Raw genomic sequence first — 55,875 nt, 5'->3', positions numbered from 1 at the left:
ACTGGTTGCGGACGAGCTCGCGATGCTTCGTACCAACGCTGCCAAGTTCATCGGCGCCGACGAAGGCGAGGTTGCGTTCGGTGGATCGGGGTCTGCCCTTTGGGGGAGCGTGTTTGCTGCGTTGCCACAGCTGAGGTCGGGCGAGCGCATTCTAATTGGCCGACAGGAATGGGGCGGTAATGTCGCATCGATGCAGCGTGCGGCAAGCCATGCCGGGGCAAGCATCGAGATCATTCCCTGCATGGACGACGGCAGTGTCGATGCGAACGCTCTTTCGGCAATGATCGACGACAACGTGCGCCTCATCTCGCTTACATGGCTTCCTGCCAACGGGGGACTGATAAACGACGCCGAAGCCATCGGGCGGGTCGCCAACGCGGCTCGCATCCCATACTTCGTGGATGCCGGGCAGGCACTTGGTCAGCTCCCTATCGATGTGTCGAGGATAGGTTGCGATGTTCTCAAGGCGGCCGGCAGGAAATACGTTAGAGGGCCGCGCGGAACGGCTCTCGTCTACGTTCGCTCCAAGTTCCTTGAGAAGCTCGATCCCGGTTTCGTTGATGTGAGCTCCGGCCCTCTCGTGAATGGAAAAGTCGAGCTGAGGAAAGACGCTCGTCTATTCGAAACGTCCGAAGCGCCTATATCACTACTCCTGGGGCTCGGCGAGGCGATCGCGCTGGCTTCGGAGTTGGGTGTCGAGGCGATCCAAGCCCGCATCGCCCTACTGGCAACCCGGCTTCGCGAAGGGTTGAAACGTATTCCAGGAGTCGAGATGCGCGACCTCGGTACGAAACAGTCGGGCCTTGTATCTTTTGCCGTGGCGGGAATTTCGGCATCGGTTGTGAGAAGCAAGCTAGCCGCCAAAAGCATCTCAATCGGGGCAAACGGCATACCCTACACGCCCTTCGACATGACGGCGCGCGGACTACAGGAAATAGCCCGAGCCTCGGTCAGTTACTTCAATACCGCGGGGGAGGTCGATGGCCTCGTCTATGCGGTTGAACAAATCGCAAAAGATGCAATCCAATAGAAGGACGGAACTGCGATGGATTTGGGAATAAGGGGCAAGCGTGCGATCGTCTGCGCGAGTTCAAAAGGGCTGGGCAGAGGCGTGGCGCAGAAACTTGCGGAGGCGGGCGTGATCGTTACCCTGAACGGTCGTAGCCGGGACACGCTGGAGGCCACCGCGAGGGAGCTTCGGGAATTGGCAGACGCCGAAGTCTATGCCGTGGTCGCCGACGTAACGACCGTAGAAGGACGGCAAGAGCTTCTCGAAGCGGAACCGAAAGCCGACATCCTCGTCACCAATGCAGGGGGACCGCCGCCTGGGCTGTGGTCTGATTGGGAGACGAATGAATGGTTGAACGCACTGAACGCCAACATGCTGACCCCAATCTTGCTGATGAAAGCGGTTCTGCCCGGCATGATCGATAGGAGCTGGGGGCGCGTCGTCAACATCACCTCCGCGTCAGTAAAGTCACCGATCCCGGAGTTGGGCCTGTCCAACGCATCGCGCAGCGGACTGACCGGTTTCGTGGCAGGGACGGCGAGGCAAGTCGCGAAACATGGCGTAACGATCAACAACCTCCTACCAGGGGCGCATGAGACTGATCGTGTAGCCGTGCTTCTCCAGCGAAGGGCAGAAATGAAGGGCATCTCAATCGACCAGGCGCGGCAGGAGGCGCATGCGGAGAATCCGACCGGGCGCTTCGGCACGATTGAGGAGTTCGGCGCTACCGCGGCATTTCTTTGCAGCCAGTATGCAGGCTACATTGTCGGCCAGAATATCCTGCTCGACGGTGGCGCTTTCAGGTCGACGCTTGCTTGAGTTCCAACGTCTCGCGGCATGCGGCCCATTTCGCTGACTGCAATTCATGCTCGCAGACAGACGACATAATGGATGGAACCCGAACGGGAACGACACTCACTCAGAGGTCGTTCCCGTGCGGCGTCCAGATGGACTTTCCTTTGTAGCATCAGCTGTCCGGTGATCCGCACGCCAGATCCGAACCGTCTTCGGCCGGTCGAGGTCCGCAATCCTCGCTGGGTGCTGTGCCGGGATTCTCACCCCGGCATTGCCGGTGCCTTCGCACCGCTGAAAGAAATCTGCCCCCATCGAGTGACGCCCGAGTTGATGTATGATCGCGAGCTCGAGGACCTGCCGCCGGAACTGCGCTGGCGCGAATGGATGCTGCGGGTGGAGGCGGTGATTTTCGCCTCGGCCGAGCCGGTGACCCGCGAGACGCTGGTGAGGGTCGTCGGCAAGGACTGCAGCATCGACCTGCTGATCGACGACCTCATCGAGGAACTGCGTGACCGGCCTTATGAACTCGTCTCCGTCGCCGGCGGCTGGCAGCACCGCACCCGTGCGCGTTTTGGAGAAACCATCCGCGCTTCGTCGGCGCCGACGCGGGGAGGGGCGGCGGCGCTGTCGGAGTTCGAGGCGATGGTGCTGATGGCGGTGGGATATTTTCAGCCGGTCACGCGTGGGGAGCTCAGCAAGATATTCGGCAAGGAGGTCAGCCGCGATACGATCGGGGCGCTGCGTGCCGCCGGGTTTATTTCCTCTGGGTCGCGCAGCCCGACGCCCGGCGCGCCGTACACCTATGTCACAACGAAGTACTTCCTCTCCGCTTTTGGCATGGAAACGCTACGCGACCTCCCCGACATCGAAGCGCTCGAAGACGCCGGGTTGCTAAGCAGAGCTGCCGTGCAAGAGGAGCGGCTTTCAGTCGTGGCCGAAAGTGAGGAGGAATGGGGCTGCTGCCGTCGGCGCGAGGGTATTCGGTTGTCGATCTCTGTATGGATCACGCCGGCTCACTTCAGCCCAATGATGTTTCGGCGGAGCACGTCTGAAAATTTCTTCAACCCGCTTTGCTGAAGCGCGTTCACGAACGCTTCAACCGATGGCGTTGTCTTGCGCAGATTGAGTCGGGCGCGTTCGACACTGGAAATGAGCGCGTCGGGAAACGCCGCATGAGATCGGTCAGGAAATCATCTGGCGACTGGCTGGTTACACCGTAGGGGAGGAGGTCTGATGCTGGAAAATCCTTGAGATTCCAGGTGACGATGGTGGAGGCTTTCCCGGCGATGGCGGCGGCGAGGACATGCCGATCGTCAGGGTCAGGTAATTTGAGGTCGGCGACCAACGGGGGATAATTCGTCACGTCCGCCTCCGGCAGGACGGCCTTCATCCTGTCCCGCGTGGTCTCCAGGCGTTCTATGGACAAATCCGGAGTGTTGGCGGTAAGGTTGCGCATCCACTCGTCATGGATGTCATCGCTCCAGCGCGCCTCGACGAGACCGTCAAAGGCGCACTGGATCAGGACGTTGCGCAGAGGAAAGGGGTAGAGGACGCAGGCATCATAGACCGCGACGGGCGGTTTAGAGGCCATGGGTCTCGATCAGGTCCTCTGTGTCCTCAGTAAGCGCTTCCATCGCGGCCTGACGGGCGTCGAGCCTGGATTTCAGCGCGAGCACGTCCTTCAGCAAGGCGCGGCGGTGTTTGCCAACATAGCGGAATGGCAGGTCGCCCCGATCCATGCGCAGGACGACGAGTGGACGAGAGATGCCGAGAATGGCCGACGCCTCAGTCGGGCTCAATTCCTGGTCTTCGGCCAGGACGGCGACTCGCTCGCCGCGCAGCATATGCGCCAAAAGCGCTTCAACTGCCGCGGCGGCCGAGGGCGGGATCGAGAGCGTCTGTTCCTTGCCACCTGCATGACGAACATGAAGTTCCAGCCTGTCGCCGGCGGCCAGTTTCGGCAGCGGCGAGGCTGTCTTACGGTCGCGATCCAACAATCCGGCGAAATGAACGATCTGCCTGGCCGTGGCGATGTCTCCTTGATCACCAATATAGTGGGCAGGGCCCGTAACTGCAATAACTGAAAGCCTGCCTACTTGATCGCGTCGGCGGCGATGTGGGTCGCCGCCTCGCCACCGACGCTCTGCAGTCAGGCGGCTTTCCAAACCTGATATTTCTGCCGCCAAGCCGTTCTGTCAGGCGCCTATGCGCACCGGAATCCACGTCATTTTCCCAGTCATACGATGCTCGGTTAGTATCGGGCCATGGCCGATACCTTCAAAGGAACAGCGCTCGGAGCGAATGGCCCGCATCGCGGGCAAGGCCCGGCTAGGGGAGATCTGTTCCCGGTCTGTGCTTCCAGATGGTGTAACGGGCGGAACCCAGCCCGGCAAGTTTGAAGGGCCGGTGGTCGTCCCTCACAATGATGGTGTCGCGGAGTCAGGAGTGGCCTGCGCCATAGCATCACGGAGAAACGACCATGAAGCAGTATGCCGGCATCGACGTGTGTGTGCGTGGTGGATGCGGATGGCCACATTGTGCGGGAAGCAAAGATCCTCAGCGAACCCGATGCGCTGATCGCCTGGTTCGGCGCGCACGGCGTGGCGATGGAGCGCATTGGCCTGGAGGCGGGCCCCTTGTCGCAGTGGCTGCATGCCGGGATGATGAAAGCAGGTCTTTGCGTCGAACTGATCGAGACGCGCGGGGCGCATCCGCGAGCTGATTGCAGGCCATTCGACCTTGGAAGCGACCGCGACGGCACTGCTCAAAGTGCGCGACGCGCTTGTGCAGAAATTTGCAGGTTTTGAGCGCAAGCTGCGTGCCATCGCCCGCCAGGACGACAACGCACTTCGGTTGATGACGACGCCCGGCGTTGGCGTGCTGGTGGCGCTGACGTTTGTGGCCGCCGTCGACGCGCCGGAACGCTTCCGCTCCTCCCGCTCGGTGGGGCCGCACTTCGGGTTGACGTCGAAGAAATATCAATCGGGCCAGACCGATCACAGCGGCCGCATCTCGAAGATCGGCGATGGCAGCGTGCGAACCGCGCTCTACGAGGCGGCCAATGTCATCCTGACGCGACCGGTCAAAAGTTCCGACCTGAAGGGCTGGGCGTTGGCGTCGCCAGACGGGCCGGTCCCAGAAAGGCGCGTGTCGCGCTGGCCCGCAAGCTGGCGGTGGTGTTGCATTGCATGCTCAGGGACAGAACCAACTTCATTCCTCATAAGCTGGCGTCCGCCCTGGCGGCTTGATCGGGAGGAGACGACAAGACAGGCCTTCGGAAGGGCACCGCCATCAGCCCTCCGCAGCAAGGTCCCTTCGCCGGGACGATGGTTAGGCCGTTATGCGATCAGCAGCACGCGGTGACTGCGCCGTTCTAGATTGGCCAACCGGTCCTCAGCAGACCCCATAGAGCAGCGGCAAAGCTCCGACTGCGGACAGAAGCAAGCACTCGGCGAGGGATTGAGCGCACAAGGGATTGACGCAGCGCCCGTTACAGAAGGATTGCATAATGTATCGTCGGGAACTCTTTAGCCGCTCGCTCATCGCTGATTATTTCCATGTGGGCGCGGTAGACATCGGCATGGTTGGCCTTCAGCTAAATATCTAGCGACCTCACTCTGCCACGGTGCAGGCCGCTATACACCCCTGACGGGACCTCAAGGCGACATATTCCGGTATCCAAAAATAGCCTTCGGATGCGGGGGGGCGACGAAAATTGTACTCTCATCACAATTCCTCTTGACGGCGGCGTTGGTTTGCGTGAAATTGTAGCTACAGCACAATTCTGGGAGGGATTTACTGTGGACCAGATGATTGGTTCCGGCGCCGTGCCGCTTACAGAACGGCTGCGCCGTCGCCGTAAGGAACTGAAGCTCACCTTGAAGGACGTTGCCGAGAAGTCGGGACTTTCCTTTAGCTTCATTTCCCAGATTGAGCGCGGCCAGACGATGCCGTCGCTCACGTCACTGGTCGCATTGTCACGTGCCCTCGACAGTTCTATCAACCTGTTTTTGGACCAGCCGGCTGGCGACAGTGCCGAAACCCGCCACAACAAGCGGGTCCCCTATGCGATTGGTCCGAACTCCGCGACCTACGAGCGTCTCTCCACCAAGTTTCCCGGAAGTGTGCTGAGCAGTGCGCTTATTACCGAGCCGCCAGGGCGCCGGACCGAGCCGATGCGCCATGAGGGAGAGGAGTTCATCTTCATGGTCGAGGGGGCCTTGACGGTCGAGGTGGAGGGAACCGTCTATGTGCTGGAGCAAGGGGACTCCTTACACTTCGCTTCGACGCGAACGCACACGACCTGGAATCATACGGACCGCATTGCGGTGATGCTCCACACTTGCACGATGGAATATTTCGGAGACGAGGCGCAAGCCACGGCCTGACTCCTGCGAATACCTGGGCGCTCATTGAGTAAGAGCGCGTAATTACGAAAACTCAGATCCAGCGCAGTCGCACTTTCCGCCGGTATCCGCCGGCGGAAGACGATCTCTCGTTGGCTAGAGAAAGCATCCGAACAGGTCCAACAGGTTTGCACCAGTGCCAACCCAAGCTGACAGCGAGACGTTCATGATCAGAAGTGTGCTGAGTTTAAGGCCAAAGCCGGGGCAGAGCCAGGACCTGGTCCGGTTCTTCGAGTCCCGAAAGATCCCGGAGCGAGCCCTGGCATCTCCGGGGTGCCTCGGCGTCGAGGTTCAAAACCTTTTGCCCGATGGCGCCGAGGTGCTTGTCACGGCGCTCTGGGCGTCTGTGGAGAGCTACCAGACATGGCTTGAGTCTGCCGGGCGCCACGAGGACGGCGTGCAGATGCAGCCTTTGCTTGCCGAAGGCAACGGCGCAGTGGCGCCAGCGAGGCTCTACGAGGTTGCACGCCTCGCCACTCACCAGAACACGTCCGTGTCTCGCTAGCCGGCGGTCACCGCCAGCAAGCGTAATGAATTGAATATATTATAGAAATGGAGGAAGAAATGAGTTCGTCTCATTTGCGTGTCGGGGTCGATATCGGAGGAACGTTCACTGATATCGTCATCATGGATACCCACGCGAACAGCACTCGAACATACAAGGTTCTCAGCACCCCCCGTGAGCCTGCAAAGGGAATGCTGCGGGGGCTCGATGAGCTTGGCATTGCAAGTGAAATCGGTTTTCTCGTTCACGGCACGACAGCGGGGTTGAACGCTATCCTGTCCCGCACCGGCGAGCGTATCGCGCTGGTGACCACCGAAGGCTTCCACGATGTGTTGTCTCTCGGACGAGCGGGCAACAAGGACATCTGGAGCCTGAAGCCTAAGAAGCCCGATCCGTTGGTTCACTCACGAGACATCCATACGGTTCGCGAGCGCATTCGCCACGATGGCTCCGTCGAGACACGGCTTGATGTGGCGGACATTGAAAATCTTGTCAGTTGGCTGAGCACCGAAGGTGTGCGCAGCGTCGCGGTGTGTTTTCTGCACGCCCACAAGAACCCAGCACATGAGCTCGAGTGCAAGGCGCTGCTTCAGAGGCGGTTGCCTCAGGTCTCCGTGGTGCTTTCCCACGAGATCGCGCCGGAACAAGGCGAATTCGAGCGGACATCAACGACCGTCGCCACGGGCTATGTCGCCCGCACCGTTGAAACCTATCTCGCTGCACTGGTACGCGAGCTTGGCGCAAGGGAATGCGCGGCACCCCTCCACGTGATGCGCTCGAGCGGCGGTATTTGTTCGGCGGAACTCGTTGCGCGTCAGCCCATTCAAACGATCCTCTCGGGGCCGGCGGGAGGCGTGGTCGCTGCCGAGACAATCTCGAAATCGCTCAACCGGCCGAACATCATCGGGATTGATATGGGCGGAACTTCCTCGGACGTGAGCCTGGTGATCGGCGGCCGGATGACTTTGTCGGCGGAAGGGGACATTGCCGACAACGTGCTGAAAATGCCGGTAGTGGAACTGCACACGATCGGCGCGGGCGGCGGATCAATCGCACGGGCGGAAGCTGGCGGATTGCGCGTCGGTCCCCTGAGCGCCGGCGCCAACCCAGGTCCCGCCTGCTACGGACTGGGCGGAACGCAGCCGACGGTTACGGACGCGCAGCTTCTCCTGGGGCGGATCGATCCCGACTGGTTCCTCGGCGGTCGGATGAATCTCGATGTTGGCGCCGCCCGGGAGGCGATGGGTTCACTGGCCCGTGAACTGGGAATCGATGTGGATGCTGCCGCTGCGGGCGTGCTCGCGGTTGCGAACGCAATGATGGCCAATGCCATCCGCACGTTGACCATGCGCCGCGGCATCGATCCCCGCGAGTTCACGCTCCTCGCCTTTGGCGGGGCCGGTCCTCTGCATGGTGCGGCTCTGGCCGACGAGCTTGGAATTTCGGAGGTCATCGTCCCCTTTGGGACTGGTGTGCTGTCGGCCTGGGGCATGTTGCACGCCGACATTCGCCATGACGTCTCGGCGCCGCTGAGTGGTCTCGCCCACGACCCGAATGCGCGGTCGCTCTTGCAGCGGACACATGACTTGCTGCGCGAACAGGGCGCCAGACTTCTGAAGGAGGAAGGCGTCGAGGAAGCGGCATCCAGCTACGTCACGACGGTGGAGATGCGTTACGCCGGCCAGGCCCATCCGGTCTCTGTCGAGATGGTTGATCCGGAAAGTTTGCTGCAGGCGTTCCACGACACCTATCGTCAGCGCTTTGGGCATTCGATGCCCGGCGCGCCGGTTGAACTCGTCCAGACGCGGCTTGCTGCGACCGGAAGGATCGGCGCCGATTTTATCGACCGTCACACAGAGGCCGAGATGCGAGGTGAAGCGAGGCGCACCGTGACCATTGATGGTAAGCGTCACGAGGCGCGCATCGTTCACCGCGAAGGCCTCGGCCGCCGGGATGTCATCACCGGCCCTGCGATCATTTTGGAAGACGGTTCAACGACGCTCGTGCCGCCCGGATGGGCCGCGAGCCAACAACAGTTCGGAACTCTAATCCTCAGGAAAATCAACCAATGACCGTCGACGTCGTTACCACCGAGATCGTTCGAAACCTGTTCCTGTCCGCTGCAGACGACATGCTGGCCACTTTGGTGCGATCGGCCTTTCAGCCGCTGATCTATGAGAACGGCGATGCAGCCGTCGCCCTGCTTGACCGCAATGCCGACGTTCTTGGACAGTCGAGCGGCCTGCCCCTCTTCCTTGGCAGCCTCGATCAGGCCGTCAAGGAAGCCGTGCGGCTGCGCGGTGGGAAAGCTTGGCTTGAGGACGGCGATATCGTCTTCTTCAACGACCCCTATATTCAGGGGACGCACCTCACCGACGTGACGATGTTCGCGCCGTTGTTTCTCGAAGGGGAGCTGGTTGGCTATGTCGCGGCACGTGCCGACGTCACCGATGTCGGTGGGCGCGATCCTGGCGGCGGAACCGAGACCACCGAGGTCTATCAGGAGGGAATACGCTTCGGGCCGGTAAAGATCGGCAATAAGTATGGCCCGGTCGAAGACATCATCGACATCATTCGCAGGAACAGCCGCAGCAAGGACCTCATCGTCGGCGACATCAACGCCATGATCGCCGCTTGCCGGACAGGTCAGCGGCGGATGCTGGAAATCATCAACCGCTTTGGCCTTGCCACCGTCGAGGCCTGCCGAGACGAGATTTTTCGTCAAAGCGAAATGGCGGATCGCCAATCAGTTGCGGCAATTCCTGACGGAACCTACGAAGGCAAGGGCTATCTGGACAATGATGGCATCGTGCTCGGCCAGCCGGTTCCGATCGCAATCAAGGTCCATGTGAAGGGTGAACACCTCATCGTTGACCTGACCGATAGCCCCAACGCCACGAAGGGGCCGATCAACTGCGGTCGCGCCCAGACGATTGCCGCACTGCGGGTCGCCTACAAGATGCTTCTGGCGCCTGAGCGCTCGTTTGATGGCGGATGTTTCCGCAATATCGAGATCCTCACCCGACCGGGATCGTTGCATGACGCGCTCGAGCCGGCGGCCTGTGCGTGGTACTACTCGTCGTTCGGTCTCTTGATCGACCTCTTCATCAGCGCGTTCTCCTCCGTGCTGCACGATCGCGTCACCGCTGCTCAGTTCGGTGACTCGATGATCACCTACTTTGCCGGTCAGGATCCACAGGATCCGGCCCAGTCCTACATGTGCGTTGAGGCACATGCCGGTGGATGGGGAGCATCGGCCAAGGCCGACGGCGCCGATGGCGTCATCAACGTGCTGAACGGCAGCTTCCGGAACACGCCGGTAGAGGCGTTGGAAGCGCGCTATCCGGTGACCGTCACCGAATATGCCATCCGCGAAGGGTCCGGTGGGGCGGGCCAGCGCCGCGGCGGTTGCGGCATCGTGCGGCGGTACCGCTTCGACGCGCCGACCCAGCTCTATCTCTGGCTCGACCGTTCGATAACGCCGGCCTGGGGATTGATGGGCGGCGAGCCCGGTCTGCCGCCACGCGTGGAAGTATCCGGCAGCATCAACCGGGTCGATCTTCTGAAAGCCAACGGGATCCCGCTCGCTGTGGGCGATCGGCTGTCGATCATGACCGGCGGCGGAGGCGGCTTCGGCAGGGCGGCCTGACCAAGACGCGCAAGACAAGCTCCAAATAGCAATAAAAGGGGAATGTGATGACCAACATATACTCGTCGGATGAACCCGGCCCGGGCGCGCAAAGTTTAACCGACGCGTCGACGGGCGCCGGGGGAGGGCGGCTCGGTGCCAAAGACGTGGTGTTCTTTGTCGTGGCAGCGGCAGCGCCATTGGGCTTTGCCGTCGGTTCGACGCCGCTGGCGATCGGGCGGGGCGGCATCGGAACTGCCGGTATGTTTCTGGTGGTCGGGGCATTTCTCGCGATCTTCGCCGTCGGTTACACCGCGATGACGCGCTTCGTGCCCAACGCAGGCGCGCTCTTTTCCTACATTGCCGCCGGCCTCGGGCGTCCGCTCGGCCTCGGTACCGCCTTCGTGGCCGTGCTCGCCTATGCGATTGCCGCGACGGGAGCGATTGGCCCCTTCGCGGTCTTCGCAAGCCAGGCGTTGGCCTCGATCACGGGCGTGCAAACCTCCTGGGAACCATGGGCGTTCGGGGCATTGGCGGCGATGGGGATTCTCGGCGTATTGAATGTCGAGCTGAACATCCGTGTGCTCGGCATCATCATGCTCGTCGAAGTCGCTGTATTGCTCGTGCTTTCAACCGGTATCGTCGTCGCGGGAGGCGCAGAGGGGCTGTCGTTCCAGCCGTTTCGGCCGGACACCATAGCCGGCGGCGAAATTGGCGTTGTCCTGCTCGTCGTCTTTGCTGCCTTTGCGGGCTTCGAGGCCACGGCGCTCTTTCGAGAGGACGTGCGCGACCCCGTGGCGACCGTGCGCAAGGCGACCTTCGCCTCCATTGGTCTGATCGCGGTGTTTCAGGCGATTGTCACCTGGGCGATCGTGCAAGGCTTCGGCAGCGCGACCGTTGCCGTTGCCAACGAGAAGCCGACCGAAATGTTCACCATGGCCGCGAGCCAGTATGTCGGGGCCGGCTTTGCCGAGGTCATTACGCTGCTTGTCGTCGGGAGTTGGTTTGCGTCCATTCTCGCCTTCCATAACGCCACCGCGCGTTATCTCTATGCGCTCGGTCGGGACCGCGCCATCAATCCCGTGTTTGCTAAGAAGTCGAAGGAAAGTGGCTCTGCCTGGGTCGCGAGCTTGAGCCATACCGCCTTCAGCGCCCTGGTACTGTTGTATTGCGCTTGGCAGGGGCTTGATCCCTACCTTGATCTCTTCGTCGTCGGAAGTGTGCCGGTCGCGGTCAGCATTCCGGCGATGGAACTGCTGACGGCGCTGTCCATTCTCGCATTCTTCTGGCGTGACAGCCGCGGTGTCTCGCTATGGGAAGGCAAGATCGCTCCCGCGGTTTCGGCGCTCGCGCTCGCCGTCGTCGTCTTCTACGTGCTCATCAACATACCGATGTTTACCGGACGAGACGGAGCGATCAACTGGATCCTTCCGAGCATCAATCTTGTTGTTCTGGCGGTCGGGATCAGTCGCGCCTTCTGGATGCGCCGCAACCGCCCCGCCGAGTACCGCATGATCGGCCATTGGGGCGAGAAGTAGCATCTGCTGTCATGCGTCGCTTCCGCGGATCGGTTGCGGAAGCGACGTCGAACGTCAAAAACGCTGGAGTCGAAAGATCGTGTCGCTTTTCTCGAAACGATGCTCTGTACTGCTGATCGGTTGCGGAAACATGGGATCCGCAATTGCACGTGCTCTCAACGGGGCAATGGCGAACCTCGCTCTGACCGTCTTTGACTCAGACGAGGAAAAGGCCAAGAGGCTGTTGGGTGAGCAGCTTGAAGTCAGGATCGTAAGCGATTGTGCCGTGCTCGGTGCCGAGCAGTTCGATGTCTGCGTTGTGGCGGTCAAACCGGGTGATGCGGTTAGGGCACTCTTGAGCGCTCAGGCAAATCTGCAAGCGTCATTGATCATATCGATCGCTGCGGGAACGCCTCTTTCCTCACTGGAACGGGGCGTGGCTCCCAATTCACGGCTGGTGCGGGTTATGCCAAACCTTGCCGCGAGTGTGCGGAAAGCGATCAGCGTTGGCTATGCAGATGGCGCGATGTCGTCCGAGGATCGAGAATTCGTCGAGGTTGTTTTCGGGGCCATAGGGCGGTTCCACTGGCTGATATCGGAAGATGAAATCGACCTTGCCACCGCGATCACCGGCAGCGGACCGGGATATGTCTTCTCCTTCGCGCAACATCTGCAGCAGGCAGCCGAACAGATCGGTATTTCGAAGGAAGCAGCCGATTTGTTCGCGCGTCAGGTCATTGTTGGTGCTGCCGGACTCCTCGATCAGGATGCGCGTTCACCACTTGAACTCAAGCAGGCGGTCGCAAGCCCTGGCGGCACAACTGCAGCGGGGCTGACGGTTCTCGAGCAAGCGGAGGCGATGCCATGGCTCTTACGGCAGGCCGTCGGCGCGGCCGCGGCGCGAGCCAGGGAGTTGGCGATCGAACAAAATTAGCGATCTTGCCCTCTGCTTCACCGTCCCCGAAAGCACTTTTACCATCAACCGCTTCTGGAAAGGAAACCATATGCCCTGGATAAGAATTGACCTGTCCGAAGGTCGTACCGTCGCGCAAAAGCAGAAAACGGCCGAGGCTGTTACACGTGCACTGGTCGACCATTGTGGGTGCACGCCTGACTCTGTGAGCATCGTCTTCAATGACGTCAGCGACGACAATTGGGCATTCTCCGGCAAGCTCCTGTCGCAACGTCACAAGCCATAGAACATTCAACAATCTCTTGTCCGGCAAGCTTTCGTTGTTGGGCAAGGGGCCAAATTGTTCAACGACGGAAGTTGCGGCACGATCGGTTATGTCATTGCTGTTGCAGCAGGCGCCGCCTGGTTCGTCGACTGATAGCCGCTTCTTGCGCCGATGCATCCATCGATCGATCTCCGCCGTCACCGTAGACCAACGACAGCGGTAATGCTCAGGATAACGATATCCCAGCTCGGGTAATTTCAGTTGACCGTTCTCAAGTCCCCTCTGCCGAGGGATTGTATTCGCTGAACATCGCGCGTGTGCCTCGTTTGCCGCTACCGCTATAGTGCCGATTCGGCAAAAAACGATCCAAACGAGACACTTTAGAAGCTGGTCCGAATGGCTGCACCCTTCGGCGGGCGGATCGCCTCTTACTGGCCAACTTGCCACTAGTTCTGCGCTGGCTAGCCGCCGATGATCACAACAATCAGAATACCGAGGTTCCGAAACGGCAGATATTTTCTGCCGATTCGGAATAATTGTGTTGACAATGTTCCGGTTCGGAAACTAACTTGCCCGCATTCGCGAACTTCAGGAGGATCTGGTGGCGAACCGTGAAGAACTGGACGACCTCGACCGCACGGTCATTTCGATGCTGACGGAGGACGGGCGGCTTTCCGCGTCGGAAATCGCTGGCCGAATCGGCAATGTTTCGGAGCGGACGATCCGCAACCGGATCGCGGGGCTGCTGCAGAATCGGCACATCGTCATCGGCGCCATTCCCGATCCGACGGCCAGCAGCCGGGATGTTCAGGCGGACCTTTGGATCGATGTCGAGCCGGGCAAGGTTGACGAGGTCGCAGCCCAGCTCGGCGAATATGATGAGGTCGGCTATCTGGCGGCAGTTACTGGCCGATATACGCTGACGGCTGCCATCTTTTTCAACACCAATGCCGAACTCTTCGAATTCACCGAGAACGTCATCGGCAAAATTCCCGGAGTGCGCAAGGTCGTCACCCACATGATCCTGCGAATGTACAAAATCTATGGCACGCGCACGACTGCGTTGAGCCAGCAGTCCGCATCGGCAAGCGGCACGGCGCGGCGCGCGAGGAGAACGACATGACGAAACAACTGCGCATCGGCGTCGATGTCGGCGGAACGAATACCGACGCGGCTTTGCTGCGGGGCGAGGAGGTTCTGTCGACGATCAAGACGGCAACGACCGCGAACGTCACCGACGGCGTTTCGGCGGCGATCCGAGCGGTGCTTTTGGCGGCCGGCGTTGCGAGCGAGCGCGTCGGAGCGGTGATGATCGGCACGACGCATTTTCTCAATGCGTTGGTCGAGTGTCGCCACCTGCAGCGCACCGGTATTCTCAGGCTGTGCGGGCCTGCTACCCGCGCTTTGCCGCCGATGATCGACTGGCCCGAGGATCTGCGGTCTGTCGTCGATGGTGGGGCGGCGCTTGTCGGCGGAGGTGTCAACTATGATGGCTCCGCCATCGTCTCCCTCGACGCGGACGCGATCCGGTTGGCCTGCCGCGACTGGCGCGACCGAGGCATCGGCGTCGTTGCCATCTGTTCGGTGTTTGCATTGGTCGATCCGCGCATGGAGATCGCCGCGGCGGAAATCGTCTCCGAGGAGCTGCCGGACGCGTCGGTCAGTCTGTCGCATCGTATAGGTAAAACCGGACTTTTGCAGCGCGAGAGTGCCACGATCCTCAATGCGAGCCTCCACCGGCTCGGACACGAAACCATTGCGGCCTTCCGCCATGCCTTCGGCGAGTTGGGACTTTCCTGCCCGCTCTATCTGACCCAGAACGACGGCACCTTGATGTCGGCGGAATATGCCGAGCGATTTCCGGTCTTCACGATGGCGTCCGGGCCGACCAATTCCATGCGCGGCGCGGCTTTCCTCACCGGATTGCAGGATGCCGTTGTCATCGACATCGGCGGCACGACGACGGATATCGGTATGCTGGTCGGCGGCTTTCCACGCAGTCGCGGCGAGGGCGCGACCGTTGCCGGAGTGCGGACCAATTTCCGTGTGCCAGACGTTTTTTCCTTCGGGCTTGGCGGCGGCAGCCGCGTTCGTGATGCCGATGAATTGCGGATCGGCCCGGACTCCGTCGGCTTCCGTCTGCCGGAGAAGGCGCTCTGCTTCGGCGGCGACGAACTGACGGCGACGGACATTGCCGTTGCCGCGGGTCTTGTCGATCTCGGCAACAAGGCGCGGCTGAAACATCTCGACGGCGCGGTTGTCACAGCTGCGCTCACGAAGATGAAGCGGGATGTTGAGACGGTGGTCGACCAGATGAAGCCTGGACCGGACGCCGTTCCTGCGATCCTCGTCGGTGGCGGATCCGTGCTGATCGACGGGCTTCTGGAGGGAACAAGCGTTTCCTTGCGGCCGGACCATTTCGGTTCGGCCAACGCCATCGGCGCGGCGATTGCACAGGTTTCCGGTGAGGTGGACAACATCGTTTCGCTCGAAGGCCGGTCGCGGCAGTCGGCCCTGGAAAGTGTGATCGCCGAGGCACGCCGGCGGGCGGTCGAAGCGGGGGCGGCGGAAGACACCGTCGTACTGGCGGAAATCGATGAAACACCGCTTTCCTATCTGCCGGGCAATGCCATGCGGATCGCGGCCAAAGTGGTAGGGGATCTAAGCTCGTGACATTTTGGAACTTGAAAGAAACCGATATCGATCGGATTGCGCTCGGTGTCGGCATTTTGGGAACGGGCGGCGGTGGCAACCCCTATCTGGCATCGCTTATGGCCAAGGCGCAATTGCGCCAGGGGCGGGAAATCAAGATGGTGCGTCCCGCTGATCTGGCTCCGGACTCGATGGTTCTCGCACTCGGCGGCATTGGCGCGCCGACGGTCGGTATCGAGAAAATCGAAGAGGGCGATGAGGGCGTGCGGCTTCTGCATGCGATGGAAAAGCTGATCGGCCGTCGGATTGACGCCGTCATGGCGGATGAGATCGGTGGCGGGAACGGTATCGCGCCGATGATCACCGCGGCGAAACTCGGTCTGCCCGTGGTGGATGCCGACGGGATGGGGCGCGCCTTTCCCGAAGTGCAGATGACCACTTTCTTCATCAACGGTCAGTCCACCGCGCCGACAGCGCTGGCCGATGCGTCCGGCAACGTGGTTATCGTCTCCCAGGCAACGAGTCCGGAAATGCTGGAAAGGCTGATGCGCGCGGGCACGGTGGCGATGGGCTGCACGGCGCATATGGGCACGGCGCCTATGAGCGGCGATTTCGTGCGCCGATTTGGTGTGCCGCACACGGTCAGCCAATCCTGGCGGCTTGGCGACACGGTCTTGAACGCGCGGGCCAAAAAGACGGATCCAGTCGCAGCCGTGCTTGAACAGGAAGGCGGAACCCTGCTTCTCCAGGGCAAGGTAGTCGATATCGGCCGCAAGATCGAAGGCGGCTTTGTGCGTGGGCGATTGACGGTTGCCGGTCTCGGCGCATTTTCCGGCCGATCGCTGGAGGTCGATATCCAGAACGAGTACCTGGTCGCTCGCCAAGAGGGTCGGATCCTCTCGATGGTGCCGGACCTGATCTGCATCATGGACAGCGAAACCGGCCGGCCGGTTTCCACCGAGGAACAGCGTTACGGCCTGCGCGTCAGTGTCATCGCCATTCCGTCGCCTCCGCTGTTGCGAACCGAGCTGGCGCTCGCTTCCGTCGGACCGCGCGCCTTCGGGTACGACTTCGATTTTGTGCCACGTGGGCAGCCGACGATCGCCCGCCCGGTCGAAGCGTATGCCCTCGAAAATAAAGCTTGATACCACGAAAAGAGGGCCGCGATGAACGCTGGCTTCAAGGGGAGAACTGTGATGAAGCGTCGAGATTTGCTTAAAACTGCCGGCTTGACTGCCCTGGCATTCGGTTGTGTCGCGGCACCGCTACGGTGGAGCGAGGCCCTTGCCGAGGATGGCCAGCGCGTCTTCACACTGGCCTATCCAGCCGGCTTTCCGGATCTCGACCCGGCCACATCATTCTCGAACGACGGCGCGGTGCTGGCCAATGCCTACGAGACCTTGACGCGCTACATTCCCGGTCGTGATGGTGCCGATGCCAAGGTCGAGCCGCTTCTGGCGGAAAGCTGGGAGTCGTCCGCAGACGGCCTCACCTGGACCTTTAAATTGCGCAAAGGCGTGACGTTCCACGACGGCGCCGAACTAACAGCGGAAGTGGTCAAGGCATCGATCGAGCGGATCAAGAAAATCGGCGGTGGCGCTTCCTTTATCTGGGCCCCGGTCGAAAAGATCGAGACGCCGGATGCGGCGACCGTAGTGATGCGCCTTTCCAGGGCACAGCCGATGGATGTCGCAGCCGCCGCCGGATTTGCCGCCTGGATTTATAGTCCAGCCGCCATGGACAAGGACAACGCCTGGTTCAACGCCGGCAACAGTGCCGGTACCGGTCCGTACAAGATCGAACGCTACGAGCCAGGACAGCGTGCAATCCTGACGCGCCATGATGGCTATTGGGGCGGATGGCCGGAAGGCGCCTTCGACAAGGTCGTTTTCGAGATTACCGAAGACACCGTGCTCGCCCAGAGTAAGATCGAAAACGGCGAAGTGGATTGGACCTACGGCATTTCCTACGACAATCTTGAAAGCCTGAAGGCGCGGGACGACTTGAAAGTCGTCGTCAATCCGTCATTCGAAACCCTCGTCGGCATGTTCAACACCCGGCGGGCGCCCCTCGACAATCCGAAGGTTCGGCAGGCACTGGCCATCGCCTTCCCCTATGACGACGTCATCGCCGCCGGAACCGCGGGGCTCGGCACCCGTGCCAAGGGCGCCATTCCGCCCGGTATCTGGGGCCACGACCCTGACGCGCCGGTCCCCGCGACCGATATCGAGAAGGCGCGGGCGTTGCTCGCTGAAGCCGGTGTCGCCGAGGGGCTGGAACTGTCGCTCACCTATGCGACCGGCGATGCGCTGGAGGCGGTGGCCGGCGAATTGTGGAAAGCAAACCTCGAACAATTGGGCATTGTCCTCACCTTGCAGCCCATGGCCTGGGAAGCCCAGTGGCAACTAGCGAAGGCCGACCCTGCTGCGGCGCAGGATATCTTCCTGCTGTACTGGTGGCCGACATACGTGACGCCTTACGACTACCTGTTCAACCTTTTCCATTCGGAAAAGGCACCGAACTACAATCTCGGCTACTATGCGAACCCCGCATTCGACACGCTGATCGATAATGCGAACACGCTGTCGGCGACCGATCGGGCCGGCGCCGAGGCCTCCTTCAAGCAGGCGCAGCGCATCCTGATCGATGAGGCGGCGGCGGTCTTCATCGTCGACAAGCCCAATGTCCACATCATTCGCTCCGACGTGAAGAACTACATCGACAATCCGGCCTATGGCCATGTGACATTCGTCCACGAAATGAGCCGCTGAAGCGAAAAGGAGGGCGGCATGCACTTGATACGCTACTTGTTACGACGGGCGGTTCTTTCTGTCTTCGTCGTGCTCGGGGTCACGTTTCTGGTCTTCGTCGTCGCGCAGGTCGTGCCGTCAGACCCAGCCGCCCTGTATGCCGGTCCCCGGCCGACGGCGGCGCAGATCGAGGTGGCGCGCAAGACACTTGCCCTGGATGCACCGCTCCACGAGCGGTTCATCGCCTTCGCGGCCAATATGGCTACGGGAGAATTTGGCGTCTCCTACAAGACCCGCCGGCTGATTGCGGAAGATCTCTCGGTTTTCCTGCCGGCCACACTCGAACTCGCGCTGTTTTCCACCGTCCTTGCTTTTCTCATCGGCATACCGGCCGGCGTGCTGGCTGCCGCGGGGCGGGGCGGCTTCTTCGATCGATTGGGAGGGATCGGCTCGATTGCAGCCGTGGCAATGCCCACCTTCTTTTTCGCGATGCTGTTGCAGGCCATTTTTGCGCAGTGGCTGGGCGTTTTGCCGCTTTCGGGGCGATTGTCCAAGGAGTTCACGGTGCTTACGCCGCTGCCTTCAATCACCGGTTTCAACCTGGTGGACTCCCTTCTGGCGGGAAGTCCCGCTGCTTTCATCGATGCGTTGCTGCATCTCGTACTTCCGGCACTGACAGTCGCCAGCTATCCGGCAGGCATCGCCATGCGGCTCACCCGATCGGCGATGACCGAGATTCTGCAACGGAGGCACATCGTTGCCGCTCGGGCGCTCGGGCTGTCCGAGCCGCGCATTCTCTTCGGTCACGCGCTGCCAAACGCAGTGGCGCCGGCACTGACGGTTGTCGGGCTGAGCTTTGCCTATGCTCTGACGGGGGCCGTTCTCGTCGAGATCATTTTCGCCTGGCCTGGCCTTGGCCGCTACGTCTCCGAAGCCATCCTGTCTAAGGATTTTTCGGTGATAGCGGCGGCAACTTTGGTGGTGACGATCTGTTATGTCGTGATGAATCTGCTGATCGACCTTGCACAGGCGGTCTTTGACCCGAGGGTGGCTCTGTGATGCGCAATTTACGCAATCGTCTCGGTTGGGCAGGATCTGTCAGCCTCGCCATCATCGTCTTCTTTCTCCTCTTGGCGGTGTTTGCGCCAGCCGTCGCTCCCTTTCCGGAACAAGGGATGGGCGCGCCGAACATCGCGGCCAAGTTTGCGCCACCATCGGTCGAGTATTGGTTGGGCGCCGACCATCTCGGGCGCGATATGGTAAGCCGGGTCATCTATGGCGCGCGGGTTTCAATGACGACCGGCTTCCTGATTGTCGCACTCTCTCTTGCGATCGGACTGCCGGTTGGCCTGCTGGCCGGCTATTTCGGTGGCTGGGCAGATGATGCGCTGATGCGCGTGACCGACATCTTTTTGGCTTTTCCCGCGCTGCTGCTTGCCGTTCTGATGGCAGCGGCGATGGGGGCGGGCATGGTCAACTCGACCATCGCGGTCGCCATCACATGGTGGCCATGGTATGCGCGGCTCGCGCGCGCCGAGGTTCTGGTGCTGCGCGGCCAGCCCTATGTCGAGGCGGCGAGAGTGATGGGCGTTTCGCATCTACGGATTATGCTGCGCCACATTCTACCGAGCGCGAGCGGCCCGCTTGCGGTTCAGGCTGCGCTTGACTTCGGCCCGGCGCTGCTGACGGCATCGGCCCTGTCATTTCTCGGTCTTGGCATCCTGCCGCCGACAGCCGACTGGGGGCAGATGGTCAATGCCGGCCGCGCATTCTTCCCGCTTCGCTGGTGGTATGCGGCAGCCCCAGGCGTGGCGATTTTCGTGCTCGCGCTTGCTTTTTCAGTCTTGGGAGACGCGCTGCGCGGTGGTGACGGAGGGCAGGGCGATGTCGCTCGTTGAAATCAATGGGCTGTCGGTCAGTTTCGGCAGCGTCCACCAGCCCATCCATGCGGTCCGGCATGTCGATCTCTCGATCGAGCGGGGTACGATCCACGGACTGATCGGCGAGTCCGGCTGCGGCAAAACCATTTCCGGCATGGCGCTCCTCGGTCTGTTGCCGCAAAGCGCCCGCGTCGCCGCGCAGGCCTTCCGCTTCGATGGGCTGAACCTTTTGGACGTGGCAAAAAGCCTGCGCGGTCGGCGTATTGCTATGATCTCTCAGGATCCCGCCGCCGCGCTCAATCCGGTGTTGAGAATCCGCCGGCAAATGGATGATGTGCTGCGCAGCCACAGCCGCCTGCCGCGCTTTCAGCGTCGCGCGCAGGCGGAGGAACTGTTGGCCGCGACCGGTCTGCCCGATCCGCGACGAGTGCTGAACAGCTATCCGCACCAGCTTTCGGGCGGCATGCAGCAGCGTGTCGTCATCGCGCAGGCCCTGGCCACCGGCGCGGACTTCATCATCGCCGACGAGCCGACCACCGCGCTCGACGTGACGGTCGGCGCGCAGGTGCTGGCACTGCTGCAGCGGCTTGTTCGCGAGCGTGCGCTGACAGTGCTATTGATCACGCACGACATGGACGTGATCACGGAATGCTGCGACAGCGCCACCGTGCTCTACGCCGGCTATACCGTGGAGACCGGGCCGACGCGCGAGCTGCTGGCCAAGCCGCGCCATCCCTATACGCAGGCCCTGCTCGCCGCGTTGCCGGACGCCGTCGCAAAGGGCGAAAAGCTCGCTTCTATCGAAGGCCATATCCCGCCGCCGTTCGCCGCCATAGCAGGCTGCGCCTTTGCGCCCCGCTGTTCCAAGGTGCTTGCGGTCTGTCACGAGGCGAAGCCGCCGCGTCATGGCTGCATCGGCCATAGCTGGACATGCCACCTGGAGCCCCACCATGGATGAGCCTTTGCTGCGGATACGTGATCTCGTGGTGCGCTATCGGCGCACCAGCCCATTCTCAAGCCCTCAACCACCGGCCGTTGGCTCGGTCAGCCTCGATCTTGCGAGCGGGACAACGCTCGGCCTCGTCGGCGAATCCGGTTCGGGCAAGAGTAGTTTGCTGCGGGCTATCCTGCGCCTCATTCCAGTTGAGAGCGGAACGATCCGGCTGGACGGCAAGGACTGGCTCGCCCTGCCGGAAAAGGAGCTACGAGTGTGCCGCCGCGCAATTGGCGTCGTCTCCCAGAACCCCTTCCTATCGCTCAGCCCCCGCCTGACGATTGCCGAAATCCTGGCCGAACCGATGACGGCGCAGACAAGCGTCTCGGCAAGTGAGGTAAAGGAGCGCTCCGCCGACACGCTCGAGCGGTGTGGGCTCCCTGGCGCTTTTCTCTCTCGGCGAGCGCGGCAGCTTTCCGGCGGGCAAGCCCAGCGCATCGCTATTGCCAGGGCACTGATGCTGCGCCCGAAACTCCTCATCCTGGACGAGCCGACGTCAGCGCTCGACATTTCCGTCCAGGCACAAATCCTCAATCTGTTGACCGATCTCAAACAGGAGTTCGGGCTGTCGATGCTGTTCGTCACCCACAATCTCAAGGTCGTGCAGCATGTTTCAGATACCCTTGTGGTCATGCGCGGCGGGCGCATCGTCGAAGCCGGACCGACCGAACATATGTCCAGAGAGCCGGCCGAGGACTACACGCGCCAGCTGATGGGATATGGCGGTCATCGGCATACCCTTGCCTAATCCACATTAATTTCTTTGACTGTGAGAGCCTATCCAATCGACAACGAGGACCAATTTGTAAGCTCGGCAACACCGTTCGACCCTCCCTAGGATAGCAATCTCGATCCGCGAAAACCGCTCATCGACCTGCAGGACGATTTCCTATCGACCACGGGGTCGCCATTGCCATCATAGATCAGGTTCAACTTGTAGGCGAGGCAGGTGGGAGCCTTGCCCCTGTACACCGCCGCCTTCACGAGTCCGATATCTGATCTATTCAATGAGTTCCTGGCTGGGCGCTGCGCGCAGTTCCATTCTTCGGAAAGAATGGCGACGCCCGCTCAGTATGTATATCAACGAAGCAACTAAAAGTTCCCCAATCAGGGCAGATTCCTCCGCCCGACGAGCGTAGCGTCCGCCGCTGAGCAGGGTTTATGCCAAGCTTTAGCGGAGCTCCTCGATCAGTTCGGGATGGTGATCGAGGAGCCGCAGCAATTGGCTGGTTGGGCCGCTCGGCTCGACCAGGCCTCGCTCGTACTTGTCGAAGGCATTCTCGCCAACTTTGAGAAGGTCGCCCGCCTCGCGCTGAGATAGTTTCAGCTTCTTGCGCACGCGTCGTATGGTGGCGGGCGAGGGAATGCCTTCGACTTCTTCTTTCAACGCCCTAATCGCCGCGTCGGTAACGGCCATATCATCGTCGACGTGGATCCCCTCATCACCATTTTCCGGGTAATACCCCGGAAGCTCGACGGTCTTGCTGGTGCCCTTGTAGGTAACGAGGAAGGGTCGTACCCCCCGGCGCAGCGTTTCGCCGGTTTCCGGAGACACCATCGTTTCGGGCAGATCTCTTTTTGCTACTGCCATGCTCATTTCTCCTTGAAAGACATGACCACGAACTCGGTGATAACGTCTGCCTGAAACTTCACGTAAAGAAGCATGCCGCGTGCTGGCACGTGATAAAATCGGCAAAGGTCGTCATCGACTTATAAAACATCCGCCGATCCATCCCGGCGATCGTTTCCACCACGCCCGCGCGATCGAAGCCAATGCCATGGCGTCCCGGAGCGCGGAAGAGGTCATTGCGAGCGTCTCGGTCGACCCGAGCGCTACCTTGATCGCCTCGAGATCGTAGGTCGGCCGTGCTTTTTCCATGCCTTTATATGCCACCTTAATGGTGGTGCGTTTCGGGACGACATCCGTTGCTTTCTTCCGGACCATATTTAATTTCTTGGTGACGTTGGCGTCTTGTAAATTTCCGTAAAGTACGTATTTTACGGAAAAATGGAGGTGCATGATGACATCCACCGTCACCGCCGCTGCGGTCTCCAAGAACTTTGGAGCCTACCAGGACGCAGCCATGCGCGAGCCGTTGATTATCACCAAGAACGGCCGACCGCGCACGGTTTTGATCGCCTATGAGGACTATCTTCGCTTGATGCGGCGCGAGCGCCGAGTCGAACTGACGAGCGCGTTGGATGCGGACGACCTCGCTGCAGTCGAAACATCCACGATGGATCCTGGACTTGACCATCTCAATGCCGAATTGACGAAGGACAAGAATGCTGCCGACTGAGCCAAAGGTCGGCGGGGTCTTCCGGTATTCCTATCTTTGGCACTGGCAGCATTTGGAGGGACGAGAAGAGGGTGACAAGGATCGCCCGGCGCTCGTTCTTGCCATCGTTGCCACCTTGGAAGATGGAACGCCGGTGGTCCGCGTCCTTCCGATCACGCATACGCCGCCCTCCGATCCAGCCGAGGCAGTCGAGATCCCGCCGGCGACAAAACGTCGTTTGGGACTGGATGACGAACGCTCCTGGATTGTCTTGACGGAAAGCAACCGCTTTGCCTGGCCAGGGCCGGACGTCCGGCCGCTCGACACGGATAGCGGCTACCACGGCCCGTTGCCTCCGGCCCTGTTCGAAGAGGTGAAGCGTCGCTTTGTCGGGCTGGCGCGCAGCCAGAGACATCAGGCGACCCCGCTCCTAAACGCGATTTGTTCCGGCGATCTCTGCAAAATGGCGCATCGCATGACGTTCCGGAAAAGACGGGAACCCATCCCTGCATCATGCGGTTCGCCAGCATCTTGCGCCGGGATATTGATGCCGTAGAAAATGCATCGAACTCCCGTGAAGCAACGGTCAAGCCGAAGGGCGGATCAACCCTGTACAAAGGCTTGTTGCGCGTATGTTTACGCTCTGGGCCAAAATGATCGCATAATGTATCACCGGGAACTGGAGTTCAGCGGGCCGCATTGGGTTATGAAGTGTCGTGTTTATCTCGAATTGCCGTGGATCGAGGCGGCGCATAAGCCGGGATAATCGCCAACATAGTCCAGGGCGTGCGTGTAAGGTCGCCATGCATGTATCGGCATGGACGGACGGCCGCTAAGGGTCCCGCAAGTCACTCCAGGCCGATCCAGACGAATCCGTCCCGTTGTCGGCAAGGATAAATGGCTAACCTGGCGCGGTTTTTCGAAATATCACCCGCGTATTCATAGCCAGGCGCAGTACCGTCCTCCTGCAACTGCGCCCACTGCCTGATTTCACCAGTGAGCAGATCAAAACAGCTCTGATGCCATCGGCAGACCAGGCCAAGATCGCTGGTGATGGTGCTTTCGGTGTGTGGGAGTTGCAGCCCCTCAGTCTGGGCTGGACTGCGGCGCTCGTACAGCGGCAGATGGAGATGCGGGCAGGCGTTGTTGAAGGCGCAATAACCCTCCGCTCCGCGAACGACCACGATGTCGAAGTCTTCGAAATCGAGAATCCGTCGTTCGTGGGGTTGAAGTTCATCTTCAGCAAGAGCGCGAACCCATCTTCTGCCACCCTGCCGGATGGTTTCGCGACGAGGTATGGCGTTGAGTTCCGCGTTGATTTCAGGCTTCAGTCCGACGACCTCGAACAGCGTCGTACGCTCCCCGGTGCCGCGGAGGCGTACTCGTAGGAAATCGGCGACCTCCAACTTGTCGGCGATCTCGTCGCGGAGCGACTGGGATACCAGGAGACGTGTACCAGCCTCCTTGTTGGCAGCCTCGATCCGGCTTGCCACATTGACCACGTCACCGACGGCAGTCAGACGCCCGTGTCGTGCAAAACCCAATGTTCCGATGACGGCCTCGCCGTAGTTGAGGCCGATGCGAATATCGAAATCGATGCCGTACATCGAGGCGAAGAAAGGCTTAAGACGATCGACCGTGCCAAGCGTCTGGAGTGCTGCATTGACGGCGCGCAGCGGAGCATCAGGCTGGTCGTTCATTCCGAATACGGCCATTAGCCCGTCACCGATTAAATTGTCGATGAAACCGCCGTTCTGCTCGATGATGTCGCCGACCTGCGCGAAATAGCGATTGAGCAGATACATCACGTCATATGGAGAAAGCGCTTCCGACAGTGCCGTGAAATCGGCGATGTCGCTGAAGAACACCGCAACGTGCTTGGCCTCGCCGGACCGTGTCGCGGCAGAGGCGCCAAGTTGGCTGGTGATCATCATGTCGGTTTCGTCCAAGACCAGACGCCGGACGCGAAGGTCGCCTTCCGGTTTAAGCTGGCAAGCCAGCCGAACCTCGTTCGTCAACCTCAACCGGTCCGCCATCGAAGCCTCAGCGGCATTCCGATTTGGGCAGGCCTCCAGCCCAAAGAGGATCCACACGCGGCAGGTCGAGCATTTCGCCCGGCCGCCGCATGCATGTGCAAACGGCACGCCGGACCTCAGAGCCGCCTCGAGCAAGGTCTCGTCGGCGGCCACGTCAAAATCCATCTGATCGGGTAGGGCGGTTACTCTGGTCATGTCCGAACACGGCTCCGCCGGTCGGAAAAGATTCTAACACCAATAGTGCTGGCAATCGAATCTTGCGCGAGCCGGGCGCCCGCGACCGGTGCTCTTCACGAAGGTACCGCCGCATCTGCCGCCAGGAGATCATCCCGGCCGAATGAGGTTGAGAGAAACAGTGTGCGCTGACTTTCCAATCGCGCCTTTGCCAGACCGGAAAAGTCCTCAAGCGCATTGGCGTAGCGCCAGAGCCGAAGTCCTCTGAAGTCCCGTCATGTTTTCCTGGCGACCGAGCTCTGATCGATAAGAACGTGGTCAAACAACGCGACCAGCCCCGCATATTCGTCTGACTAGCGCGTCCCACGGCTCTCGGGTACGCCGTAGCACCGGATGACGGGTAGGTACAGTGTTCGTTCTCTTTCTGTGCCGCCAGGATCGCGTAATGTATCGGCTGGAATGCCGACTGCGCCGGGGGCTCTTCCGTTCGGCAAGGAGCGCCCAAGCGTTGCTCGACTTGTTATTTCATTCTCTCATGCTATATGTAGGTAATTACCTACATGGAGGTGCCCCGTGAGCATCACGACCCTTTCCAGCAGAGAACTGAATCATGACGTCAGCAGTGCCAAGAAGGCGGCAAAAAGCGGTCCAGTTATCATCACCGACCGCGGCAAGCCTTCGCATGTCCTTATGACCTATGATGAATTCGAACGCTTGAGCGGCAAGCACCGCAGTCTTGTCGAGGCTCTCGCTATGCCAGGTCTCTCGGCCATCGATTTCGAGCCGCATCGCGTTGACATCAGACTCCGCGAAGTGGATTTGTCTTGAAGTACCTGCTCGATACCAATGTCATTTCGGAACTACGCAAAGTCGGTGACGACAAAGCTGATGCCAATGTTGTAGCGTGGATAGGAGCAGAAGATGCGGCTCGCTTCTTTATCTCAGCCATCACGATTCTTGAATTGGAACGAGGAGTGCTTGGCGTGCAGCGCCGGGATGCGGCACAGGGCGCTCGGCTGCGTTCTTGGCTCGACGGCCAAGTCCGACCAGAGTTCGCAGGTCGTATCCTAACGGTTGACGATACGGTTGCGACACGTTGCGCGCACCTGCATGTTCCCGATCGACGCAACGAAGCAGACGCGTTGATTGCCGCGACAGCTTTGGTCCACGACATGATTGTCGTGACACGCAATGTCAAGGATTTCGATGGTACTGGTGTCGTTGTGGTCGATCCATGGCAAGGCTGATGATTGTCTCTTCAGCGGGCCCAATTAGTCCTCCTGATTTCAATCCGCACTCGGTTTGTTCAGCCTTTAAATTGACAATTGGTGCATGGCACCAGTCTATAGGCTGATGTATGCCCGTTGAAAATCAACCTACAGCTTGAGCTCTATTATGCTCGCGAAGCAGGAACCGAGGTCGCCCACGAAGTCCCGAGTGCCCGCGCCAACCGGCGACATTGGAATGAACAGTCGTCACGGACTTGTTAAGGACACATTGTGTCTATAGGTACACCGTCATCGATCTTTGCTTGTTGAGCTTTGTTTTCTCGCCTTTCGCGTCCAAGCCGACCTTTCCTTTCAAAATCGATCTATCTGCCTCGGCTGTCATCTCTTTGGCCGGGTGACCCAATCATGATTTTGAAAAGGAACTGTCATGAACACTGGAACTGTAAAATTTTTCAATAGCATCAAGGGCTTCGGCTTCATCGCTCTCGAGAACGGCGGATCGGACGTATTCGTTCACGCGTCTGCAGTTGAGCGGGCCGGCTTGGGTTCGCTTGTCGAAGGGCAAAAGGTTAGCTTTGACATCGTTCGGGATGCACGTTCCGGCAAGAATGCAGCCGATAACCTCGTAGCCGCCTAAAGAGCTCGCTTCTGGCCACCGCCACGGATGTACTTGCAGTGGCCATCGAGGCGCTATGTAAAGGTCGGGTTCGCCCGGCCTTTTTTATTGGCAAAGATCGAATACGGATTGGCCTATAAATCATGAGTGCCCCAATGCCAGGGCAGTTGTGGCGGATCTTTCGCCGTACGAACGAATACGGTTGCTATTCTAACGGCAAAGGTGCAGTGTCCAGCCTTCAGTAGCAGATGAAACGGGCGCTACTGCTTGAGGGCTCGATACCCTGGCCCCAAGCAAGGGAACGCCATGTCTTTCCCCGCACGCCACATTTCTCCTTCCGAACGAGCAAAGATACAATGGGTCCTGGACGATGCTGGTTACGGCGCCGACCTTCTTGTCCAAGATCCGGGGCTTTTTGAGACTGCTTCGTTGCTGGTAACTAGGCTGATGCTCGAGGGAGTTCAGTCGCGCTCGCGTCTAGCAGCGCGGCTCGAATGCCGGTTCGGGCGAGCCGGGAAGCACAGGCAGCCACCGGGTTTTCGCTTGGGGCGCTACGCAATTCAAGGGTTGCCTGTAGAGCTGCAACACCTCGCGAAGTGAGCGACATCGTGCATGGTACGGAAGCGGCGTTCCTGCGAAGGAGCAGCCGCAATGGTTTCCCGTTCCCGTAACAACTTAAAACCTCAATTGGAGAGATTAATTGATGCGCCAGCTATCCTATGTTGCGTTGGCTCTTCAAATGAGCGTGTTTCTATCTGGAACGCTGTTCGTCTCCGGCGCTTATGGCCAAGGAACGCTGCCGGTGCCTGCGAATGCCGAAGCAAATCGCCATGGCTCAGGGTGGGAGTGTAATCGTGGCTTCAGAAAAGAAGCCGATTCCTGTGTTGCCGTGACGGCTCCCGACCATGGCTTCCTGACAAACGAGTCCTATGGCAAGGGCTGGGAATGTCACTACGGCTTTGCCGAAAGGGGCGACCAGTGCCTTGCCGTTGAGGTGCCTGCCAACGCCTATCTTGATCCGTATTCTGGCGACCGTTGGCGATGCATGCGCGGGTATCGCCGAAATGACACTGGATGCGACCTTATCGAGGTGCCGGATAATGCGTTTCTGACGGATTCAAGCTATAGCGAGGGGTGGGAATGTGAACGTGGTTACCAGGTTGTCGGTGGCAAATGCGTCGCATTGAACGTTCCTGAGCATGCCTATCTGACAACCAGCGGCAATGAATGGCTATGCGACCGCGGTTTTGAAGTGAAGGACCAGGCCTGTGTTGCCGTAAAGGTTCCCCAAAACGCAAGCTTCGCGGACACTACCTACGGGCAGAAGTGGAAATGTGACCGCGGCTTTGAAGCAAAGGGATCCGCATGCTCAGAAATCAAGCTTCCTGAAAACGCACATCTCGATCGTTCCGGTAACGGCTGGGAATGCAACCGGCCGTATCAGTTCCAGAACGGGCGCTGCCGTATGGAGTGATCACACTTCGCAGTCGTCGATGTTTCCATCGGGCCGCCCAGATATTGTTGGCATTCGACCGCGAGCCATGGTTTAGCCGACCGCACAAGCGCGGTTCGCCTCCCGTCCTTGATCGGTCAGATGCGGCATGGCGGGGCGGGCATCGGCGTTGCCCTGAGGCGGTCTGAAAACCCAGACAAGGATAACCGATAGGGCGACCATAAGCAGGCAGAAGACCAAACGCGATGACATTGCGGCCCTCGTTCATCTGAGACCATTCCGATTGGGAGTCATGGGCTTGTGCAACAAAACGCGCGAGCGCTTTTGCAACGTCTCGGCAGCCGTCCGGTTCAAGACCGCCGATTGATTGCAGCAGCAAGGGTAGAAAACGGCCGGCGTCCTACCCCAGTTCAGCCAATGCCGCAGCTGGAGTCAATTGACGAAACGAGGGCTGATATTTGTAAGCAACACCACGACCTTGTCTTCGATCGCCTGGCATTTGTCGGCGTATTCGGCTTTTAGCGGTTCATCCGACATTGCATGCTCACTCAACTCGTCGCGAGTGACTACAGCTATGCCGTAGGCTTCGATCAGAGTGCTCAACGCCAGGAATCGGAGTTCTGAAAGTTGTTTGCGGTGTCGTGGCAGCCGCATCATGAGGCGTGCTCGGCCAATTTTTTCAAAGTCCAATGGCTGTCGCCTCTCAGATCCAGGACGTCATTGTCCTCTATAAATTTGTTGGCAGCAATTTCAATATGAGCGTGCAGACCAATGTCGGGGACCGGATCGACCGGTTCAAAGTTGCGCCAATAGCGGCTGCGCAAAAGGATACGGGTCCATGCTGGGCCCAACGAGGCAGGACAGCCGGTAAGTTGATTGGCTCGATTTGGCTCGTATTTCAGCCGCGGACAGAACTTCACGATGGCGGGCATGAAGCAAAGCGTCTCACCGTCGCAACATCTTCTCAGAACAGCGTTTGGCCGAAAGGTTGGGCATCGACGCGCGCGTCCCCGCACGACAGAATGCCATCGAGCTTGGCGATCTGTTCGCACTTTGCGATCCCTGCGGGACATTTCGGAATCTACCGTGGTGGCCATTTCACGGCCTTTTATCCGGCACGCCACACTGCACGCTCTGGCTAGCGTTTGCCTAACCTCGTTCGTCCTGCTGCCCTAATTGAAAGAGATGAGTCAGACGAAAGACCGATGAGCCCAGCGCCTATGGCGGCTTCAAGGGTCTGGCTGTAATCGTCTCCGGCCAGTCCATGTTTCTTGGAATGATTTTCAGCAGCCCCGCGTGAGACGGATGGCGACACCCCATATCGAACACTGTGGAAGGCACTCAGAATAATAAGAAGTTTTTCGTCCAAGCTTTTCATTGTCTACCTTCAATCTGTCTGTTGATGAGAGGGGAATGACCACTGGAGGCGAGCATTGAACCCATCGACGGTCGCCCGCGTGCTGCCTTTCCTTGGCTGTGCAGAATGTTACCAGCGCTATCACGCAGGCGTAGGCAAAGCTGATCGTGCTGCAGTTTGATGCGCTTCGGCTTCTCGAAATGATAGCAGTCGATGTGAGGCCTCGTCCCAAAGGACGAGTTTCACCAAGCTCAGGCTCTCCCCGATGGTGATGCGGCCCAATTCTCCCAGTTCAGGATAATCACGCAGAACCTCAGGAAGTCTGTAGAAGGGAATGCGGCTTGACAAGTGGTGGACATGGTGCGCGCCGATATTGCCGGTGATCCAGCGCAAGGGCCGCGGCAGATCGTAGTGCGAGGCGCCATGCATGGCCGCGTATTGGAACGTCCATTCGGGAGGTCTCGACCAGTGAGTGTCTTCGAACTGGTGCTGGACATAGAACAACCAAATACCTGCAGCCCCAGCAAGAAGCACAATCGGCAGATGGATCAGGAGAAACGGCACGGCGCCAACTGCCCAGACAAGAACACCGGTGAGTGCGGCAATGGCGACATTCGTTGCCATGGTGGAGACCCATGGCAGGGCGCCGGAGCGCATCATTCCGAACGGCAGCCTCTGCTTGAACAGAAAGAGCCAGGCGGGACCGATGCCGAACATGACGACGGGGTGCCGGTAAAGGCGGTATACGAGCCGCCCTCTGCGCGTGAGAGCTCCGTATTCGGCGACGGTGAGTGTCGTAATGTCACCGACACCCCGCTCGTCGAGGTTGCCTGCCGAAGCGTGGTGTTCGGCGTGGGCGCGGCGCCAATAGTCATAGGGTGTTAGCGTCAGCACGCCGATCATCCGGCCCGTCCAGTCATCCAGGCTGCGTCGGCCGAAAAAGGAACCATGGCCGCAGTCATGTTGCAGCATGAACAAGCGCAGGAGAAATCCCGCCGCAGGGACGATTAGGGCCATGCCGAGCCAGTAACCGAAGTGCATGGAGGCCCACGCCCCCGCCCACAGCAGAATGAAAGGCACAAGGGTCACCGTCAGTTCGAATGTGCTGCGGCCAATATGCGGCTGTCGATAGGCGGATAGGATCTTCAGCCAGGCTTTTTCGCGATCGGCGGTTGTTTCCGCGCGGCGGTCGGAAAGCTGGCTGAGTTTAGTTTTCTTCAAAGCGTCTTCCTAGTTGATGGTTTGACACGCTCACCTTCGGCCATTGCTACGGCATCAGGCAATGTGGGGATTTTGGGCTGACATCTCGCTCAAGTTCGAAACCATCTTTTGGCCTTCGACGAGATCACTGATCTCAGCGCGATCGCCTGCGGAACTATGGGTAGACGCGTCGGCGCCGCCCTTGTCAGATTGGACGGAGCCAAGTCCTTATCGGATGCATTTAACTGTGCCGGTGATCATGACGAGCCCTTCCGTAGCAATACTGAGAACCCCCGCGCGAAACAGGGGCCCGATAGCGATTTTGAAAGGAAGGTTCGTTCAAAGCGCGACGCCAATCGCGCAATAACCAAAGCTAGCAAGCAAATTCGATAGATCGTTCTATCGGCATCTTCACCCAGGCGTCAATCGGCAGTTTGAACGTGCTCTCTGCAACATGTTGTGTTGAAGGGTGGGAAGTTCTGCCCTTTGTGTGGCCAGAGCGCGACCAAGACGGCTCGCATGCCCGTCTCGACATTAGACTAAACTGGCCAGACCGGAAAGCTGCAATAAAAAGAAAAATAAATCGACGAAAAACCCGCCATTTCAGGCTGTTGAAGAGGATCTTCATGAGGTTGGAATTAATATTATCGTTGAGTTCAAAAAATACCGTCTATATATCGGTTCATCGAATATTGCTTGTGAACTTTGACATGGCGCTTTGGCGCGGCCAGATATCCTTTTAAATATCGATCATCGTCAGAGAAATATTTCTGGCAAACTCCGCGATTGAAAGGAAATCATCATGACTTCAGGCGCAGTAAAGTGGTTTAACAGCACCAAGGGCTTCGGGTTCATTCAACCGGATGACGGCAGCACCGACGTGTTCGTCCATATCTCGGCGATTGAACGCGCCGGCCTGCGCTCGCTCACCGACGGTCAGAAGGTGACGTTCGACGTCGTCGCCGATCGCAAATCGGGCAAGAGCTCGGCCGACAATCTCAGGGCCGAATAGTTTGTCATTCGCCCTCCTCTGACCACGGATGTACTGGCAGGGAGGCACATGAATGACGGGAAGAGGTCGGGGGAATAACCCGACCTTTTTGCGTCCTAGGACCCTTCGTTTTCAGGAGATTGCCATGCGCTCTGTGGCCTAAGAGATTGGCAACAAGGTCACACTGAGGGCGAGTGCCACGCAGTCGGTCTTGAGCAGCCGCGTCGGCCAGATCGTCGGCCTGTTGCCGGCAGATCGTGGCGAGGCCCGCTATCGCGTACAGGTGGAGGGCGAGACGTTCGAACGATGCGTACTGGCGACCGACATCGAACAAGCCGAGACCGCGACTGACGACGCCCCCAAGAGCGACCGCCACCGGGCCGTGGCTCAAGCCATTGAGCGCCAAGCGCGGCAGATGAGCACGCAGGCCCTGGTCTTCCGCGACCAAGACAGGAGAACATTTTTGCAAGTACTTGTCAGAGACAACAATATCGACCAGGCTTTGCGGATTCTGAAGAAGAAGATGCAGCGCGAGGGCCTGTTTCGTGAATTCAAGGCGCGCAGCAGCTACGAGAAACCCTCGCAAGAGCGTGTGCGCGAAAAGGCAGAAGCGGTGAGGCGTCAACGCAAGCTGCAGCGCAAGAAGCTCCAGCGCGAGGGCCTGCTGCCGGCGCCGAAGAAAGCGGCGCGACCGCGCTGAGCTTTCGGTGCGGCAAGCACCGGCCGCGTCAGGAGATAGGCCATGACGCCAGACCCCAACGCCACATATCGCCCGCGAAAAGAAGACCGAGAAGCTCAAGGCGCAGCGCCTTGAGCGCGCCGCTTCCGAAGCCGTTGTAGAGGCGCCCGCAAGCAAGCGGGCCCGTAGATCACGTCGTCCGTGATTGCCGCCGATACCGAACGCGAACACGACTTCCCCGTCAACAGGAGGGGGCTTCATGTCATCCGTACACCGGAATTTCTTGGCTCCCTCCGACCTGGCAATGTTGGATGGCGTATTGCAACGCGCCGGGTTTCATCAGCGCGTTGAGATCGATGATCAGGATCACCTTCGTCTTGCCGCGGGCCTCCTTGTCGGACGGTCTAAGGCCGGCGTAACCGCGGCAGAGACCTTGCTTGCCGAACTGCAGAGCCGGAATGGGTTGCGCACCCCGCGGCAGGTTGAAGCCGCAAATCTCGAACGGTGGGAGAATGACGGCGGAGCGCCGCAAAGAGCCAGCGCGATCACGCGCTATACCGGCGCCCGACGCCCTCTTGGCCTTCCCTGCGCAGCTTCTGAGCCGACATTGCCCTCCACTACCCCGACCTCCGGACCGGCCGCTTGCCGGACTGCGAGGACGAACCTTTATCCGACTGCACGCTCCGTTGCCCTCGGTGCGATGGCGAAGTCGAGGCCAGCTTCCAGCGTGGCGGCATCCTTGGCGATCGGCGCGCCGGCGATCGAAAAGATGCTGGAACCGGTGAAGCCCTGGGAGACCGTGGGCGTGGTGCCAGCCGACCATGGCACGGATGCCCAGTGTCGTGAATGTGACAAGCCGCAGCAGTTCTGCGCGGAGCTCACCGCAAAAGCGGGTGTATCGCGGCCGCGCGTCCAGTGGGCCGCCTATTCGCTCATCAGCCGTAGCTTTGTCACGTCCAATACCTCGATCGCGCGTGCGCTTCTGAGTCGAATTACCCCCATGCAGCGCAGCTTAGAGAAGCTCCGCGAGACGGTTTCGATCGTCATGCCAAGATAGTCGCCGATATCTGTTCGGGTCATTAAAAGGTCGATTGTGCCGTCCTCGCCTTGACGCTCGTAAAGATCGACGAGGAAAACGGCCACTTTTTCAAGCGCGCTTTGCTTTCCGACGACCAGAAGATGTTCCTGCGCCCGCACCATGCTCTCCAGCGCCAGCGCCATCAATTCGGAGGAACCGCGGCCTTTTTCTTCGATGGCGATGGTGGTCAGACCCGTGGGTACGATGCTTTCAGCAAAAAAGCTGCGCATGGTCCGCGCTTCGAAACCGAAGGTCTCTCCGGCAACGTAAAACGCGACCACCTGCCTGCGGCCGTCGGCGAGGAGGCGGAAGATCCGAACAGCCCCATATTCGATCCGATAGAGCGCACCCGCCAGTTCGCCCTGGGCGTAGATTTCGGTTTCTGGCTCGTAGAATGAGATCGCGCGAGGCCGAGCGAATGCACGACCATCAAGGCCGGCGGGGTTCAAGCTGAAGGAGGCGATGGAAGCGGTAGAAACGTGCATGGGACCGACCCTTTGTTGACGGTCAAATCATGACGAAGCATGGCCGCGTGCGAAATTCGGTCGTTCCACTACGTGTTATTACGTAGTGCAGTCAGGGCCGCGATGACATCAGAGCCGGAGAGAGGTTTGTGAAGGACGAGAATGTTTTGAGGTCTCACCTGGTCGATGTCTTCATCTGCAAGCAATATGACTCTTTTGCCGGCCGCCAGCGCCAAACATGCTTCGATGTCCATCATCGGAAGAGAGCCGTCAAGGACCAGGATTTCGGCCACGGAGCTTCGCTCTTTTGCTGCTGTCCATGACCCGAATTGCTCGACCTGATATCCATGCGCCTCCATCGCGAAGGCTAAAGAGCGGAGCAAGGCTTCGTCTTTCGCAATCGTGACGACAGGGGGCGGACTGGACACTGCGGTTCCGTGGGCTTGAGGCGCGATAATTCCTCAAAATTCGCACAGACGGGCAGGCCGGGCTTTGTTCCAGATCAAGACGATGCCGCGATTAGTCTGCGGCTTCTGCTGCGAGTGACATCCTTACAAGTTCTGGGAGGCTGCGGGCCTGCATCTTCGCCATGACGTTAGCCCGGTGAACTTCAACGGTGCGCGGGCTAATGTCGAGAGCAAACGCAATCGCCTTGTTCGGCTGTCCGGCGACGACCGCGGTCAGAACCTGACGCTCGCGGTCGCTGAGGGTGCTGATGCGCGCCCGAATGTCTTCAGCACTCTCGATTGGCGACGCCGCATCGCTCAGCCGCTCAGAGGCGCGTCGGATCGCTTCAACAATGGTGTTGTCGTCAAAGGGCTTTTCAATGAAATCGACGGCTCCTGCTTTCATCGCTTCCACGGCCATCGGCACATCCCCGTGCCCAGTTATCATGATCGACGGGATCGTTGTCTTGAGGGCGGCCAGTCGGCGAATGAGGTCCAGTCCGCTAAGATCGGGCATGCGCATGTCGGTGATAAGCACGGCTTGCCTAAGATTTGGAGCAACGGAAAGGAACGCGGTGGCGGACTCGTGCATGCGGACCCCCAGTCCGTGCATCGTCAGCATAAACGCGAGTGATTTCCTGACCGCCTCCTCGTCATCGACAATGTGCACGGTGAAGTCGTCAATCGGCATTTTCTTCCTCGTTGTATTGCGGCAGGGTGAAGCTGAAACGCGCGCCGCCCAAGCTCCCGGGGGACACGGTTAGATCGCCGCCGTGCGCCTCGACGATGCGCTTGGAGATCGACAACCCAATACCCATTCCGCCAGCCTTGGTCGTTGTGAACGGCTTAAACAGGTCGGCGGCAATTTCCTCAGGTATGCCGACGCCGGAGTCTTCGACAGCGATCATCACCTCGGTAGTTGCCAAGCGTCGAATGGTGACCAAAAGTTCCTTCTTGGGCGAATTTTTCATCGCCTCTACGGCGTTGCGCATGAGGTTTGTCAGCACTTGCTGTATCTGGATTCGGTCGACCAGGACCTGGTCTGCGCCGGATTCGAAGTCGAATACCGTACGCACCCCTTTCTCGCGCGACCCGACCAATGCAAGCGCGCCGGCCTCTTCCACCAGTTGCCGCAGGTTGTGGGGAGACTTATCCGTCTCGCCCTTGGTGACGAATTCCCGCAAGTGTTTGATGATCTGTCCCGCACGCAGGCTCTGCTTGCCGGCTTCCATAAGGGCATCGCGTATCTGGATGTCGCGCGGGCTTTCGGCTTGCTGAAGCAGCCGTCCGCAGCCGTGGACATAATTGGCTATAGCGGAGAGTGGCTGGTTCAATTCGTGGGCGAGCGTCGACGCCATTTCGCCCATTTCGTTGAGGCGGGCAAGGCGAGCCAGTTCGGTCTGAACCTCTTGCAGGCGAGCGGCCGATTCTTCGCGCTCGGTCAGGTCGCGTACAAAACCCGTGAAAAATCTTCGACCCCCGGATCGCATCTCCCCAACGGCAAGTTTCATGGGAAAGGTCGATCCGTCCTTTCGTTGACCGACGACCACACGGTCGGTTCCGATAATGCGCTTCTCGCCCGTAGAGAGGTACCGCTCGAGATAGCCGTCGTGTTCCTTGCGATAGGGTTGCGGCATCAGCATCCGCAGGTTCTGGCCGATCACCTCATCTTCGGCGTAGCCAAACTGTCTGACCGCCGCGGCGTTGAACGACACGATTGTACCGTCCTGCTCGCTGACGATGGTAGCGTCGAGAACAGTGTCCAGGATCGAGCGGAGGTGCGCCTCTCTTGTACTCAGGGCCTCGTCAGCAGTTGTTAGGTCATGTTGAGCGCGTCGGAGCAATTCTCCCAAGAAGGAAATTGCAACCCCCACGGCGGTGAACACGACCAATTCAGGTATCTGGACGCCGCCAGGAGTAAGTGACCTCAGATAGACTGCCGAACCGATAGAAGCGATGACAGCAAGCATTCCGGGACCGATACCCCCGATAGCGGCTGCAAGGAGGACGGGGGGCACGAAAAGAATGTAGATTGCCCGATCGTCCAGAACACCCATGAGGAAATAGCGAAGGACAAAGGCAATCAGAACAGTGGTCGCGGCAAAGCCGTAAGCTTCGGCGGGTGATGAAGTTCGGCGGAGCACGCAATCCGAAATGGTGCGCATTAAGCCGTTCCGACCAGTGAGCATCATCTCTTCTTCCGCGCTTCCCCATTGCAACCGAATTGACGTTTATCATTCTGATAACGCTGTTGTCACATGGAAAGCCGCACCCCTCTTTTGGCCGAAAGGGGGCGGCGTGATTGTTTGAGAGAGCAAGACGAAATCCGATTGGGCGATCTCGTTAGCGGAGCAGTTTTGTGCTCCGCTGACCGGCGTGCCGCGTCGTGGCCGAGAATGTCAGAAGTTCCTTTGTGGGGGCGCAAAGTGCTGTACGTTGTTCCGTGTAGAGACGTGTTGGGCAACGAGGGCGTGATAGCAATGAATCTCGAAGACCTCTACCGCTTGTTGCGGAAATGGCCACCCGGAAGCCCAGGGCATTATCGACACGGTTCCCGATCCCCTGCCCCTGCTTGATCAGAACCTGTGCGTCTGCACCGCCAGCCACGCTTTTTTTGACCTTGAAAGCACGTTCAATGAGTGAGGTCAGGACCTACTCATTGTCTGCAGATCCATCTTGAGCGTCCTGATCATCCCCGCGGCGTCGCCCGTTGAATTCCTCGGCGAACCTTGCTGGGTTAGTCGGGTGAGCTGTTCTAATCGGCTACCGTGGCCGCGTGCTGGTGAACGCGGACACAGGTCGAGTCGATCATGACGATGTCGCCATCGTAGGCCTTGGACACCGCTTCAAGAAGCCGATCCCATACCCCGGCTTTGCGCCAGCGGACGAAGCGGTTGTAACAGGTCGTCGGCGGGCCATAGCGTTCCGGAACCTCCGCCCAAGGCGAGCCGGTTCAAAACCGCCAGAGGATGCCATTCAGTACCCGCCGATCATCAACGCGGGCGACGCCGCGTGGCTTGTTGGGCAACAGCGGCGATATGATCGACCATTCGTGGTCAGTCAGTTCGTAGCGACGACGCGTCATCAAATGCTTCCCTATTTCGAAGCCTTGAATCACGGCGGCTGATAAATGCCAAGAAAAAGAACTCCACCGTGTTCTGCCGCTTGAGACCAATGAAGCGAGGATCTGGGTGCCCGAGAATGCCAGCCATCGCGGACTGTCGAGGAAATGGGTGTCGCGCTGCGCACCCAAAAGCGTACGCGATCCTCACGATCGAATTTGCCGAGATGACGATTTGCTGCGCGTTCTCGCCCTACCGACGGCGATTGCGGGAATCTACGGCATGAACTTCAAAAACATGCCGGAGTTGGAGACACGGTACGGCTATTTTGCAGTGCTCGGAACGATCGCTCTGCTTCTTCTTTACCGCTTCAAGGGCCGGCTGGATCTGACTCGGGCCGGGAGAACGCGCTTTGGCGCGGACAAAGGCCCATGCTGCCGATTGCCTGTTTTTTGCGCTCCGGAATCATTGGGTGAAACGTGGGCAGCCGACGCGCATCAGAACGCGGATGCAAAGGTTAGTCGTCTCGAAGGGTGCTTCCGCCGCCAACGCGTCCTTAATGGAGGCGATCAGACCCGAGGCATCCGAACCCTCGCCACCTCGGCAGTCAAGTTCTGGTGGGATCAGAATCATCGCTGGAGCTCCTATGGAATTCCAGCTCGTTTTATGCCGAGTTGTTCCTATTGGAGCATGCTCGGTCGCCCAAGAAAACGGCCCCGAAAGGCGACGGGGCCAAGAGTGCGTTATCCGGGCTCCAGTGGGAAGGGGAGATCAGAGCCGCGCCGATGATCCCGCGAGTTAAGGCTCGCAAGCTTCTCGGTTCACTGATCACCTCCCGGCGCGGGTGCAAGGCCAGAAGGGTGCATGACCTCATCGAGACTGCGCGAGGAATTTGACGACGTCGGCCTGCAAGTCGAGACAGATTTGCTGGTATTCGTCTACTAGATCCTCCCGTCGCGGGACCTCTCGTAGGAGGCTGTCCAGCTTCGAGGAGGCCAGTGCGTAAGACTCAAAGAGATCAAAGAGGCGCTGATCTCTGGTTTCGCGGAGTTGCTGGCGATGCCGTGGCAGAGCCATCGCCAAGCGAGCCCGACCTAAGTGCATCAATCCCATGCTGCTCCCCTATGCTGCCACCTGCTTCGTGTAACTCTCTTGAAATGTGGGATCGACGGAGGAGCCACCCGCATACGGTTTCCCTGCTTCTGTTATCGCGAGCTGACCACGGCAGGCTTCGGAAGGACGATGGTAGCCGGATGGTCGGTGTCGTGCGACAAGGCGCCACCGATCATTAGGTAAGCAGCAATCACCGACATCGAAAGAAGCAACACAACGATCGAAAGCCCGGTCGTAAATTTCCGCTCTGGTGCTCTGTAGTTGTGTTGTTGGTAGCTAGACAATCCTCAATCCTCCTGCAGGCAACGGCGTCAGAACTGGTCCAATGCGGACTGAAAAGCGATGTTCCGACGCCGTTGCGCCCAAGGCAGCTAAGGGCCGAATTGCCCTGGGCTTAGACGAAATTAACGCGACGCTTTCGCGCGACAACGAACGTCAGACCTTTGCGACCGGCGTATGGGACTGAAGGCCCACGGAGGAACCTTTTCTGACGCCCTAGGTTTGATTCCGCCTTCGACGCTCACCCGCAATCGAGGGCCTTCTAGGCCCCACCCTGCCCATCAATATCCCTGCTATATGGCGCCTAGCGAGAATTGTCGTAGTTCAACTCTTCGACCGTTTACCTCAACTGCGGTCACCTCAACGGCCCCGGTCTGGGCGGGGCCGATCCTTACCCAAGAGAAATGCGCTACGAGCCACGTCATCGCGTGGGGAGCGATTGCAGCCCCCGGCATGCCTTGGCCGGCTCCGCATTGAGGCGTCCGAGCGGTGTTGATCTAAAGAGTGCAACCCCAGCCACATGGCGGTTTCGAACAGCGCGCCCTTCATCGGACATTCCTTTGCGGAACCGATCCGTCAGATGCCGAGCCAGGCGATCGGCCCGCTTTCCATGACGCGGAATGCTGCAACAGATGCACATACGGTCGATAGTGCGCTGAGCATATCAAGGTCGTCGGGGCTGATCGGGCTGTTCATTCCATCGGCAATTTCCTGCGCTGACTCCTCGCTGCCCTGCTCCGGTGTATCTGCGTCTGTGCCTGACACCGATCTTTTGTCGAAGCCGATTATGTACTTCAGGGCGCCGCTGTCGCGAATGCCCTTCTGGTAGCTACTGATTAGCTGCCTTGCGATCGTGCGTGCTGTCTCACAATCGCGTGGCAGATCGGGCACGGAGGAACCATTCGATTCGGCGACTGGCGGCAGCGAGTACATTGCACCTGCCCCCGATGGGCATTCAAACACTCCGGGCCTGTTGGTGAACCGGGCATAGGCGTCTGCCATGAAGCCCGCGGACCGTTCGTCTCGGGGCATGGCGGATCTTGTCCTCGCGTCCCTGCAAAGCTTCGTAGAGTGGAACATTGGTATCGGCTGGCACGCCGAAGATCGTCTCGACGCCGTAGCCGATCAATATCTCTACCATATCAGCGCCGCGCATTTCATCTCTCCTGCTGTGCATAGGTACACGCGAGGTTAGAAGAATTGGTTTTCGGTATGTACCCACGCATTGCCAGATCAGCACTGTTCCTGCCTGCGATACGTCGGTCCTTCCCAACGTACCGAGGGACCTGCGCTCGTCTATATCGGACGCTGGAGGCGCTCGTTCTGGTTCTGTGCTCAAAATTTCATAATGTATCGAACGGAACGGGGTGGCGGTCCGTTCTGCCTCGACGCCTAATGGACGTTGGCGGGCGGGCGTCCGGCTATCCCCCCGGGATTCCAGTACTTTGGCCAGGATCACGGATCGCAGTTCGGCCGGTCTCACCGGCTTCGAAAGCCTTAGCACTTCATACCAACGAAAGCCGGCAGCTGTCGCCTTCGTTCGACTTCGGGCTCGCCCGTCCGTTGAGTTGCATCCTTGAGAACTTCTTGCCCTGGAGGTCGGTTGACTCGCAATGCGAAAAGGAACAAATAGAGAACGCATCAACAGGAAGCATTAACGCATAGCCCAGGGAGTTGTTCCTTCCAAAATGCCCCGTCCGGTCGACAATGCGGTCGTCTCCAAACTTCGCGAGCGCATTCAGCGCCTCGAAGGCACAAGCGGCCGCGGGCGACAGGTCCTGCCATTTGGCGTTACCGAAATCGACAGGCGCTTGCCCGGAGGAGGGCTCGCATTGGGCGCGCTTCATGAGGTCGCCGGCGGCGGCAACGGTGCCATCGACGGTGCCGCTGCCGCACTCTTTTGCGCGGGCATCGCTGCACGCTCGAAGGGCAAGGTGCTCTGGTGCGTGACGCGGCCGGATCTCTTTGCGCCGGCACTGGCTCAAGCGGGCCTGTCACCGGGCCGCGTCATCTATGTGGAAGCCGGAGACGAAAAGGCGCTTCTCGCCTGCATGGAGGAAGGTTTGCGTCACGGCGGGCTTGGCGTCGTCGTTGGCGAACTGGCGCGCCTTCCGATGACGGCCTCGCGCCGACTGCAGCTTGCGGCTAAACGCTCGGGCACGATCGGGATCGCGATCCGCCGTTGGCGAAGGCAGGCCGAGGCGTCGGATTTCGGGCAGCCGACCGCGTCGACGACACGCTGGCGGGTTTCCGTCCTGCCCTCTGCGCCGTTACCCGTTCCCGGTGTCGGCCGCGCACGCTGGCTCGTCGAGCTCATCCGTTGTCGCGCCGGCGAAAGCGCAGATTTCGAAGTGGAGGCCCCCGATGCCAAGGGTCGTATCGCTCTTCCTTCCGACCTGGTCCACGGATCGCCTGAGGAGGAAGCTCGCCGACACCGCGCCGCCGGCTGACGCTCCCCTTGTCCTCATTGGCCGCCGCGAGCGCCGACGGGTGGTCATGGCGGCAAACGCTGCGGCGCTTGCCGCGGGACTGAGGATCGGCATGCCGGCGACGAAGGCGCAGGCGCTCGTGACCGATCTCGTCGTTATGGATTCAGATCCCGTTGCCGATGCCGAAGCGCTCGAGCGCCTGGCGCTCTGGGCGCTGCAGCGCTACGCGCCGATCGTTGCCGCTGATCCACCCGACGGACTGGTGATCGATACGACCGGCGCCGATCACCTGCACGGCGGCGAGGAACTGATGCTGTCTGGCATGGTCAATCGCTTCCATGGCTCAGGCATCGCCGCGCGGGCTGCGATTGCCGACACCTGGGGTGCTGCTCATGCTGGTGCCCGCTTCCTGGCTCAGCCGACGATTGCCATTGCGCCTGGCGCGCAAGGAGAGCTCATTGCAAACCTGCCGATCGCGGCACTCAGGCTCGATCCGTCGATTGTCCATGGTCTTCGCGTTCTCGGCTTCAACACGATCGGCGACCTCGCCCGTCAGCCGCGCGCACCGCTTGCGTTGCGGTTCGGACCGGAACTTGGACGGCGGCTCGATCAGGCAATCGGCCGCATCGCTGAACCGATCGACCCGATACGCACGCCCGAGCTTATTGAAGTTCGCCGCTCGTTTGGCGAGCCGATCGCTGCCGCCGAAACGATCGCGCGCTACACGGCCAAGCTCGTGGCTAAGCTCTGTCGGCTGCTCGAGGAGAAAGGCCTTGGCGCGCGCCGTGTCGATCTTCTGTTTCACCGCGTCGACAACTCCTATCAGGCGATCCGGGCTGGAACCGCGACCCCGGTCCGCGACATCAAGCGCTTGACGCGGCTCTTAACCGATCGCATCGAAACCATCGATCCGGGGTTCGGGATCGAGATCATGTCGCTGACAGCAAGCCACGCCGAGCCGCTCACCGCCACCCAGGTGATTTCGTCGCTGGTGGAGGAATCGGAAGCCGATGTCTCCGGTCTGATCGACATTCTCGGCAACCGGATCGGCCAGCGCCGGCTCTTCCGCTTCGCGCCGGTCGCAAGCGATGTGCCTGAGCGTTCGATTGCCCGCATTGCCCCATTGACACCCGATGGAGGCGAGACCTGGCCCGGTCACTGGCCGCGGCCGACGCGCCTTCTTCTCCACCCGGAGCCGATCGAAACCATGGCGCTCCTACCCGACCATCCACCGGTCAGCTTCACCTGGCGCGGCGTCCGGCGGCGCGTGCGGCGCGCCGATGGGCCGGAGCGGGTCTTTGGCGAATGGTGGAAGCGCGATGCCGAGCTCGTGGCAGTCCGAGACTATTTCCAGGTCGAGGATGACGCCGGCGCGCGCTACTGGATCTTCCGGTCCGGCGACGGCGAACATGGCGAGACCGGCAGCCACCGCTGGTTCCTGCACGGGATATTCGGATGACGACGCCGCGCTATGCCGAACTGCAGGTGACCTCGCACTTCTCATTTCTGCGCGGAGCCTCCTCCTGCGAGGAACTGTTTCATCGCGCCGCAGAAATCGGCATCGAAGCACTGGCGATCGTCGACCGCAACAGTTTGGCCGGCATCGTCAGGGCACATCAGGCTGCAAAAGATACCGGCGTGCGGCTGATCGTCGGCTGCAGGCTGGATCTCGATGACGATCTCTCGGTGCTGGTCTATCCGACGGATCGGCCGGCCTATGCTCGCCTTTGCCGATTGCTGTCGCTCGGAAAGAGGCGCGCCGGCAAGGCGAAATGCCGGCTCGGCTGGACCGATCTCATTGCCCATGGTGAGGGCCTGATCGCCGTTCTCATTCCGGGTGAGGCCGATGACAGGTTGGCGCATCAGCTTCGACGTCTACGGGAAGCCTTTGGCGACCGCAGCTATCTGGCGATGACGCTGAGGCGCCGGCCGAATGATCAGTTGCGGCTCCATCAGCTCGCAAACATGGCGGCCGCCCTGGGGGTCACGACAGTCGTCACCAACGATGTTCTGTTTCATGTGCCGGAGCGACGTGTTCTCCAGGACGTTGTCACCTGCATCCGTTACAACATCACCATCGACGAAGCCGGGTTTAGGCGCGAGCGCCACGCCGATCGCCATCTGAAGCCGCCGGAGGAAATGGTGCGGCTTTTTTCGCGCTACCCGGAAGCACTCGGCCGCACGATCGAGATCATGGAGCGATGCCGCTTCTCGCTGGATGAGCTTGCCTATCAGTACCCGGAGGAACGCTCCAATCCGGAACTGACGGCACAGCAGACGCTGGAGCAACTGACCTGGGAGGGCGCTGCCTGGCGCTATCCCGAGGGGTTGCCAGACAAGGTCAGGCGGAACCTCCAACACGAACTGAGGCTGATCGAGAAGCTTCAATACGCGCCCTACTTCCTGACTGTGAATGCGATCGTTCGCTTCGCGCGCTCGAGGGACATTCTCTGCCAGGGCAGGGGGTCGGCCGCCAATTCGTCGGTCTGCTATGTGCTCGGCATCACCTCGATCGACCCGGACACGAACGATCTCCTTTTCGAACGGTTCGTCTCTGAGGAGCGGCGCGAACCGCCCGACATCGATGTCGACTTCGAACACGAGCGCCGCGAGATCGTCATGCAATGGGTGTTCGACACCTATGGCCGCGATCACGCAGCACTTTGTTCGACCGTCATCCGCTACCGTTCGAAAGGTGCCATTCGCGACGTCGGCAAGGCGCTTGGCCTGCCGGAGGACATGACGAAGATGCTCTCATCCCAGATCTGGGGATGGGGCGAGGATGTCGGCGAGAAACATGCCGAGGAACTGAACCTCAACCTTGGTGATAGGCGGCTGCGCCTGACGCTGGAGCTTGCAATTGATGGGCGCGCCGCGCCACCTGTCGCAGCATCCGGGCGGTTTCGTCCTGACGAATGATCGTCTCGACGAACTCGTGCCGATCGAGCCTGCAGCAATGGCCGACCGTCAGGTCATCGAATGGGATAAGGACGACATCGACATCCTGAAGTTCATGAAGGTCGATTGCCTGGCGCTCGGCATGCTCTCCTGCATGAAGCGCGGCTTCAATCTGCTTTCCGAGCATAAGGGGATCAATATCGACCTCGCCAGCATTCCAGCGGAAGATCCGCGCACCTATGCGATGATCCGGCGGGCCGACACGCTCGGTACCTTCCAGATCGAAAGCCGCGCGCAAATGTCGATGCTGCCCAGGATCAAGCCGCGCACCTTCTACGACCTCGTGATCGAAGTGGCGATCGTGCGTCCCGGCCCGATCCAGGGCGACATGGTCCATCCGTATCTGCGCCGCCGTGAGGGAAAGGAGGCGGTGGTCTATCCGAAGCCAGAACTGGAGCAGGTGCTCGGCAAGACCCTCGGCGTGCCACTCTTCCAGGAACAGGCGATGCGGGTCGCGATCGAATGTGCCGGCTTCACGCCGGGCGAGGCCGATCAGCTTCGGCGCGCCATGGCGACCTTCAAGCATACCGGCGGCGTTTCGAAGTTCGGCAAGAAGCTGATCGCCGGCATGGTCGCGAACGGCTACGAGCCGGAATTTGCCGAAAAGACCTTCCGGCAGCTGGAAGGCTTCGGCAGCTAGGGCTTTCCCGAAAGCCACGCTGCTTCCTTTGCGTTGATCGCCTATGCCTCGTCCTGGCTGAAGTGCTGGCATCCGGATGTCTTTTGCGCGGCCCTTCTCAACGCTCAGCCGATGGGTTTTTACGCCCCGGCCCAGATCGTCCGTGACGCGCGCGAGCACGGAGTCGAGGTCCGGCCGGTCTGCGTCAATACCAGTCGCTGGGACTGCACGCTCGAGCCGACCGATGACGAGCGCCGGTTTGCCGTTCGCCTCGGTCTTCGTATGGTCAAGGGACTTGCGAATGCTGACGCGGCCGGGATCATTGCGGTGCGTGCGGAGCGCGCCTTCGCGACCGTCGACGATCTCTGGCGCCGGGCCGGCGTCCCAGCCGCCTCGCTGGTCGAACTTGCCGAAGCCGATGCCTTCAGGGCTTCGCTGCGTCTTGCGCGGCGCGAAGCGCTTTGGGAGATCAAGGCGCTGCGCGACGAACCTCTACCTCTGTTTGCGGCCGCGTCGGAGCGCGAGAACCGGACGATGGCCGAGCTCGACGAGCCGTCGGTGGCGCTGAGGCCCATGACATCGGGCGGTGAGGTCGTCGAGGACTACGGACATGTTGGATTGACGCTGCGCAGCCATCCGCTCTCGTTCCTGCGTGCGGATCTGACGAAGCGCCGCATCGTCACCTGCCGGGATGCGATGCAGGCGCGCGATGGCAGATGGCTGGAGGCGGTCGGCCTCGTGCTCGTTCGTCAGCGACCAGGTTCCGCCAAGGGCGTCATGTTCGTCACCATCGAGGACGAAACCGGCATCGCCAATCTCGTCGTCTGGGCAAAGACCGTCGAGAAGTACCGCCGCGTCGTCTTGGGTGCCGGCATGCTCGGCATCTATGGCCGGATCCAGCGGGAAGGCGAGGTGGTCCACCTGGTTGCCCATCGGCTGACCGATCTGTCAGGCGAGCTTGCCAGCGTCAGTGACCGCGATGACAGTTTCCCGCTGCCACACGGGCGCGGCGACGAGTTCCACCATGGCGCGCAGGCACCCGATCCGCGCGGGCTGCCGAAAAGGCCGCGGCCACGTGACATCGTTGATCCCTATTTGCATCTCGATGCGATCAAGGTGAAAACGCGGGATTTCAGGTGAGGGGAAGGTGGATCCCTTTCGAGGCGTTTGCTATCGCTTCAAGAGCGGCATTTGTTAGCCCGCTTTCGGCCCAGGTATGACTTCCTTCGACGCCACTACTTTGTGCCACAACGCGCGCGCCCGACAAGCCATGCGCGGTTCTGATGCCGGAGACGAGCCAAGAATTCAGCGTCGCTCATGAGACAGCCTCACACAACATCGGCCTGGATCGTCGATGTCTCGATGCGGGTGTCACGCACGATTATTGACTCTGTTCTCCGCCCATTGGAAAAAGGCCCACAGTTGGAGAGGAAAACAACTCATGGCAGACGAGAACAATACGAATGACAATACAGACGCTCTGGAAGCGACTCCGCCGGCAGAGATAGAGCCGCCGAAGAAGCGGCGGGGGCCGCGGCCGAAGAATATAGTCTCGGCAGCAACGGCTGAAACACCGGAGGCAGTTGCCGCACAGCCCGTGAGGGGACGCAGGAAGCGTGCAGACAAGCCGGCAGATGCGATGGTCTCGGCAAAGACGCAGACCGGTTCGAAGGGCAAGGCAAAGAATGTCGCCAAGGGCACCCGAAAAACCCGTGTGGCAAAACAGACGATAGAGACGCCCGCTTCAGCTCCGATCCTCGACGACATCGCGGATCTTCTTCAGCTCGAAGAAGAGAATGCGCGGCTTCGCAAGGCTCTGGCTGAAAAGCTGCGGGCAGAGAACGCTGATCTGCGCAAGCGGCTTGGTCTTGCTTGATCATTCAGTGAAGGGCTGATCGGCTTGCGCGATCGGCCCTCGTCATCGCATTCTTGCTCGACTTGCCTATAGGCTGCTGCAACGGATGCAGGTGCGGGCTCGGGGTGACGGCGCACTATGAAATCACCGTGGAAATATTTGGTGCAACTGGCGTCTCTCGGGCGAACGGTCAAGGAGCCAGACAGCTCGCGAGAAAGCGAGACCGCGAAGCCGAACGCGCCCCCAGCTCATATATCAGCACTGTCCGTTCGGACCAGCGACGTTGCAGAGCCAATAGTTGCAGCCTCGAACGATGCGGTTAGCAACCTCGATACCGCAGCCACGTCTACCGCTATTGCCGAGGTTGCCGGCGGTGAAAGCGCGGCCGTTGCGACGGTCGATCGGTCAACTACCGACGATCACGCGGTGCTTCCGGAACGAGCATATCCAGCCCAACCTTTGCCGGTGAAAAGGCGTAGGCGCGGCGCAAAATCGAACGTCAAGAATGTTGCGGTGACCGATGCTGTCGAATATGGAGGCGGACGCTCCAGTGTTGCGCAGCCGCCGATGACCTTCTTCGACGAGCTTGCTGGACTGGATGCCGAAATCAGGCAATTGAGACGCCAACTGGCGGAAAAGTTGCTTTTGCAGAACGCGCAGCTCAAGCAAATGCTAGAGCGGTATGACGCATCGTGAGCAGTTTCGCGCTCTTGACTATTGGATATCTATGAGACCACAGCAGCGAAAGTTCATCGTCGAAGTTAAGTCGGCACGCCGGCGTTCGACGATCAGGCCAACATCCATCTGGGGCGATACGGATCTTAAGGAACTCGTGCGCAAGGCTGAGGCCGAGGCTCCACATCTGTTCGACCCGGCTGAGGGACCGAACGAGCTTTCTCCGACGCAAAGTGTAGAGATACGCGCGAACGAAAGCACCAGCACGAGCGACACCACACAAATCGCGGATCTCGTGGCCCTGACAGAAGTTTCCGCCGGGGTCGAGGAAGCTGCCATTTCGCCGCTGGAAACGGACAGCCCGAAGATAGCGCCGCCGACACCGCCGGAGCGCCGTCGCAGCAAGCGCAACATCATTCGAGATGGTCGCGCGGCGACAATTGCTGCTACCGAAGCCGGAGCCTTTGCCAACGACCTTGTCGCTCTCGAGGAAGAGAACCGGCGGCTGAAGGGACTGCTGGCACATCGGCTTCAGCAAGAGAACATCCAGCTTCGAAAGATGCTTGAGCGGTTTGAAGTAAAATAGACGGGTCGACTGCGCGTTTTCCGCGCGGGAACCGCACCGGATCCGGATCGCGGCCAGTCGATATCCGGTCCGCGCATGGCGTTGCAGGCTGCCAGTCATCGCGCAGAAGCGTCTTCTTGAAACACAAGAGGAGTCCGCCTAGCTTATTGCGCGTGTGCACGACGCTTGGGATCTCCATTCCAGCTATCCGACGAAATTCTTCGCGTGCTTATGTGGGCGCACCGCCTAGTCTTGGTATAGATCGCTTTTGTGCGAAGAATGGCGGCGCTGCTGAGGCGCGGCGGGCAATAACGGTGGGCAGCGCCTGTAGTGCTACCAGCGGGGCATTCTGCGTTCAGTCGCCGCCAACCGACAAATCCCCATCGCCACTTCCAGTGACCTTTCGAATGCCAGTACTGGCAGAAACTCATAACGCGAATGAAAATTGTAGGCGCCGGTAAAGAAGTTCGGCATCGGAATACCGCGGGCCGAAAGCACCGCGCCATCGGTGCCACCGCGCATCGGGATCAGTTTCTTTTCGATCCCGAGAATGGGTATAAAACCGCGAAGCTTTATTTATTCAAACCACTAAAAGGGACCATAGGAGTGATTGTTGGGTGCCGAACGCGCTCGATGGTCGCGCTCTCGCTCGGCTGGCATTAGCGACCGCAGTTATCGCATCAATGGGAAGTGCCGGTCCGCTTTCCCTTAAGAAACGAGCCTCTGTCAGTGCAGAGGCTCAATTGCGGACACTCTGGTTGATCTCCATGCAGGGGGCAGGTTGATGAGCCGAAACTGGCATACCCGGCGATGGTGCACAAAGGATAAGGGTGGCAACATAGTCCCTTCGGACTAATGGCTGAGCATTTGGAATCCTTGAAGAAAAAGCCCTGCCAAATGAGGCAGGGCGAGAGCCGCGCCCAGATGGCTCGCTGGACGCTGGGAAGTCTGCAAAGACTATTGGAAGAAGCTACCGAAGGGACGGGTAAAGGGGGAAGGCTGTTTTCGCGATTCCGGTACGGTTGAACAAAAAAATATCAGGCACACTCACGGCGGTCACTTCAAGCATGCGTCCCGTCTCGACGAATTCGTAATGTTGATCCAGGCTTATCCGGCCCGAAATCGCCGTTTTGCCCGCAAGTTCAAGCGGAAGCACTCTGCGGACTACAAACGATCCGCGCCTTTTGGATCCCGATGAGGTGCCGCTTCAACATTCCTTTAGAAGGGGAAGCGTGCTCAAATGGGTGTCCACCGTTGCCACGACCTCTTTGCTCAGCACCAAGTTGCTTTTTTCCTTGTGCCAGACATCACGGAACGACGCGACCGTCTGCTTCGCCGTATCCAGCACCAGCTTTTCGGGAAGTCTGGCTTTAGCTGCCAGATAAGAAAACTCTTCGAGCGTCAGTTCAGCCATTACGTTGGTGCGGGCATATTTCAGGGCGGCCGTCGTGCTTGGTAGATAAGGAATCGTAGAAAGCAGGTCGTAGGCCGGAGCGATCTTCGGCGTTTTCCGGTCATAATAGATCAATGACCAGTTCTTCAGGTGCATGTCATCGTTGCCGATGAGTGTTGAAAAAACTAGCCGCCGGATAAACTCCGCGATGTCGTCCTGACTGGTCTCAATGCCGAGCACGTTCGCTATATTGCGATAACTGGCATCATCGTATTTCTGGTGTGGATAGCGCCCGAACACTTGCGCGAAATCTTCGACGTGGATCGCCCCGGCTTCGCTGCGGTCGAACCTCTCAATCGCGAATGCCTTCTCGCCACGCAGGCGACCCAAACCGTGAGGAAGGCCCTCGATCGCGTCGAGATCGACAAGGGTGATGTTTGGGACATCAATTCCGATCGTCCGCGCGATTGTCATGAACGAGAATTCGTTTTCCGGCACCCCTTCGAACCGGTCGGCTGGAAGCTTCACGATCCACGAACCCCCAATACCTTTCGCGGGTATGGCCAGACCGCCATTCTTGCCCTTGTTGCGAAGGGCCGAAAACTTGAGCTGCACTCCGGCCAGAGAGAACCTCAGAGCTTGCTGTTGACCTACGGCTTTTTCCCGCGCTGAATTTTCCGCTTCATCCGGCAGGGCATCGCCGTCGACCGGCACGGCGGTGATGGCGCCAGGCAAATCCTGACCTAGCGCCCAAAGCAGATAGGCCTCGCGCATCGGTTTCACGCCCGCCTGACGGGCTAGGTAGTCCCGTAGCGTTCCCTCGGGCAGAAGATTGGAAAAGAACGGGAGCAGATTGGGGCCGGTTGCCGGAAAATTGGTGCGCAGTCCGCCGACCGCATTCTTGAACGAAAGGCTGAGCGTGTCTCGATCCGTCGCTTCGATATAGTCCGTTTCGAATGAGAAAATCGAACGATCACCTGGGAGTAGGCTGAGCGTCCCAATCCTTTTGCCATGCAAAAGGATGCTGAGTGCCGTCGTTTCACTCATCGTCATGATCCAAAGAGTACGCGGGAAGATCCAGTGGGTCCCTCTGGGCTGCGCGTTGGGCCAAGTCGCTATGGAGGCTTTTGAGATCGCCGGCGGAACGGGCGAGCTTCTCGACTTGAGGGGCTGTCGGGTCTTTTGCCAAGGCCGCGTCCCAAGTGATATTTGATGGATCAAGGGGAGCGGTGATTTTCCTGATCTGCTCCAACGTCTGTTGCAGTCGTAAAAACGCGTCGGTTCCGAAGTGCAATGTCCTCAAGCCCTGGAGGTGCTGGTTTATGGTCTTTAAGTGGTCATGAAGTTTGTCGGGGAGCTTTGGAGCCTGTCCCAAGCGATCGAGGAGGGTAAGAGTTTTACGAATTTCGTTTAACGCCGCAGCTGTCTCGTCCTGCGGAAATGCCCGAACGATGCTGTCGACGGCCGGGAGGGCCTTCTTCGGGACGAGCTTCACCTCCAAATCGAGAGCGCGTGCGATCTGGACGAGGCTTGATAGCTTGATATCCACATCGCCCTTTTCGATTTTTGAGATGTGGCTTTGGGGGACGCCAACACGATGGCCAAGCTCAGATTGACTGAGGCCCTTTTCCGTTCTCACACGCTTTATCGCCTTTATCGTCTCTTCATCAGCTCTCATGATATGCTACCGTATATAATTGGATCTTATTTATATGCTCGCGTATATTAATATTCAAGGTCGATGTTTTGAATCTATATGTTTTAACATATATCGAGCCATAAATCATATGCTTACACATATGAGCCGCCCGATCCACCATGAGCGCGCCACATGCGTGTGGCTGCCCTAACACGCCGCGCAACCTTAATAATTGGTCACGCTACAGGCGCGCTCCCGGGCAAAGGAATGGTGGCTCTAAGCGGTGCACCATGATCAGTTCGTGAACCTCGGAGTCGCGGCCCAAAAAAGCGTTTGGAATTCGACCCGCGCCGCCGATGCCACGCCGGCCTCAACAAAGGCGAGCAGCGCCATGCCCTGGCGCAGGCCATCCATACGTTCCGACAGGGGCGCGTCATCGACCGCAGCCACGAGGCCCAGCAATGCCGGGCGTCGGGCTTGAACCTCGTCACCGCAGCAATGTTTATTGGAACTCGCTCTATATGGTCGACACCACGACGCACCCGGACCCGACTCCTAGCTGTGGTGGATCGAGATTATCGGCGAAATTTTCGGCTCACCCTATCTGAGGCTCTGTGACGGCCGCGCCTTCCTCGCACGGGCGGCTCCCTTTCGCCGGGCGCCTTGGGCTGCCCGAACCGCTGCAGAAGCCCAGTCGCGAAGCAGTTCGGGGTCGTCGAGAATTTCGTCTGGGACAGTGCAATAGCTTGGGACCGTTACGATTTTCCCGGCGCCGGCATACCCAAATGCCGTGGCGCCCACAGCATCAAATCGAGCACGGCTCGTTTCGTCACCCGCAGATAGAAGGATCCTTTCATGTCATGGTCTGCGCACGAATAACAATTCCGCCCTGCGACATGCGACGTCCACCACCGAGTCCAGTGCCGCGCGTGCCGCCTGTGATAAGAACGCTTTTCCAAAAAATGTCATGAACTTCGTTCAGCAGCACTGGTAGTGGTGTGATTTGGGAAGAGTCGCCATCGCGAATACCGCGATATGGTTTTAAGCCTTTTTGTACGCCGCTGCTATGCGCCGCGCCTCAAAACCTAAATCGACCGCCGTTACTCAGCCGTGGCGTCTGCCTGCTGCTGTCCTGCAATTCTGTTAGTGAGGTATTCGACCCATCTTGGATTCCGTCAAAAGAGGATCTTTCCTCCGTGTGTCTTGGTGCGTTCGCGGACGTCTTTGCCAATGTCGGCGGTGGCTTCCTGTGCGTTCCCACGCCCATGACGATGCTCTTGTCTTGCTAGGAGATATCGATGGCTAGAGGCTCGCTTCAGATACATGCGAAAAGTCGGGAATTGCCGGCCGGCGGCGGGCCATTCCAGCTTCACAACCTGACGGTCGGCATCTTTCTTGTCGACCAGAACCATCATCGCCTTGCTGTAGGCACCGACATTACGTCATGCATACCGCTCCGTGCAGGCGAGGGATGGATTCTGCCGGCGCGGGCGAGCGGTATATGCGAGTTCGATGAGACCCTATCCTATCTCACGTTGGAGTTCCCGGACGACCTGCTGCGCGAGACAGGATGGGACCAGCCCGACTTCACGCCTCTCGTCGGGGGGCTCGATCCGCTGCTCGTCCAGATGGTGAAGAACGCTGTCGCCACGACCGAGACGTCGGACTCGCTCTATCGGCAGACCATGAGCATTTCGGCGGCAGCCCATCTGACCCACGTGTTGTCGCCGCGACATGTCCCAGCTATTTCGATCGACGACAGGCGTCTACGGAAGGCCATTGCCTACATCCATGACAACCTCATGGGAGAGTTGTCCCTCCACGCGATGGCGTCCGAAGCGGCCATGAGCCGGTATCATTTCGTTCGTGCATTCGGAAAGGCATTGGGCAAGTCGCCTCTGCAATACGTCATCGAGCAGCGCATGGAACGTGCGAAGCTACTTCTGCGCACGACGAACACGTCGGTTGCCGGCGTGGCATTCAGCGTCGGCTATGAGGATCCATCGCGGTTCGGACGCCACTTCCGACGGCACACCGGTTTGGCGCCAGGCGCTTTCCGGCGCGCGCATTAGTCTCGTACACGCTTCCGAACGCCAAAACGGCAAGATTCACTCATCGATTGCCAAGATTTGCTCCGGCGCGGCCCGGCGCGCGATGCAACTCTCTCCTGGCCAACAGCAACCTGCTTTTTGCACGGAGAGAATGAATGAGAGTTCTTGCACCTTCCTTGGGACTGGCAGCATTGATGAGTTCGGTGGCCTTTGCCGCGGACATTCAGACCCGACAGATCTCGTTCGAAAACGCCGGGGCCACGCTTGTCGGCACGCTCTATCTGCCAACCGATCACGAGCCCGGCGAAAGCCACCCCGGCGTCGTCGTCACTGGCGCCTGGACGTCTGTCAAGGAACAGATGTCTGGCCTCTACGCCCGCGAAATGGCCAGTCGGGGCTTCACGGCGCTGGCATTCGACTTCCGGGGCTGGGGAAGCTCGGGCGGACATATCCGTTTCAAGGAAGATCCGGCTGCGAAGACGTCCGACATCGTCGCTGCCGCGAGTTTCATGACCACATTGCCCGAGGTCGACGGTTCGGCAGTCTTCGGTCTCAGCATCTGCGCCTCCGCCGGCTACATGACGGCTGCTGCCACCGGCAATACGGCATTCGACGGCATCGTTCTCGTTGCCCCCTGGCTGCACAATGCGGCTATCGTTGAAGAGGTCTATGGCGGCGGCGCGGGCGTGGCCGCCCTGATTGCGACGTCGCGACAGGCCGAATTGTCGGAACAGGCCGGTCAGCCGCAGGTCATCACGGCCGCGAGCGCGACGGATCGCGACGCCCTCATGTACCAGGTCCCGTACTACACCGAGGAGAACCGAGGCCTCGTTCCGGAATACGACAACCGCTTCAATCTCGCCTCCTGGGAACCGTGGCTGATCTACGATTCGGTCGCTCTCGCAATCGGGCTCGACAAGCCGCTGCTGCTCGTCCACTCGAACGCTGCCGCGGTCCCGCAGGGCGCACGGCAGTTCCTCGAAAACGTCGAGGGCATGGCGGACGAACTCTGGCTCGATGACATCACGCAATTCGAGTTCTACGACCGGCCCGACGTGGTTGAGATCGCCGCCGATGCCGCATCCAGGCATTTTTCCGGCATCAGGGCCGGTCGCTGAAGCGGCGGCCTACTCTCGCGCCGCAGGAGAGAACAGATGAAGGCAATCGCACTTGCCGCGGCTATCGCCGCAACGACCTGTACATCGATCGCTATGGCCCAGACACCGACTCTTGAGGACCGCGCCGCGATCATTGATGTCATCACTGACATAGCGGCTGGCGCCGATCGGCATCAATGGGACCGCGTGCGCGCCGCGTTCGCCGATACGGTCACGCTGGACTACACCAGCCTGTGGGGCGGCGCGCCGTCCACGTTATCTGCCGAGGATGTCGTCGAACAGTGGTCGGGCCTTCTCCCCGGTTTCGACACCACGCAGCACCTCGTTACCAATCACGCCATATCGACCACCGCAGCCGATGCGGCTGTCGCCGAAGCGGACTTCCAAGCCGCTCACCGGCTGGGCGGGGAAATGTGGATCCTGATGGGGCGCTATCACTACGATCTGGTAAAGCGCGACGGCAGCTGGCGGATCACACGGCTGGTGATGACCTGGACCCACGAGAGCGGCGACAGGGGGCTAGTCGAGAAAGCCGTGACCCGAGCCAGCCGCCTCGAATGAACGAGGCCCTGCAAGGCGCTGAACGGGTGCGATCCGGCTGTCCGTATCTCCGCATTTCCCCGTATGTCGGTCCAGACGAGCGGGTTTTGGGCTTGGCCAGCAAGACCGACCCCAGATCGAAATGTCACTGTCCGACGACGACGTGATGGGCGCCATGGGGAACAGGAACGCGGCCGAGCCTTTCGAGCGCGGGGCGTTCGCCGCGTACCACGCGAAAAACTTCGAGACCCGCACCGCTGTCA

54 protein-coding genes and 9 pseudogenes (1 of these 63 only partly in view) are annotated in these 55,875 nt (G+C 59.8%); 40 read left to right on the top strand and 23 right to left on the bottom strand.

What is annotated here, in order from left to right; genetic code table 11:
- From AC0C6X_RS25935 to scpB, 3 genes and pseudogenes are all read left to right on the top strand, one after another.
- Positions 1-1,030, top strand: partial view of an aminotransferase class V-fold PLP-dependent enzyme gene (locus tag AC0C6X_RS25935; RefSeq protein ID WP_173519285.1) — the 3' portion only. The gene continues 167 nt to the left of window position 1, outside the view; only the last 1,030 of its 1,197 coding nucleotides appear in the window; its start codon lies off the left edge, out of view; it ends in the stop codon at positions 1,028-1,030.
- A gap of 15 nt (positions 1,031-1,045) precedes the next feature.
- Positions 1,046-1,828, top strand: coding sequence for an SDR family oxidoreductase (locus AC0C6X_RS25930; protein ID WP_173519284.1), 783 nt, complete (start codon positions 1,046-1,048; stop codon positions 1,826-1,828).
- 306 nt (positions 1,829-2,134) lie between these two features.
- A pseudogene (scpB, locus tag AC0C6X_RS25925) lies at positions 2,135-2,755 on the top strand (SMC-Scp complex subunit ScpB); the annotation flags it as partial.
- Positions 2,756-2,817: 62 nt separating this feature from the next.
- Here the strand turns inward: scpB and AC0C6X_RS25920 are convergent.
- The 3 genes from AC0C6X_RS25920 to AC0C6X_RS25910 are packed head-to-tail and all read right to left on the bottom strand — an operon-like array spanning position 2,818 to position 3,969.
- The gene (locus AC0C6X_RS25920; RefSeq protein WP_472955990.1) at positions 2,818-2,925 is read right to left on the bottom strand and encodes a hypothetical protein; all 108 of its coding nucleotides are present in this window, start codon (positions 2,923-2,925) and stop codon (positions 2,818-2,820) included.
- Entirely contained in the window at positions 2,889-3,395 is a 507-nt protein-coding gene (locus AC0C6X_RS25915) for a PIN domain-containing protein (RefSeq protein ID WP_472955959.1), read from the bottom strand. Before AC0C6X_RS25915 ends, AC0C6X_RS25920 begins: the two co-directional genes overlap by 37 nt.
- A complete protein-coding gene (locus AC0C6X_RS25910; RefSeq protein ID WP_472955957.1) occupies positions 3,385-3,969 on the bottom strand; it encodes a DNA-binding protein in 585 nt (194 codons plus the stop codon). Before AC0C6X_RS25910 ends, AC0C6X_RS25915 begins: the two co-directional genes overlap by 11 nt.
- A gap of 324 nt (positions 3,970-4,293) precedes the next feature.
- Between AC0C6X_RS25910 and AC0C6X_RS25905 the strand changes: the two are divergent.
- The 16 genes and pseudogenes from AC0C6X_RS25905 (at position 4,294) to AC0C6X_RS25830 (ending at position 22,062) form a co-directional block, all read left to right on the top strand.
- Positions 4,294-5,052, top strand: a pseudogene (locus tag AC0C6X_RS25905) (transposase).
- A gap of 561 nt (positions 5,053-5,613) precedes the next feature.
- Entirely contained in the window at positions 5,614-6,192 is a 579-nt protein-coding gene (locus AC0C6X_RS25900; protein WP_472955987.1) for a helix-turn-helix domain-containing protein, read from the top strand.
- A 184-nt stretch (positions 6,193-6,376) separates the two neighbouring features.
- The gene (locus AC0C6X_RS25895; protein ID WP_472955956.1) at positions 6,377-6,715 is read left to right on the top strand and encodes an antibiotic biosynthesis monooxygenase family protein; all 339 of its coding nucleotides are present in this window, start codon (positions 6,377-6,379) and stop codon (positions 6,713-6,715) included.
- Between the two features lie 59 nt (positions 6,716-6,774).
- Positions 6,775-8,787 (top strand): hydantoinase/oxoprolinase family protein, encoded by a 2,013-nt coding sequence (locus tag AC0C6X_RS25890; RefSeq protein WP_472955954.1) that lies wholly within the window; start codon positions 6,775-6,777, stop codon positions 8,785-8,787.
- On the top strand, positions 8,784-10,364 hold the full coding sequence (locus AC0C6X_RS25885) for a hydantoinase B/oxoprolinase family protein (protein WP_472955952.1): 1,581 nt from the start codon (positions 8,784-8,786) through the stop codon (positions 10,362-10,364). Before AC0C6X_RS25890 ends, AC0C6X_RS25885 begins: the two co-directional genes overlap by 4 nt.
- Positions 10,365-10,411: 47 nt before the next feature.
- Positions 10,412-11,881: an APC family permease gene (locus AC0C6X_RS25880; protein WP_472955950.1), complete on the top strand. Its 1,470-nt coding sequence runs from the start codon at positions 10,412-10,414 to the stop codon at positions 11,879-11,881.
- A 79-nt stretch (positions 11,882-11,960) separates the two neighbouring features.
- On the top strand, positions 11,961-12,794 hold the full coding sequence (gene proC / locus AC0C6X_RS25875; RefSeq protein ID WP_472955948.1) for a pyrroline-5-carboxylate reductase: 834 nt from the start codon (positions 11,961-11,963) through the stop codon (positions 12,792-12,794).
- On the top strand, positions 12,790-13,059 hold the full coding sequence (locus AC0C6X_RS25870; protein WP_472955984.1) for a tautomerase family protein: 270 nt from the start codon (positions 12,790-12,792) through the stop codon (positions 13,057-13,059). The genes proC and AC0C6X_RS25870 overlap by 5 nt, the downstream gene beginning before the upstream one ends.
- Positions 13,060-13,639: 580 nt before the next feature.
- Positions 13,640-14,161 (top strand): Lrp/AsnC family transcriptional regulator, encoded by a 522-nt coding sequence (locus AC0C6X_RS25865; protein ID WP_472955946.1) that lies wholly within the window; start codon positions 13,640-13,642, stop codon positions 14,159-14,161.
- Entirely contained in the window at positions 14,158-15,711 is a 1,554-nt protein-coding gene (locus tag AC0C6X_RS25860; RefSeq protein WP_472955943.1) for a hydantoinase/oxoprolinase family protein, read from the top strand. The genes AC0C6X_RS25865 and AC0C6X_RS25860 overlap by 4 nt, the downstream gene beginning before the upstream one ends.
- On the top strand, positions 15,708-16,835 hold the full coding sequence (locus AC0C6X_RS25855; protein ID WP_472955942.1) for a DUF917 domain-containing protein: 1,128 nt from the start codon (positions 15,708-15,710) through the stop codon (positions 16,833-16,835). Before AC0C6X_RS25860 ends, AC0C6X_RS25855 begins: the two co-directional genes overlap by 4 nt.
- A gap of 51 nt (positions 16,836-16,886) precedes the next feature.
- Positions 16,887-18,461, top strand: a complete 1,575-nt coding sequence (locus AC0C6X_RS25850) for an ABC transporter substrate-binding protein (protein WP_472955940.1) — start codon at positions 16,887-16,889, stop codon at positions 18,459-18,461.
- 18 nt (positions 18,462-18,479) lie between these two features.
- On the top strand, positions 18,480-19,499 hold the full coding sequence (locus tag AC0C6X_RS25845) for an ABC transporter permease (RefSeq protein ID WP_472955938.1): 1,020 nt from the start codon (positions 18,480-18,482) through the stop codon (positions 19,497-19,499).
- Entirely contained in the window at positions 19,499-20,338 is an 840-nt protein-coding gene (locus AC0C6X_RS25840) for an ABC transporter permease (protein WP_472955936.1), read from the top strand. The genes AC0C6X_RS25845 and AC0C6X_RS25840 overlap by 1 nt, the downstream gene beginning before the upstream one ends.
- Positions 20,325-21,278, top strand: coding sequence for an ABC transporter ATP-binding protein (locus AC0C6X_RS25835; protein WP_472955934.1), 954 nt, complete (start codon positions 20,325-20,327; stop codon positions 21,276-21,278). The genes AC0C6X_RS25840 and AC0C6X_RS25835 overlap by 14 nt, the downstream gene beginning before the upstream one ends.
- Complete coding sequence (locus AC0C6X_RS25830; protein ID WP_472955933.1) at positions 21,271-22,062, top strand: ABC transporter ATP-binding protein; 792 nt, start codon at positions 21,271-21,273, stop codon at positions 22,060-22,062. Before AC0C6X_RS25835 ends, AC0C6X_RS25830 begins: the two co-directional genes overlap by 8 nt.
- A 423-nt stretch (positions 22,063-22,485) precedes the next feature.
- On the opposite strand, the gene AC0C6X_RS25825 is transcribed toward AC0C6X_RS25830, so the two are convergent.
- From AC0C6X_RS25825 to AC0C6X_RS25815, 3 genes are read right to left on the bottom strand one after another with little or no spacing between them, the layout of a single operon-like run.
- The gene (locus tag AC0C6X_RS25825; RefSeq protein WP_472955931.1) at positions 22,486-22,905 is read right to left on the bottom strand and encodes a type II toxin-antitoxin system MqsA family antitoxin; all 420 of its coding nucleotides are present in this window, start codon (positions 22,903-22,905) and stop codon (positions 22,486-22,488) included.
- Between the two features lie 58 nt (positions 22,906-22,963).
- Positions 22,964-23,056, bottom strand: coding sequence for a hypothetical protein (locus tag AC0C6X_RS25820; RefSeq protein WP_472955982.1), 93 nt, complete (start codon positions 23,054-23,056; stop codon positions 22,964-22,966).
- Positions 23,017-23,334, bottom strand: coding sequence for a hypothetical protein (locus AC0C6X_RS25815; RefSeq protein ID WP_247960811.1), 318 nt, complete (start codon positions 23,332-23,334; stop codon positions 23,017-23,019). Before AC0C6X_RS25815 ends, AC0C6X_RS25820 begins: the two co-directional genes overlap by 40 nt.
- Before the next feature lies 1 nt (position 23,335).
- Between AC0C6X_RS25815 and AC0C6X_RS25810 the strand changes: the two genes are divergently transcribed.
- Both AC0C6X_RS25810 and AC0C6X_RS25805 read left to right on the top strand, forming a co-directional pair.
- A complete protein-coding gene (locus AC0C6X_RS25810; RefSeq protein WP_173519282.1) occupies positions 23,336-23,614 on the top strand; it encodes a type II toxin-antitoxin system Phd/YefM family antitoxin in 279 nt (92 codons plus the stop codon).
- Positions 23,601-24,017: pseudogene (locus tag AC0C6X_RS25805) on the top strand (plasmid maintenance toxin (PemK-like)); the annotation flags it as partial. The gene AC0C6X_RS25810 and the pseudogene AC0C6X_RS25805, both read left to right, overlap by 14 nt.
- 424 nt (positions 24,018-24,441) lie before the next feature.
- Here AC0C6X_RS25805 and AC0C6X_RS25800 read toward each other — a convergent pair.
- Positions 24,442-25,824, bottom strand: a complete 1,383-nt coding sequence (locus AC0C6X_RS25800) for an adenylate/guanylate cyclase domain-containing protein (RefSeq protein WP_247960813.1) — start codon at positions 25,822-25,824, stop codon at positions 24,442-24,444.
- A 552-nt stretch (positions 25,825-26,376) separates the two neighbouring features.
- Between AC0C6X_RS25800 and AC0C6X_RS25795 the strand changes: the two genes are divergently transcribed.
- From AC0C6X_RS25795 to AC0C6X_RS25775, 5 genes are all read left to right on the top strand, one after another.
- The gene (locus AC0C6X_RS25795; RefSeq protein WP_173519280.1) at positions 26,377-26,631 is read left to right on the top strand and encodes a type II toxin-antitoxin system Phd/YefM family antitoxin; all 255 of its coding nucleotides are present in this window, start codon (positions 26,377-26,379) and stop codon (positions 26,629-26,631) included.
- The gene (locus AC0C6X_RS25790) at positions 26,628-27,050 is read left to right on the top strand and encodes a type II toxin-antitoxin system VapC family toxin (protein ID WP_173519279.1); all 423 of its coding nucleotides are present in this window, start codon (positions 26,628-26,630) and stop codon (positions 27,048-27,050) included. The genes AC0C6X_RS25795 and AC0C6X_RS25790 overlap by 4 nt, the downstream gene beginning before the upstream one ends.
- Before the next feature lie 409 nt (positions 27,051-27,459).
- Positions 27,460-27,669 carry a cold-shock protein gene (locus AC0C6X_RS25785; RefSeq protein ID WP_173519277.1) on the top strand — a complete coding sequence of 70 codons (210 nt, stop codon included), beginning with the start codon at positions 27,460-27,462 and terminating at the stop codon, positions 27,667-27,669.
- A 285-nt stretch (positions 27,670-27,954) separates the two neighbouring features.
- Complete coding sequence (locus tag AC0C6X_RS25780; protein WP_246304532.1) at positions 27,955-28,248, top strand: hypothetical protein; 294 nt, start codon at positions 27,955-27,957, stop codon at positions 28,246-28,248.
- A 103-nt stretch (positions 28,249-28,351) separates the two neighbouring features.
- Positions 28,352-29,122: a hypothetical protein gene (locus AC0C6X_RS25775; protein ID WP_472955930.1), complete on the top strand. Its 771-nt coding sequence runs from the start codon at positions 28,352-28,354 to the stop codon at positions 29,120-29,122.
- A gap of 411 nt (positions 29,123-29,533) precedes the next feature.
- On the opposite strand, the gene AC0C6X_RS25770 is transcribed toward AC0C6X_RS25775, so the two are convergent.
- The 3 genes from AC0C6X_RS25770 to AC0C6X_RS25760 all read right to left on the bottom strand — a co-directional run bounded on the left by AC0C6X_RS25770 (position 29,534) and on the right by AC0C6X_RS25760 (position 31,679).
- Positions 29,534-29,758, bottom strand: a complete 225-nt coding sequence (locus AC0C6X_RS25770) for a hypothetical protein (protein WP_173519275.1) — start codon at positions 29,756-29,758, stop codon at positions 29,534-29,536.
- A complete protein-coding gene (locus AC0C6X_RS25765; RefSeq protein WP_173519274.1) occupies positions 29,755-30,033 on the bottom strand; it encodes a hypothetical protein in 279 nt (92 codons plus the stop codon). Before AC0C6X_RS25765 ends, AC0C6X_RS25770 begins: the two co-directional genes overlap by 4 nt.
- Before the next feature lie 566 nt (positions 30,034-30,599).
- Positions 30,600-31,679 carry a fatty acid desaturase gene (locus AC0C6X_RS25760; RefSeq protein WP_472955928.1) on the bottom strand — a complete coding sequence of 360 codons (1,080 nt, stop codon included), beginning with the start codon at positions 31,677-31,679 and terminating at the stop codon, positions 30,600-30,602.
- Positions 31,680-32,460: 781 nt separating this feature from the next.
- Between AC0C6X_RS25760 and AC0C6X_RS25755 the strand changes: the two genes are divergently transcribed.
- Together AC0C6X_RS25755 and rpsU are read left to right on the top strand one after the other, a co-directional pair.
- On the top strand, positions 32,461-32,670 hold the full coding sequence (locus tag AC0C6X_RS25755) for a cold-shock protein (RefSeq protein ID WP_173519272.1): 210 nt from the start codon (positions 32,461-32,463) through the stop codon (positions 32,668-32,670).
- Positions 32,671-33,112: 442 nt separating this feature from the next.
- Complete coding sequence (gene rpsU, locus AC0C6X_RS25750; RefSeq protein ID WP_247960828.1) at positions 33,113-33,349, top strand: 30S ribosomal protein S21; 237 nt, start codon at positions 33,113-33,115, stop codon at positions 33,347-33,349.
- Between the two features lie 241 nt (positions 33,350-33,590).
- Here rpsU and AC0C6X_RS25745 read toward each other — a convergent pair whose 3' ends face one another.
- From AC0C6X_RS25745 to AC0C6X_RS25720, 6 genes are all read right to left on the bottom strand, one after another.
- The gene (locus AC0C6X_RS25745) at positions 33,591-33,860 is read right to left on the bottom strand and encodes a hypothetical protein (RefSeq protein ID WP_472955925.1); all 270 of its coding nucleotides are present in this window, start codon (positions 33,858-33,860) and stop codon (positions 33,591-33,593) included.
- Between the two features lie 134 nt (positions 33,861-33,994).
- A complete protein-coding gene (locus AC0C6X_RS25740) occupies positions 33,995-34,156 on the bottom strand; it encodes a hypothetical protein (protein ID WP_173519270.1) in 162 nt (53 codons plus the stop codon).
- Positions 34,157-34,252: 96 nt separating this feature from the next.
- Positions 34,253-34,891 (bottom strand): helix-turn-helix domain-containing protein, encoded by a 639-nt coding sequence (locus AC0C6X_RS25735; protein WP_247960816.1) that lies wholly within the window; start codon positions 34,889-34,891, stop codon positions 34,253-34,255.
- Positions 34,892-34,959: 68 nt separating this feature from the next.
- Positions 34,960-35,298, bottom strand: coding sequence for a response regulator (locus AC0C6X_RS25730; protein ID WP_173519268.1), 339 nt, complete (start codon positions 35,296-35,298; stop codon positions 34,960-34,962).
- Positions 35,299-35,389: 91 nt separating this feature from the next.
- Positions 35,390-36,001: a response regulator FixJ gene (fixJ, locus tag AC0C6X_RS25725; protein WP_173520163.1), complete on the bottom strand. Its 612-nt coding sequence runs from the start codon at positions 35,999-36,001 to the stop codon at positions 35,390-35,392.
- Positions 35,997-37,481: a PAS domain-containing sensor histidine kinase gene (locus AC0C6X_RS25720; protein WP_246304531.1), complete on the bottom strand. Its 1,485-nt coding sequence runs from the start codon at positions 37,479-37,481 to the stop codon at positions 35,997-35,999. The genes fixJ and AC0C6X_RS25720 overlap by 5 nt, the downstream gene beginning before the upstream one ends.
- 315 nt (positions 37,482-37,796) lie before the next feature.
- Here AC0C6X_RS25720 and AC0C6X_RS25715 point away from each other — a divergent pair.
- Positions 37,797-37,932, top strand: a pseudogene (locus AC0C6X_RS25715) (histidine kinase); the annotation flags it as partial.
- A 151-nt stretch (positions 37,933-38,083) separates the two neighbouring features.
- Here the strand turns inward: AC0C6X_RS25715 and AC0C6X_RS25710 are convergent.
- Positions 38,084-38,401: pseudogene (locus AC0C6X_RS25710) on the bottom strand (IS5 family transposase); the annotation flags it as partial.
- Between the two features lie 220 nt (positions 38,402-38,621).
- On the opposite strand from AC0C6X_RS25710, the pseudogene AC0C6X_RS25705 reads away from it, so the two are divergent.
- Positions 38,622-38,769 (top strand): annotated as a pseudogene (locus tag AC0C6X_RS25705) (CorA family divalent cation transporter); the annotation flags it as partial.
- A 1,577-nt stretch (positions 38,770-40,346) separates the two neighbouring features.
- Here AC0C6X_RS25705 and AC0C6X_RS25700 read toward each other — a convergent pair.
- Together AC0C6X_RS25700 and AC0C6X_RS25695 are read right to left on the bottom strand one after the other, a co-directional pair.
- Entirely contained in the window at positions 40,347-40,802 is a 456-nt protein-coding gene (locus AC0C6X_RS25700; protein WP_472955921.1) for a thiamine pyrophosphate-binding protein, read from the bottom strand.
- 473 nt (positions 40,803-41,275) lie between these two features.
- The gene (locus AC0C6X_RS25695; protein WP_247960820.1) at positions 41,276-41,617 is read right to left on the bottom strand and encodes a hypothetical protein; all 342 of its coding nucleotides are present in this window, start codon (positions 41,615-41,617) and stop codon (positions 41,276-41,278) included.
- Here AC0C6X_RS25695 and AC0C6X_RS25690 point away from each other — a divergent pair.
- From AC0C6X_RS25690 to AC0C6X_RS25665, 6 genes and pseudogenes are all read left to right on the top strand, one after another.
- Positions 41,603-42,220 (top strand): ImuA family protein, encoded by a 618-nt coding sequence (locus AC0C6X_RS25690; protein ID WP_246304528.1) that lies wholly within the window; start codon positions 41,603-41,605, stop codon positions 42,218-42,220. The genes AC0C6X_RS25695 and AC0C6X_RS25690 overlap by 15 nt on opposite strands.
- On the top strand, positions 42,135-43,658 hold the full coding sequence (locus tag AC0C6X_RS25685; protein WP_472955919.1) for a Y-family DNA polymerase: 1,524 nt from the start codon (positions 42,135-42,137) through the stop codon (positions 43,656-43,658). Before AC0C6X_RS25690 ends, AC0C6X_RS25685 begins: the two co-directional genes overlap by 86 nt.
- A pseudogene (locus AC0C6X_RS25680) lies at positions 43,655-46,916 on the top strand (error-prone DNA polymerase). Before AC0C6X_RS25685 ends, AC0C6X_RS25680 begins: the two are co-directional and overlap by 4 nt.
- A gap of 301 nt (positions 46,917-47,217) precedes the next feature.
- Positions 47,218-47,652, top strand: a complete 435-nt coding sequence (locus tag AC0C6X_RS25675) for a SyrB-like regulator (RefSeq protein WP_173519262.1) — start codon at positions 47,218-47,220, stop codon at positions 47,650-47,652.
- Positions 47,653-47,769: 117 nt separating this feature from the next.
- Positions 47,770-48,327, top strand: coding sequence for a hypothetical protein (locus tag AC0C6X_RS25670; RefSeq protein WP_247960822.1), 558 nt, complete (start codon positions 47,770-47,772; stop codon positions 48,325-48,327).
- A gap of 31 nt (positions 48,328-48,358) precedes the next feature.
- Entirely contained in the window at positions 48,359-48,892 is a 534-nt protein-coding gene (locus AC0C6X_RS25665) for a hypothetical protein (RefSeq protein ID WP_247960823.1), read from the top strand.
- A 312-nt stretch (positions 48,893-49,204) separates the two neighbouring features.
- Here AC0C6X_RS25665 and AC0C6X_RS25660 read toward each other — a convergent pair.
- The 3 genes and pseudogenes from AC0C6X_RS25660 to AC0C6X_RS25650 all read right to left on the bottom strand — a co-directional run.
- A pseudogene (locus tag AC0C6X_RS25660) lies at positions 49,205-49,420 on the bottom strand (peptidase T); the annotation flags it as partial.
- Positions 49,421-50,078: 658 nt separating this feature from the next.
- Complete coding sequence (locus AC0C6X_RS25655; RefSeq protein WP_210266636.1) at positions 50,079-51,311, bottom strand: type II toxin-antitoxin system HipA family toxin; 1,233 nt, start codon at positions 51,309-51,311, stop codon at positions 50,079-50,081.
- Positions 51,304-51,942, bottom strand: a complete 639-nt coding sequence (locus tag AC0C6X_RS25650) for a helix-turn-helix domain-containing protein (RefSeq protein WP_173519258.1) — start codon at positions 51,940-51,942, stop codon at positions 51,304-51,306. Before AC0C6X_RS25650 ends, AC0C6X_RS25655 begins: the two co-directional genes overlap by 8 nt.
- A 309-nt stretch (positions 51,943-52,251) precedes the next feature.
- Between AC0C6X_RS25650 and AC0C6X_RS25645 the strand changes: the two are divergent.
- Positions 52,252-52,427 (top strand): annotated as a pseudogene (locus tag AC0C6X_RS25645) (Tn3 family transposase); the annotation flags it as partial.
- A gap of 76 nt (positions 52,428-52,503) precedes the next feature.
- Here the strand turns inward: AC0C6X_RS25645 and AC0C6X_RS25640 are convergent.
- Positions 52,504-52,752, bottom strand: a complete 249-nt coding sequence (locus tag AC0C6X_RS25640) for a TfoX/Sxy family protein (RefSeq protein ID WP_376741715.1) — start codon at positions 52,750-52,752, stop codon at positions 52,504-52,506.
- Positions 52,753-53,243: 491 nt separating this feature from the next.
- Here AC0C6X_RS25640 and AC0C6X_RS25635 point away from each other — a divergent pair, with 491 nt between their 5' ends.
- The 3 genes from AC0C6X_RS25635 to AC0C6X_RS25625 all read left to right on the top strand — a co-directional run bounded on the left by AC0C6X_RS25635 (position 53,244) and on the right by AC0C6X_RS25625 (position 55,633).
- Complete coding sequence (locus tag AC0C6X_RS25635; protein WP_246304527.1) at positions 53,244-53,975, top strand: AraC family transcriptional regulator; 732 nt, start codon at positions 53,244-53,246, stop codon at positions 53,973-53,975.
- A 134-nt stretch (positions 53,976-54,109) separates the two neighbouring features.
- Positions 54,110-55,072: an alpha/beta hydrolase gene (locus AC0C6X_RS25630; RefSeq protein WP_173519255.1), complete on the top strand. Its 963-nt coding sequence runs from the start codon at positions 54,110-54,112 to the stop codon at positions 55,070-55,072.
- 36 nt (positions 55,073-55,108) lie between these two features.
- On the top strand, positions 55,109-55,633 hold the full coding sequence (locus AC0C6X_RS25625; protein WP_173519254.1) for a nuclear transport factor 2 family protein: 525 nt from the start codon (positions 55,109-55,111) through the stop codon (positions 55,631-55,633).
- Positions 55,634-55,875 lie beyond the last annotated feature (242 nt).

It is taken from the genome of Ensifer sp. VA4 (genome assembly GCF_055710065.1).
This window is presented reverse-complemented; position numbering and strand designations above follow the sequence as displayed.

Excerpts from the sequence above, each read along its gene's own strand:
- AC0C6X_RS25755 (WP_173519272.1), top strand. The coding sequence starts at position 32,461 with ATGACTTCAGGCGCAGTAAAGTGGTTTAACAGCACCAAGGGCTTCGGG.
- AC0C6X_RS25785 (WP_173519277.1), top strand. The coding sequence starts at position 27,460 with ATGAACACTGGAACTGTAAAATTTTTCAATAGCATCAAGGGCTTCGGC.
- AC0C6X_RS25895 (WP_472955956.1), top strand. The coding sequence starts at position 6,377 with ATGATCAGAAGTGTGCTGAGTTTAAGGCCAAAGCCGGGGCAGAGCCAG.
- AC0C6X_RS25840 (WP_472955936.1), top strand. The coding sequence starts at position 19,499 with ATGCGCAATTTACGCAATCGTCTCGGTTGGGCAGGATCTGTCAGCCTC.
- AC0C6X_RS25665 (WP_247960823.1), top strand. The coding sequence starts at position 48,359 with ATGAGACCACAGCAGCGAAAGTTCATCGTCGAAGTTAAGTCGGCACGC.
- AC0C6X_RS25800 (WP_247960813.1), bottom strand. The coding sequence starts at position 25,824 with ATGACCAGAGTAACCGCCCTACCCGATCAGATGGATTTTGACGTGGCC.
- AC0C6X_RS25685 (WP_472955919.1), top strand. The coding sequence starts at position 42,135 with ATGCCAAGGGTCGTATCGCTCTTCCTTCCGACCTGGTCCACGGATCGC.
- AC0C6X_RS25770 (WP_173519275.1), bottom strand. The coding sequence starts at position 29,758 with ATGATGCGGCTGCCACGACACCGCAAACAACTTTCAGAACTCCGATTC.
- AC0C6X_RS25850 (WP_472955940.1), top strand. The coding sequence starts at position 16,887 with ATGAAGCGTCGAGATTTGCTTAAAACTGCCGGCTTGACTGCCCTGGCA.
- AC0C6X_RS25810 (WP_173519282.1), top strand. The coding sequence starts at position 23,336 with ATGACATCCACCGTCACCGCCGCTGCGGTCTCCAAGAACTTTGGAGCC.
- AC0C6X_RS25890 (WP_472955954.1), top strand. The coding sequence starts at position 6,775 with ATGAGTTCGTCTCATTTGCGTGTCGGGGTCGATATCGGAGGAACGTTC.
- AC0C6X_RS25630 (WP_173519255.1), top strand. The coding sequence starts at position 54,110 with ATGAGAGTTCTTGCACCTTCCTTGGGACTGGCAGCATTGATGAGTTCG.
- AC0C6X_RS25765 (WP_173519274.1), bottom strand. The coding sequence starts at position 30,033 with ATGCCCGCCATCGTGAAGTTCTGTCCGCGGCTGAAATACGAGCCAAAT.
- AC0C6X_RS25815 (WP_247960811.1), bottom strand. The coding sequence starts at position 23,334 with ATGCACCTCCATTTTTCCGTAAAATACGTACTTTACGGAAATTTACAA.
- AC0C6X_RS25845 (WP_472955938.1), top strand. The coding sequence starts at position 18,480 with ATGCACTTGATACGCTACTTGTTACGACGGGCGGTTCTTTCTGTCTTC.
- AC0C6X_RS25835 (WP_472955934.1), top strand. The coding sequence starts at position 20,325 with ATGTCGCTCGTTGAAATCAATGGGCTGTCGGTCAGTTTCGGCAGCGTC.
- AC0C6X_RS25720 (WP_246304531.1), bottom strand. The coding sequence starts at position 37,481 with ATGCGCACCATTTCGGATTGCGTGCTCCGCCGAACTTCATCACCCGCC.
- AC0C6X_RS25625 (WP_173519254.1), top strand. The coding sequence starts at position 55,109 with ATGAAGGCAATCGCACTTGCCGCGGCTATCGCCGCAACGACCTGTACA.
- AC0C6X_RS25650 (WP_173519258.1), bottom strand. The coding sequence starts at position 51,942 with ATGAGAGCTGATGAAGAGACGATAAAGGCGATAAAGCGTGTGAGAACG.
- AC0C6X_RS25900 (WP_472955987.1), top strand. The coding sequence starts at position 5,614 with ATGATTGGTTCCGGCGCCGTGCCGCTTACAGAACGGCTGCGCCGTCGC.
- AC0C6X_RS25655 (WP_210266636.1), bottom strand. The coding sequence starts at position 51,311 with ATGAGTGAAACGACGGCACTCAGCATCCTTTTGCATGGCAAAAGGATT.
- AC0C6X_RS25735 (WP_247960816.1), bottom strand. The coding sequence starts at position 34,891 with ATGCACGTTTCTACCGCTTCCATCGCCTCCTTCAGCTTGAACCCCGCC.
- AC0C6X_RS25695 (WP_247960820.1), bottom strand. The coding sequence starts at position 41,617 with ATGAAGCGCGCCCAATGCGAGCCCTCCTCCGGGCAAGCGCCTGTCGAT.
- AC0C6X_RS25830 (WP_472955933.1), top strand. The coding sequence starts at position 21,271 with ATGGATGAGCCTTTGCTGCGGATACGTGATCTCGTGGTGCGCTATCGG.
- AC0C6X_RS25670 (WP_247960822.1), top strand. The coding sequence starts at position 47,770 with ATGAAATCACCGTGGAAATATTTGGTGCAACTGGCGTCTCTCGGGCGA.
- AC0C6X_RS25675 (WP_173519262.1), top strand. The coding sequence starts at position 47,218 with ATGGCAGACGAGAACAATACGAATGACAATACAGACGCTCTGGAAGCG.
- AC0C6X_RS25885 (WP_472955952.1), top strand. The coding sequence starts at position 8,784 with ATGACCGTCGACGTCGTTACCACCGAGATCGTTCGAAACCTGTTCCTG.
- AC0C6X_RS25825 (WP_472955931.1), bottom strand. The coding sequence starts at position 22,905 with ATGGCAGTAGCAAAAAGAGATCTGCCCGAAACGATGGTGTCTCCGGAA.
- AC0C6X_RS25915 (WP_472955959.1), bottom strand. The coding sequence starts at position 3,395 with ATGGCCTCTAAACCGCCCGTCGCGGTCTATGATGCCTGCGTCCTCTAC.
- AC0C6X_RS25780 (WP_246304532.1), top strand. The coding sequence starts at position 27,955 with ATGTCTTTCCCCGCACGCCACATTTCTCCTTCCGAACGAGCAAAGATA.
- AC0C6X_RS25775 (WP_472955930.1), top strand. The coding sequence starts at position 28,352 with ATGCGCCAGCTATCCTATGTTGCGTTGGCTCTTCAAATGAGCGTGTTT.
- AC0C6X_RS25930 (WP_173519284.1), top strand. The coding sequence starts at position 1,046 with ATGGATTTGGGAATAAGGGGCAAGCGTGCGATCGTCTGCGCGAGTTCA.
- AC0C6X_RS25880 (WP_472955950.1), top strand. The coding sequence starts at position 10,412 with ATGACCAACATATACTCGTCGGATGAACCCGGCCCGGGCGCGCAAAGT.
- AC0C6X_RS25860 (WP_472955943.1), top strand. The coding sequence starts at position 14,158 with ATGACGAAACAACTGCGCATCGGCGTCGATGTCGGCGGAACGAATACC.
- AC0C6X_RS25700 (WP_472955921.1), bottom strand. The coding sequence starts at position 40,802 with ATGCCCCGAGACGAACGGTCCGCGGGCTTCATGGCAGACGCCTATGCC.